This is a genomic window from Gilliamella sp. ESL0232, assembly GCF_013346885.1.
GTDB classification, from domain to species: Bacteria; Pseudomonadota; Gammaproteobacteria; order Enterobacterales; family Orbaceae; genus Gilliamella; species Gilliamella bombi.
Genome location: NZ_JAAEDW010000002.1, coordinates 1 through 57,671 on the forward strand (window position 1 = coordinate 1; position 57,671 = coordinate 57,671).

The following is a 57,671-nucleotide window of genomic DNA, read 5'->3' on the forward strand; positions in this document are numbered from 1 at the left end:
CGTTAAATATCAAATAGATACGATAAATTAGAAAGGAATTATGCCAGTATGGTATCACTGGCATTTATGTTAATGTGGCTGCCAATGTATTGTTGAGTAATTTATGTACAGCAAAGATCAACAGCCCTAACCTCTTGTTGCTTTTTACAGCTTACGATAGTAATAAAGACAATAATATAAATGATCGTATGAAAAAGAAGACGCTGATGAGTGATTTTAAATTATGGGGCTGGGATAAAAAACACATACCATACTCCAGTGTATCAAGGCAAAATACTGATCCTCTCAAAAATATTAGAGATTACCCTTCTTTATTATTTTATTGTTTTGGTAATAGTATTGTTCATATTGTTCAAGCGATATCCAGCCGTTGGCTGCCGAAGACGAATACAATTATGATATATTTGAATATATTCAAATAGTGCTTTATTAGACAACTTCCTCGTTTTATAGTAACAACCATGAATAATAGGGATTTTAGTGTATGAAAAAAACTTCCAACAACCGTATTATCCCAAACCTATTTACGGCACAAGGCTCATTAAACGGCACAATGGAAAATCTAAGAAATGCTTAAGAACTTATATAAATCATAGTGTTTAATGGTGGCCCCTACTGGACTTGAACCAGTGACCAATCGATTATGAGTCGAACCAAACAACTAATTGATTTTAATATTTAAATAATTTCTACGTATTAATAAATCTCATAATAGAGGGATAGATATTGTTAACAAATAATAAATAAATTAAAAATTTTGTCAACATTAATAATCACCAATTATTGTATAATTACTAATGTATTACTACTAGTATTCTATATCAATTACATTGAATACTAGTAGTAAACCATTATTGAATAATTTTCATAATCAATAAACAATTATTTATATAATTAACCATTATTTTAATTGATTAAAATGCTCATCTAAACAAGATCTTAATTGATCATGATCTGTTACTATATATTCTAATGTTGTTGATAACGATGAATGCCCTAATAGCTCCTTTACTAATGTTACATTTCGATCGGGTTGTTTCATCAGATTTGTTGCTAATGTATGTCTGAACCTATGTGGGCTGACTTTAACATTGCAAACTTTTGATAATCGCTGAAAAAACGCATCTATTCGATCAAAATTCATTTCTTTGTAAAAATCACATTTACCATTTTTAAAATGATAAATATTAAATAGCTGCATGTTCGGTTTTTTATTTAACATTTTTAATTGTTTCTTTAATTCAACAATATCTTGAAAAACATCGTCAATTAGTGGGATTTCTCGTTCGTTATGAGTTTTCGAGCCCTCTTCTCTTAAAAAAAGTTTTTTATCTTTATCATTAATATCACAAATACGAATATGCAACAATTGATTACGTCGAATACCTGTATATTGCAAAATTTTAATCAGTGTTATCCAAAATTGGGCTGGATAACAAAAATCTCTTGGTGATTCTTTTAGCTGTTTTTCTTTAAGAAAACTTAAACAAATATCAATATCTGCTTGTGATATAGTCTTTTTGGCTTTCTTCCCTGGTTTTATTAACATCTTATCAAATGGATTTTTTTTTGAATAACTAAGCCTTGTTCTATACCAAATCCCATTAACGCTTTAAAATGACGACAATAACTATTCCATGTTACATGTTTACATTGTCTGACTTCCAAAATATGGCTTCTAAAGTTTGATACTGTTTTATGGTTAATTGAGTTAATATTTGTAAAATCACTATTAAAAAATCGAGTAAATGCTTCAATATACCTTCTATAATTATAGATAGTTTGTTTACGCAATTGTTTAAATTCTAGATATACTATGAGCAATTCCTGCCAAGACATTTTTTCTTTTGTTATTTCCATAAATACTCCTGATTCTCATTTTCTCACTAATTGTTTTTGTAAATATTAACATCATGAATTAATGTTAGATGTGGATTATCAGGGAAATTATTCTCAATAGCAAATAATGGTTTGTTATCAATTAAATAACCTTTGATAAAAGTATGGCTCTTTCTTTTTCCCGAAATGAAGCATTTCCAGATGTTAAATCCTTCATCACTAAATTTGGTATGAATTTTTAAATTTTGGAATTCACGTTGTAATTGTTTCCAGTTGCTATCATCATCATTACCATTTATATATAAACTGTATTTTCTAAAAATTTTGGGAGTTACCATGAATATTTTACTGTCAACAGTATGAATGCACGCATTTTGGTTATTAACTGGTAATTTTTTACCAATAATTTGACTTCTAACCCATTTAAAAAATGGGTGATTATAGATATCATCATTATCTAATGTGTTAGAAATACACTCATTTGAAATAGAAATATTATTATTTTTTAAATCATTTTCTTTTATTTGACGATCCGCTTTGGAATTGTCACAATCATCATGATTATCAGCCATATCTGTTTCAGATATCTCAGTATTTGTTTTTTCATTAGAAAATAGGTTTAATATTATATCTTGCATTCTAGAAGCTTTGTCATCTACAGACTCAGATGCAATGTTTAATTTAGACTCTTCTTTAACCTCCTCCGTTGAAATATTATCAGGTATGGAGTTAAGATTATCTGCTTCTGTTGCTTCTGTTAACAGTGGAGTGATTGAACCCTTGAATGGTTCTGGAGCATTAGTAATATTATGAAAAGCCACATTGGCAGGTATACGGATAAGTGTTAGTTTTTCAGCAACCCAACCACTATCAGATTCAATTTTACACGGCCAAATAGTTTTATCTTCATTTGCTATTGCTATCCCGTGCTCTTTTAGTATATTAAATATTTTTGCATTATCAGTAGGTATATCAGTTATACCGTTTTGCAGCAAATTAGCTTTCATTTTATCGGTAAATGATTTGCTAATAACCCAAACATCTTTTCCATCAAACCAACCATCACAGGCTTTTGGGCCATTCAACACTAATTCTGATTCAATTAAATACCTTATCGAAACAATCATTTTACTCATTAGTGATACTGGTTTACTTAGTATTTTTGTCGGATCTCCACCTAGATTATTCGATACAGAAAACATATCTGCTTTTTGTATAATTTCGGATAATACGCCAGCTTTTTCAGTATGGCCTGAACATAAACTTAAAAAAGATTTAAACAATTCAGGGAATTGTGATAACCAAATGATACTTTCATCTGGTAAAATTCGTTTAATCATCAATGCTGCAGCACTCGGATGAAGAGAGTAATCCCTATCTTTTTTATAATTAAACCGATACGGTAAATCTAAATTGCTTTTCCACGGATACCAAATTTTGCCATCGTTCATTTCAACATGAACATCTACAACAACTTTACCTATGTCATGTAACAATGCACCGTATACAACTGCCGCACTCCAAGCCTGAGCTTGCCTTGGAATATCTTCTGCGTTAGCTCCAAGTAAGTAAGATTGCCTCAACTTCAATGCATAATTTGCCACCTCAAGTCCGTGATCAATCATACCACCTGTATACGAATGATGGTGTGCCTCCGAAGCGGGCAGTAATTGCACTATTTCAACATAATTATTGATAACATCCATATATAATTTATTAAACCGCTGTTGATCAATTGATACTCGTTGCCAAATTAGTGAGATCAGCTTTTTTCGAGAAGGTGTATCAAGCAATTCTGTTGCCGATTTTGGAATATACCAGTCTTCCAATGATGATGAATTCTCATGAGTACTGATACTCTCTTGTTTATTTTTAACAATTAACTTTTTTAAGAAATGAAGCATAATCAATACAATTTTTAAATACCTGTATATTTATCAATATAAACTTGATGAACCATATTTAATATAGAAAAATAAATATTCATATTGCGAATTTTTACTTAATTAGTATAATTAGTTCGTTTCCGCTACTTTTAGTAGCAAACAACGAGAAGATGATCGTTAATTCTCAGACGTTGCCAATAAAATGGGACGTTCCTTTTTTAAGGTGATCACATCCCAACAGCCAACAAACTCACTACTTTCGTAGGTTGGTAACATCTATTGGATGTTGAGTTCTTATAAACTTACTTTTTACTCACCCATAGGGGAATTTTATCCCTATTGGGCATAAATTCTCCTTTTTATTGACTTAATTTTGGAGAATATTATGACTAACTTAACTAATAACACAGTAACTAAACAATTTTTTGATTTACATACAACTGGAATTGGCTATTTAAACCGAATCCGTGAAGTTAAAGTCAAAAATGGTAAACCTTATTTATCATGTACAATCGCTGCACTAAGGGGAAATTGCAAAAACGCCGAATATACCTACATTAACTGTAACGTTACTGGTGAAAAAGCAAAAAGCTTAGTTGAAAAATGCATTGAAGCAAATAAAGCCAACAAAAAAATCTTAATCAGTTTTTGCGTCGGTGATATCTATGCTGAAACATTTACATACAGCACTGGAGTTAAAAAAGGAGACGTTGGAATCAATTTAAAAGCTCGATTACTAAAAATCTCCAGCCTTAAAATTGATGGTGAACTTAAATATTCGGATAAAATCGAACATTTAGAAAATCAAAGTGAACCTCATGACGAAGAACTCAATAATGTTGCGTAACAATTAACAACTCAAAAAAAGCAAGGAAACTTGCTTTTTTAATTGTTAAATCAGTTGCTTCAACTCTCCATTTGTGATGAAATTCCTCACAGGAAAAGGCTTATATGATAAAAAGTTTTGAACATAAAGAACTGGAACTTTTTTTGAAACTGGTTCAACTAGAGGTATTGGAGCATTTATGGAAATGTTTAACCCTTCACATCCAGGTGAAATTTTATTAGACGAAATTTTACCTAATACATTAAATATGACTATTACTGATTTTGCTAAACATCTAGGTTTTTCACGTGAAACAATATCAAAAGTGTTACATGGTAAAGCCCCTATTTCACCAACCCTAGCTTGGCGATTAGAACTAGCTGGAATTAGCACTGCAAGAATGTGGTTATCATTACAATCCCAGTATGATTTATGGCAAATTAAACACAAATCAAACCAACCAGAAATAATTCGTTTAGTTCCGTGCATTGACGAAGATGAGGATATTCTTAGAATTGCCGAAGATAGACTCAGAAATCCAGGTAAAATTATTGAGGTGAATGTGGATGACCTTTAAAGTCGTGTTCGATGAAAAGGCATTTAAAGAATGGAATAAATTAGATCGGAGTATACAGCTTCAATTTAAAAAAAAGTTAAAAAAACTTCAGATTAACCCCTATATTGAATCAGCTAAGTTAAGTGGTTCACTGTCTGGGTGTTTCAAAATAAAATTGAGGTCATCTGGATTCAGAATGGTCTATAAAGTTATTGATGAGCTTATTATTATCAAAGTGTTAGCGATAGGTAAGCGAGAATCTTTAAATGTTTACAACGATGCAAAGCAGCGCATTAATTAAATCGTTATACTAATTTTTCCGCTACTTTTAGTAGCAAACAACGAGAAGATGATCGTTAATTCTCAGACATAGCCAGTAAAATGGTATGTTCCTTTTAATTAAGGTGATCACATCCCAACAGCCAACAAACTCACTACTTTCGTAGGTTGGTAACATCTGTTTGATGTTGAGTTCTTATAAACTTATCTTTTACTCACCCATAGGGGAATTTTATCCCTATTGGGCATAAATTCTCCTTTTTATTGACTTAATTTTGGAGAATTATCATGACAATTAATTACATTAAAGACTTATTTACAAGTAATTATGGATTTAAACTAGAGATCAATTTCACTGACAATAATCAGGTCGAAATTATCACTTCTGAGCGTAGTTTCAATTCAATTATTGAGGCTGAAAATGAAATTACTCACTTTCTTGGTGATATTTGGATGGATGGTGAAATTAATAATCGTCCGTGTGAAGTTAAACGTGCATCAATAGTAGACAATTCTACCCAGAACATAGTAATTAGCGGCTTAGTAAATGTAGTATTAGTTCATTGGCAGTTAAACCCAACAACTAATTTCATCGAATATCTGAAACGCAAATTACCTATTGTTCGTAATATTGAAATAGCTAAACTCATTGATCTAACTCGTTATGAATTAGCTTTATAAAAACTCTACACATTCCATTAGGAGAATACTCCTAATGGAGTGTTCTCCATCAATTAAACTATAGGAGAACACTTATGTATATTGAAAATAAACTTGATAATGATACTAGTAAACGACTCTATCTTAGAGATGACATTATAAAGATTGATGACGATATATTATCTAATATTAAACGATATGATTTGATTAATTCATTCTCTGATGGAGAAGGCGTTGAATTTAATCTCTATCTATCAAAAATGGAAGATTGGTTGATGAAACAATGGCAATGTAATAATTTAAATGATTTCAATCATAAAATTGCTAGCCGTTTCAATTCATCTTATAAAGAAATTTTATCATCAGGAGATTATACACAATGTTTTTTGATTTGCTTTTTGGAGCATTTAAAAGAATTAGGTCATAATGCCTATTTTGATTTGTATTCTGAAGCTGTATTAAGTATTGATGGTGAAATTATTGATAATATCTGTCTCTTAATTAGTTAAAACATTCACAATAAAAAGCAAGGAAACTTGCTTTTTTTACAACAATGATGTAATACATACTAAGAAATAAATTATAATTCTTTGTTTTTCGACTAAGGAAAAAATAAATGAGGCATTTAATAATTTATCCAGACATTAAAGCAAGGGCAATCAAGAACCCGTCTGAAGAGGATTATTTACGTTATGAAAATACTGATCATGGTCTACTTGATGATGATACATTTGGAGAGTTAACTAAACGAAAAATTCAAGAGTTATTCAAGACTCAAAGCTATGTTGAACAAGTTGGAAATGAAATCTGGCGAGTTAAACCAGATGGTTCTCGAGAACTCGTAAAAAGGATTTTTAAAATTGAATGTAATTAACAATACTAATGAAACTAAACTGAATGATCTAACATTTCTTATTATTTGAAATAAGTAAGCAAACTAAAATATATCTAATTGGATTACAGGATATATGATAAAATCACTTAAGATAGAAGTATCAGCTAGAACTTAAATTAATCGTCCAATTTATTGAACAATATGTAGTTTATTATTAATACGATCATAAACTATATTTTTCGTAATAAAGTTTATATGCGAATGAATAAAATCTTATTACGAAAAATATAGAAGATACAAATGGTTTAGTTTTTATATCTAATTCATCTCCTCTCGGCCATTTCTCAAAAAACATATATGGGATAAAATAGTTGGATAATATTAAGGAGAAATTGATGAGCAAAAAACATACATACATAAGTCTTTTTTCATCTGCCGGAGTCGGATGTTATGGGTTTAAATTAAATAATTATGAATGTATTGCAACTAATGAATTAATTGAAAGAAGAATTAATATTCAAAAAATTAATAAAAAGTGTCGTTTTGATTCTGGATATATTAATGGTGATATTAAACAAGATGAAATCAAACAACGTATTTATCTAGAAATTCAGCGTTGGCAAAAGTTAGGTTATCATCGTGTTGATGTCGTCATTGCAACACCTCCTTGTCAAGGTATGAGTGTTGCTAATCATAAGAAAAAAGAAAATGAAATTGAGCGAAATAGCCTTGTAGTTGAAAGTGTAAATATAATAAAAAATATTCGTCCATATTTTTTTATTTTAGAAAATGTTCAGGCATTTTGGAAAACAGGTTGTACAAATAATCAAGGAGAATTGGTTGCTATTGGCGATTTAATCTTAGCTGAATTGGCAACGGATTATAAAATTGAACATCGAATTATCAATTTTAAGAATTATGGTTCAAATTCATCTCGCACAAGAACTTTAGTAATTGGAGTGGATAAAAATTTATCACATTCCCCTAGCCAATTTTTTCCTGATGAACGTGATGAAGTTACTCTTAAGAAAGTAATTGGCAACATGAAATCACTTGATTGGGGAGAATATGATAATAATGATTTTTATCATAGTTTTCGTGTTTACCCTGAACATATGCGAGCTTGGATAACTGATATTAAGCAAGGGCAAAGTGCTTTTGATAACGTTGAATTAAATAAACGTCCTCATAAAATTGTAAATGGTGAAATAGTGCTTAACAAATCCAAAAATGGGGATAAATACACTCGCCAACTTTATGATAAAGTCGCTCCGTGTATTCATACTAGAAATGATCAACTAGCAAGCCAAAATACTGTACATCCAATAGATGATCGTGTCTTTTCTATTCGTGAATTAATGAAATTAATGACTATCCCTGATCAATTTAAATGGGTCGATATATCATTAGAAACATTGAATAATTTATCTTTAGCAGAAAAACAAAAAATTTCTAAGAAAAATGAGATGAATATTCGTCAAAGCATTGGGGAAGCTGTACCAACAGCAATATTTAAAACGGTTGCGGAAAAAATTAAGCAAGTAATTTGATATGACAGAGAAAGAAATATTACAACTGATCGAAAGACATGAACTTAATGATGAAAACTGTTTATCTAATTACCTTTTATCACAACTTAAAAATAACACTATAGATACTACGGTACTTTCTCGTATTATTGAATTAAGTAATAGTGAAAGAGAAAATCATTCTGCTTATTATACAAACCCTTTTATTATTCAAGAAATCATTAATTATTTACCTGATTTTTTGGAAAAATCACAACTACATATTTGTGAACCATCAGTAGGTGCAGGTAATTTCTTACCTTTCTTATTTGAGAAATATAAGCATATCCCAAAAGTGAAATTCACGTTAATCGATATTAACCCCAAAACTTTAGAATGGGTAAAATTAATTTATAATCAACAAAGATTACCCGAAAATATTGAATTAGAATTTATTTGTAATGATTTTATGTTATATCAACCAGAGAGAAAGTTTGATTTAATAATTGGTAATCCGCCTTTTACAAAGCTAAAAAGAACAGACCTTAGTTTATTTGATATAGAAAACTATAGCCAAAATGTCAAAAATCTCTCGGCCTTTTTCCTTGAAAAATCGTTACAATGTGCAGACGTTATTTCTTTAATTATGCCTAAAAATTTACTTAATACTCCTGAATATAAGGAAACGAGAGAAAAGCTAACAAATAATAAGATCCAATCTATTTTGGATTTTGGTGAATTAGGTTTTAAAGGTGTATTGGTAGAAACAATCAATATAATTTGTAATTTGAAAGAAAATAATCAAAGAAATATTGATGTATGTTCTTTACCTAAAAAACTAAAATTAATCCAAAAAGCAAATTATATTTTTGATTCTGCTTTACCTTATTGGGTTATATATCGGGATCAAGATTTTGATAAGGTGTTTAAAAAGTTAAAATTTAACCAGTTTACTGTTTTCAGAGATCGTCAAATTACAAATGAAAATTTGTCATTAGTAAAAAAACATTCAGAACAAGTTAGAGTATTAAAATCTAGAAATATTAGTGATTTAGGTGATAAAATTATAGATATAGAAAATTATGATGCTTATATTGAGCAAACAAAATTAATGAAATTATCCGTTGCTAAATATTTTGATCGTGAAGATGTTTATTTAACACCAAATATGACATATAAGCCTAGGTTAATGCGAAAACAAAAAGGCTACATTATGAATGGTTCAGTTGCAGTATTAATACCTAAATTTTCATATCATCTATCAGATGATGAATTAAAATATTATGCAAGTTCTGAATTTAGACATTTTTATCAAATAGCAAGGAATTATCAGACAAGATCGTTAAATATTGATGCTAATAGCGTTTTTTGGTTTGGTTTAAAAAATAGGGAGATAAAATGAGTAATGACTTTATTCAAAATTTCTTATCAAAATATGATTACGATGTGAAACTATCAGGTAATGCGCGTTGGATTGATCAAAAATGCACTTATGATGTTGTGCAAATTATTGCTGACTGTATTCTAGAATATACACAATCAAGCACATCAACCTCTTTTACAGTTAAAGACATTTGGGATAGTAAATATGCTCAGGAAAATGTGCAAACGATATTTTCAAAACCAGATCCTAGCCAAAAATCACGCAATGAATATGATAAGTATTTTGGACAACCTATTAAGTTACTCGCTTATAGTCGAATTTTAATTGAAACTAAAGTTAGTACTAGGTACTTATATCGAATTAATAACCTTGAATTATTACAACATATTGCTTTACGTCCATTAAATACACTGAATTTCCTTACTCATTATATCGAAAAAGTATTAAAAGACAGTGGATTGGCTACTAGTTTTAATGATTTTCTTAAAGTCCAAAATAAAGAGAGTTATCAACAATTAAAAGATACGTTTACATCATTTACGATTGACAACACACCGATTAACGGTAGTATAGAGTGTGGACGAATTTTTACAAAAATTATCAATCCATTAGCATTCAAATATAAAAAGCGGGGAACAGAAAGAGGACATATATCTAAAAACCTAATTACACTGCAAGATCTCACTTATAATCGCTTAAATTGGCGAGATCAACTATCTGGAAAGTCGAAACAAATTTCACGTCAAGAACACCAATCACTAGAACAACAACAATCAAAAAATTACCACGAATATTTGGTACAGAAAGCTAAAAAAGATGTGCGTAAATTTAACGATCTATATCGAAACGGAAAATCTGAAGTGTATCAATTAGGTGAAGATATTTTAGCAAGCCAGATTCATCATATTTTCACAAAGTCTGATTTTCCTGAAATTGCAGATTACCTTGAAAATTTAATTGCTATAACACCAAATCAACATTTTGGCATGGCACACCCTGAAAATAAGACCGCTTATATTGATAAAAATTTTCAGTACATCTGTTTAATTGCTAAATGTTCATCTATTATGGAAAATTTAACTCATTCAAAGGGCATAAAAATCTATGATTTCGAAGATTATCGTTTTGTATTAAACGTTGGCTTTAAAACCGATAAATTTAATTATATTCCCCCATTAGATTTTGCATCTATAATTAAACAAATTGATTTTTTCTGTAGTGATTATTTAGGAGGTGCATATTCAGCTCTTGTGGAAAGTAATTATCCAGTAATATAAAAACTAGAAAATATTTCCCATTAAACTATACAAAAATGGGGAACATGTTGTTGATGAATTTATAATAACAAAAACTGACACATAACGTGCCAGCTTTTACTTTATATCACTTATTTTTATACGGCAATTAGCTGTTTTGCTAAAGCCACTTCAATGGATTCATCATCAGAATTAAGTATATCTAATCCCGATTCAGGCATATCCCCTGAAGTACTTTGTGAAACCGCTATTTTTTTTGCCATTAATTTTAAACAGCTTGTTTGTGCTGAATTTTCATAGCCCAAATAAATCACTTTTACATCATTTTTCTGGCCAATTCTGAACGAACGTTTTGCTGCTTGTTGCAATGTGTAAACATTAAAACCAGTTTGCAAGAAAATAATGGTCGGAAAATCGAGTAAATCAAGACCTGTTTTAACAAGTTCTGGATTTGTTATGACAATATCATAATCTTTATCCACTTTGTCTAAGATCCAATCCTCCCTCTTTTCTGGCGACACATTTGATTTTAATATAGCTGTTTTTAAACCAGCTTGTTCTAAAATAAGCTTAAGCCGTCCAGTTATGTCTCGAGTACCAGTATAAGTTGCATATACTAATACTTTACGACCATCTGTTTTTTCAGCTAAACAATGTTCAACTAAAGATTGCTCTTTTGGCGAACATTCAATAAAACTATCACCCTCATCACCACTAAATACAGATGGCACAAAAGCCAGCTTATCTCGTGTTCTTGGATGAGTGACTGTTTCTGCTCTAAAACAGCAGTCAGGCCATGCAAGTAAGGTATTGAGTACAACACCAAGTAATGTTGTATCTCTTTTCACTAATGCACTTCTCAACTCACTCTTAAGTTTATTCGATAAATCATCGTAATAACTTCTTTGCTCATATGACATTGGAATATCAATATACTCTTCAGTATAATTCGGGAGAATATTATCACCAATATCTTTAAGCTTTAGAAATACTGTATACGGTAATACATATCGTAAAATACCCTTTGGTCCAAAACCTGGAGCTTTTTGTGTTCGATGAGAAATCTGATTACCTTTGGCTGTTTTATGACTATTTCCATGCCTTTCCGTATATAGGTCTTTAATGATTCCATGATCTCGCATAAACTCCATTGCTGCGGTACCAAGTGAACCTCTGCTATTCGGTTTATAACCGTCTTCAATCATCTTAGACGTTAATACACGAAAAAGTAAAAAAAATAGGTCATCTGCATATCCTCCCATAAGAGTACCAGTTAAAAGTAAAATCTTTTTAACTTGGCTAGCAAGCACACCCATCGCCTGCCCTTGTGCAGAGCCTTGATTTTTATACTCATGACCTTCATCAACAATCAATAAATCAAAAAATCCTTGTGGTAAATATCTTTTGATAAATTCGGTAGCTTGATAAGCACCTTCGCCAAAACCAAATTCAAGTTTAGCTAAAGCTTTTTCCATTCTTATTGCTTGTCTGTCAGTGAAAATAAACTCACCATTTTCATTCATAAGATTAACAAAATCTGATGCATTATCCGCAAGCAGATCAGATAGAAAATCGTCACCAAATTTATTAATTAGAGATTCAGCTTTCACTGGCCCAATTGTCGGAATTTGACACATCGATTTTTTAACTCTGTCTCTAAAACTAGAATTCGAGTTATTTAATGGTCTAATCAAAGTCCATAAAGCACTGCCGCAATTCACACAAGTTGTTCGATGTTCTTTCAAAACAAAATCGCTAAAAAGAATTAACTCCCCCTCGTCATCACGACAAAAATTATAACAGTCGGGACAAGCAGCACAGTCTTTTTTTATGTATTTTGTTTTAACTTCCCCACGTTCATGAATATTTTGCTTTTGGTAAATAGGTTTTGATTTCAGTGCATGTTTCCAGTGGTATCCCATCCGCATTCGAACACGTCCTAAAACGTAAAATTCAGGCACATTAGATGTAATACCTAACTTAAGCTCTTGCCTCAATTTTAATAGCTTCACAAGTGTATCTGAGCCATTTAAAACCCATACTCTTGCACTTGGTATCGTTTCTAAAATTTCTCGTCGCCATTTATATACAAGATGAGGTGGCGAAATTATCAGATTACGTCGATACTGGGCTTCATAGTGAAGTACTGCTGCCACAGCAATTGCCATCATTGTCTTTCCTGTTCCCATTTCAGCATTGATAATCGCTGCAGGTTCATTCTGATCTAATAACAATTTTGTAACAGCCTGTACAACATTAGCTTGTTCACTAAATGGTTTACGTTTTAACTGTTCCATAATTGATTGTCGTTCAAATGACATATCATCCTGAAGGTAAACTGGAGGATTAGATGCATTCAAACTATCCAATAATGAATCTTTAAATTCATTAATAAAACTATTTAAATCAATTTGTGTATTTAATGTTACTTGTTCCATTTTTAATCCTTAAATAAAAAGGGATACAAGCTCCACAAGGGATTGTATCCCTTATGGGTTAATGTTTAAATTAATATAGATTTAATATTCATTTGGCAGCATCAACGTAGTGATAAAACCTCGCTCACCATGCCATTCGGTAATAATCCATAGTTTTATATCATCAGAAAGCTTATAACTTGCAAATAAGCGGTCATTTTTTTGTCCTTGCTTTAACACTTGATCATTTAATTTTTTATCACTATCGTCCATATCATCTCCCCAATCGCCATTTCTATAACGACTAAGAGCGCTTGAAACAGCAAGTGCCATATTAAAATCACGATCAGCTAAGCACTTAATCCCTTCTGTGGAATAAATCAATCCAGTTACAACTGAGCAGGATTGATTATCTTCAACATGTGTACCATTTTCATCCAATTCATCAACTTCGTTAATTTGACTAGAAATCACCAATAACGAACCAAATGTTTCAGAATTTGGAGTGAAATCAAATGCCTTAATTGAAGGAACAAATTTATCAGTCAAAATTGTTTTTGATTCAATAATAAATCCATTATCATCCAACGTATTTTCAACATTTTTTGACTTTGATTTATAAGTATCACCTTTAATAATATAGGTTTTACCTGTGTTAGACTTTACAATACCATTGATTTCACCAGCAGCTAGTGCTAACGATAAATGCCAGTCTGACATCTTACACAACGGTTTGCGTTTGCGTTCACAACATTTTTTGAAAAAAAGATTAAAGTCATTCCATAATCCACCTATATTTTTAACTTCCTGACCTAACTCTTCATCGGTAAATGATAATTTATAGAAAGACTTAATTTCACTTTCTGGCTCAGGAATTTGATACATCGGCTTATTTGTAACAGCTATCTCATCAGGAACAATTTCTCCTTCAAAAATAGCTTCAAATTTTGCCTTCATATCATTTTTTTCCTGAAGTGCTATATCATTTTGTCGAACCTTTCTTCCTAAAATAACAATCTGCTTGAATTGTTTATCACAAGCTGTAAATATTGAAATATCAGTGAACTGACTTGCAATCCAATTTGAAAGCATCTCATCAAGCTGAGTAAACGGAATTATTAATACTAAAATACCGTTATACTGAAGCGACGGGATCGTAAAACGATAGAATATTTTCTCTAGTCGTTTGTAGTCTTTCTGATAATTTGTAATTGCTCCATTATGTTCACTAGTTAAATCTCCATATGGTGGATTTAAGAATAATAAACCAAAGGAATTAGGTGAAATAACGGTATCAAATAAGTCACTTCTTAACAAAACATCACAATATTTTTGGGCTAGTTCTGCTCGATGTCGATTGTATTCAATACCATATAGTTTTGCTTTATGACTAAGTGAATACGCAATATTACTTGCTGCTCGAGCTTCACCAACACAAGGATCTAAAACTCGAATAGCAGTATCAGTTCTTACAAAATGGCTAATAATTGCATTTGTTGTAGCATCATCCGTTGGATAATAGCCATTTTTAGCAAAATTATGCGCCACTCTCGGCGATATAAGTGCAACCATAAATACTCCCTATGATTATGATAAAGTTAAAATACCATCACGAATTTTTTGGCTCATGATTTGAGTTAATATTGTGTCGTTTACAATGATTGTTGTTGCATCAATATCACCAACAATTGCTTTATGTTCTTTAATCATTCCTTGTTGTTTAGCAATCGACACAATTTCGTCAGCCCAATGTTCTAAAATGGGTACAGATGAAAGTGTTTTAATTGCATCAAAGTAACGATTATGTCTAGTGGAAACATCTTCTATCTTATAAATAGAGATCATTGAATTTGAATCACGGTTTGGCTCAATAATGCGTTTATCAAAAATAAAAGCATGAATCAACGAACCAAATAACGTTTTAGTTACTTTCAATGTGCGCTTTGCATAATACTTTCCTTCAGCTAAAAACACTCGATGATGATTTAACTTAATATCCGTTAAACCATGTGTAGTTGTTTCGCCAATCGTAAGTTTTGCAAAGAGTTCCTGCATTGCGGTATCTTTCCCCCATACTGATAAAAAAATCAGTTCGGAGTCATTATTCGCAATACAACAATCACATTTCAAATCTGGAATATCTTGTAATGTAAGAATGTTACTCATTAAAGTTTCTCCTTAAATCAATATAAGGAGAAACGATCTCTAGGAAGACCTGTTTCTCCCCAGAGATAGATAAGTTAAGTTAAAATTGTTCTGGCAATTTATTCCAACATTGGCTTTTATAGTCAAAATGGTAACCAAGTTCGATTAAACGTTTTTTCTGGGAACGTATTTTTAAGCGATCCTCCGTTGAATCTAGTTTAACTTGATCACCTATCGGCCATAAAATACCAAACAGTTCAGCATCACCTGAACCTGAGGTAGCCATAGTTTCTTCATGTTGATGTTCAGTATTAACTTTCTGAACTTCAGATGACTCAGTCTGACAAATAGGGTCTTCTGATACATGTATTTTTTCCGAATCTGCTTCATCTAATTTGGATGAATTAACCAGATCCATATCTTCAATATACGCACAACATTCAATAACAACACGATTGCCATAACTATATGAAGAAGATTTGATTTGTTTAATCACAAACGACCCTTCATATTTTCCAGCTTCATACTGATCCAATAATTTATTATCTTTTAAAGAAAATTCACCAATGGATGTAAAAAGCTTGGCGACATTGAAATTGCCATATTTACCCGTTCTTGTTGTAATGACTAATTCACCAGGTATTGAAATCATATTAATGCTCCAGTATAAAAAGTAAAAATAAAAACCAACTACTTTATGCGTAATAAAGTAAGCTGGTTTAAATGAAATAGGAAAACTATTTTTGTAGTTGATGATAATTTCTAACTTGAGTTCGCCATTCGTGATTTACTTCAAAATTAGCTAATTCAAGGTAATTAAGTGGACATGAATAATAAGGAGGAAAAGATAATTCACAATAATATGAATAGCTCCAAGCCTCGTCAATTTGTCTGATCAAATTACATTTTATGTAACGGTATTTACCTGCCAGTAAAATGTTTCGATAATCGTTTATGACATTAAATTCAATTAATGACCATAATATGGTTACTCCATGAATATAGTCATTACAAACATGAAATTGCAATGTTTTTTCTTCATAATGTTCACTATAAACAGGAGCAATTAATGAATTAATTAACTCAGATTTAGTATGAATATTATGCTCTGAATACCATCTCATAATAATAAACCTCCTCAAACAAAATCAGGAGATATCACTCAAGAGGAGTGAAAATCCCCCTCCTGGTTGACACATTAAAATTAAGACTTATGTAAGTATTCTTGAATGATTGAACTTAATGATACATCATCAGGTATAGTTGCTTCACAATTGATTAAAGCAAGGAAATATTCTGTCGAAAGAAGTATGTATTCGTTAGTTAACATGGATATTCTCCTAATTAAAAGTTGAATAAAAAAGGAGAATACTTTCCACAGGAGAAAATATTCCCCTATGGGTAAAAGATAAAAACAATTAATTACTTATTAAAATAATTTTCTTGTTTTATTTTGGATCTCATTTTTTTCTAATGAGGCATGAGTTAGTTCTCGTTGTTGCACCAATGCTGGAAGTAAGTCATTGTATTCCTCAATTCTTAGCATTCGAATATCTTTCAATGAAGGTGTAAACCAACTAAACTTTTGTCCCAATTGTTGAACGGCTAAAACACAAGTTACTGCATTAATACTACTATTACCAAAATACACAGATCCTTGCTTCCATTCAAAACCAAGCTTTTTTAACTCATCTCTAACTTCTTTATAAGCATTAGTATATGCACCAGGATAATAGTGCTCTAACCTGCTAGTATCGAAGTCAAAAGTAATTGCATAAGACATTGAGTATTCCTCAATATGTGAATGTGATAGTCTATAAAAACTCAACATCAAACAGATGTTACCAACCTGCAAAAACAGTGAGTTTGTTGGCTGTTAGTGTGTGATCACCTTAATTAAAAGGAACATACCATTTTACTGGCTATGTCTGAGAATTAACGATCATCTTCTCGTTGTTTGTTACTAAAAAAGTAACTAAAACTAGTTTCATTATAATGCAAATGATTCACTAAATTCAATATTAAATTTAAAATCAACAACTAGTTATGCTATGCCCTTTTTATTTTTAGCCTTTTCAGCCTTTTCAAGGTAGGGCCATTCCCATTATGGCCCATTACCATTAATAACCTTTACCTTTTTTCCTTACCCTTTTACCCTTTGTTTTTGCCATTTAAGTATTTAGCATTGACACAAAGCAAAATATATTTTATATATAAAGGCTAAATTTTAATCAGAGGCATAAAAATGGAAAATAAAGATAAGTCAACACAATCTGACACAAACCATAAAATGCTGTTTAATAGCGACGGATTTGAATTATTTATAAAAATTTTATCAGTTTCTGTAACATTTATATTGTTTATATTCAAAGGCATACTCTACGTATTACCATGCTTTTTGGAAACACCATCAGAAGAAGAAAGAAGAGAAGAAGAAGAAAGAATAAAAAATGAAATATCGTATTACGATGATGACGGTCATGCTTACACAAGCGATGGCGATAGAATGTGGTGATAAAAGAAAAGGTTATTATAAATAATAAGCTAATATGTCATTTATATTAGCTTATTCTTATTTAACATTTTAACTATTTCTTTCCTTTTGTTGCAGCTTTCATTGCAATGTCTTTTCCTTGTTTAGCCTTATTCATTCCATTTTTTCCTACCTGTTGCATTTTACTTGAATTTTTATTCATAAAACTCTCTAGTCCTGAACTAACTTTAAACCCAGCCCACGACAAACTTGCAAGTAAAATCAAAGGAAACCCAATAAATACAAATGACGTAATAATATCAACTAACGATTTATTAATATTCCACCGATCGGACATAAAATGAATAGCATTATTTTCATACATAATATTAATCAGTCTAGAATCTAGAAAACGTGCCAGTTCCCAGACAAATGTTAAAAATATCAATGAAAACAGGACAAATGTTAGCGTGATTATCGTCTTCGGTTCAAATCCCCCAATTAAAATAATGATAGGTAATAAAATAATAATAGACATTATTAATATCGATTGAACCATGGGTGCTGCTTGTCGCAACGCATCAATTTCAATAAAGTTCGACATAGAAGAAAAAAATGCCCCGACTGACGCAATTGAACTGCCAACTTGCTCAGATATCGATGGATCCCTATTTTCGTAGTCAACAAACAGATAATCTGAGCTCTGTAACATTTTTTTGGGATTTAAAACTGAACGTAAAACAATTTCATTCAGCTCTTCTTTACTGTTTGTCAACCATTCCCAAAACGAAAATTTATTAATGTTTGGATTTAAATTACCTGTTTTTGATTTTTCATTAGACTCGATCTTAATCTGCTGATTAATATCAGCAATCAGTGCTTTTTTTAAGCCATTTTTACTGTCACTCCACCACGCTTTACATGAAGGATAGCCAGTATTACCTTCTCCTGGTGTTAATCCAACATCTCGTTGTTCATCATATGGCCAGCGATGTTGCGGAGTTTGAGCTCTAAACGAATCATAATATCCTGGTGTATTTAAATAGTATGACGATCCTGGCCATGTCACATCACTAATTAAATCATCAGGTAATTTAGACAACTCAGTACTTAATTTGTTAAACGAAGGATTGAAACAAAATGAATAAAATTCATTAGCTTCTTTTTTCAAAATTGGATCTTTTACTGCTAGCTCTGAAATTGTTGTACGAATCTCTCGTAAATCCGTATTACACGGTAATGTCGTAACTACAGATTGCGTGAAGCCTGAAGATAACGAATGAACAAAATACCACCAAATAGGAACATAAATTTGTTGTCCATTAAATAAAATACTATTTTTTTTAAATGATGACGATTCTGGAGATATTTCAGCGTATGAACATTCCATTTTCTGTCGAGTAATTTTTCCGTTATCGATAGCTGCTGAAAATCCGCTGTGCTCATAGTGTAATACACGAATATCAAGAGGGATTGACGGATAACATGCAAAGAAAATGACAACCATGCTAATATAAATGTACGTTTCCAATCTAGTCAGAATAACGTTTGCATGCTTACCTTTTAATTCTCCATCCTCCATAACATTTATCGTGATGCTAAGCATTTTGAATATAAAAGGGACAATAAAAAGACCAGAAGATGATATAATGCTCCATATTCCGTTATTTACCAACCATGCTAGTGACAATGTCACATAATCAAAAAAACTCATTGCAGACATATATCATTACCCCATTTTAATAAATAGCATCACTTCATTAAAACAAATTAAAGCAACACATAACATGCTAATTCTAAAAACTAATCTGTTGTAATATATCTTTTTTTCAGTTGTTACTACTTTTGTCTTTATCATTTTTTTTAGTTTTAATAAAAGAAAACCAGTAAAACAATAAATACACAAACGCATTACAAGAAAAAAAAAGTAATAGCTACTCAAAAATACATTAATAGAAGCAATTTTACGTTCTGTTAATGAAAAAACAGATAATATGCAACAAATTAATCCAAGTAAAAAAATAAGAGAAATTGCAAGTTTAATAATTTTTTTCTTATTCATATTTAACTCGCTATTTATTTGCGTCAAAAGATTCATGATTATCGATATGCAAAATAGCGCCTTGCTGTCTTTGCTGCTTTCGTTCTTGTATGACAGATAAAGTATTGCCTGCAATGGATTTACGCATATCGTACTCTAATTTAATTTGATTCAGCTCCATATCCAGTTCACCTATCTGGTCCAAAATTGTAGACTGTACTGGTTCATTTTTAGCAACATTTGGCTCTTTACGGCCTGCCAACATGATACGTCGCGCCATCATCGCTTCTTCAATAGTCCTAGACAACGCCATTTCACTCGCTAAACGTTTCACTAGTACAACACGCTCATTATCTTCTCTCAATGTTTCAATGACACTTCGAGTGACACTTACAGAGCTACCTTCTAGTGCCTCTAATTCCGCTTTGCTAATAGGCTTTGTACCATTTACTAAATCAACCAACTTTTTATAATAAAATTCGTAGTATTCTTCGGTTTTAGGGCTTAAACCAGTTCCTGGCTTACCTGTATCATTGCCGTTTTGATTTTCACTATCAGTTACCATGGTGCGCTCACCAACCACATCAGTTAGCCACACTTGTGCCTCACTAGGTTTATTCCATGTTTTATAAACCCCCCCTTTATTTTTTGCATCACCAACGGGAGTTGTATCCGTAACGTTTCGATTTATTAATGAGTTATAGCCAGCTAAAGCAACATCACTGGTTATCTTAATCGGATCTTGTCCTTTCCCTCCCCTTTTCACTCCCCCAACCCATGAAATACCGTTTTTCCCTGCATCACTATCAATTTGTTTATCAGCTCGAATAGCATCAACTTTCTTTCCATTTAACATCTCGGCCATATTTTCGGCTTTAGCTACTTGAACCAAACTTGCAGAATCTGTGTAATCAGCCATTTTTCCAGCAAGTTGCTTACAGCTTGTCTTAATGTCTGAATAATCTAATTTTGCTTGTAACACACCATTTGTTAACAAATCGTACAGTTGAGGATTAGCTCGTTGTATAACTAGGGCTGGTAAACTTGCAACTGCGCCTTTGGCGTTGTTAACAACTTCACTCATAATATTGTTAAACCCCTCTGTTACACCATTTAGTTGATTAGAGATTGTTGAGCTAATATCAAAATTACCGCACATCATAGAGTTCCATTTGCCCGTATTCATAATGGATTTGGGTTTATCAAATGTATATGTAGATCCTTTTACCGAACCACCGCCGATACGATAATAAAGACTATCAGATATCCCGCCAGTTGAATTAGCATAACTATAGGAGCTAATTGTCAATAATAATGCTGTTATAGTCATTGTTGTTTTCTTTGCCATGATCATCCCCCAAAATCGATACTGTATAAAAATTTTTGCCCACGTCTCTTACAACATGCATAAGGTCTCCACAAAGCATAAACATAGGCTCCATCAACGCTCGCTGTATCATTAATATTTGGAAAAATACCGCATGACATATTTAATGTTGGAGCCAATTCTTGCCATTTATGATTTTTTGTATTTTCTTTAACAGGAGCTGGTGGCCAAAATCCATCTTTTTTACGCTTAGTGTAATTTTGAACGACATGCAATGAATTACTATTTGTTAATACATCAGCACCTCGTTGAACAACCACCGCTCCTGCCTTGAAGTCGTCATTTTGAGTAACAGCCCCAGCTCTTGGATAAATGTTTCCCCACATATCGGATGAATTACCAATTTCTCTTTTACCTGGTATTAATGCCTCTGGGTATACAGATTCAACAAGTGCTAATCGCCATGCAATAAAATCAAGTTCACTCACAAAATAAGGATAAAATGGCGTTACCCCGTTATTACAATAGTAGCCCATGCCTGATAGCATTTGAGAGAAAACAGCCCCACCAGGGTGGCCGATTGCTTGAACATCTTTAAAACGAATTTTTGTTCGATTATTTGCTTGACGATTATTTGTATCTCCCCCTCCTTGAATATTTGACCCAACTAATGAACTTGCTGATGAGGTAATAGTGTTAATTTCAGTCCACGGATTTTCAAATGGGTGTTCATATGCTGACATAACAACATCGGGGATGTAATGCTTTACTTTTACAGATGTACGAATTTTGCAACCGTAAGAACAAAACAGCCAAAAACAGGTTCCAGCAATTTTATATTCAGTACAACTAGTTGAGAGAGCTGATCGAACTATTTGTTGAGTACTAATAGATGTTGCAAAACTCGGCATAGTAATTATGAGTCCAAGTAAACTACATTTTATTTTTTTTATCATCGTTTATCCTCATTACCCATAAAATCATTAACTGCACGTGCAACATCTGTTATTCCGTAAATCACATTTTTTTCATTAATAACAATCGCAGGATATTTTTTAACACCGAGATAAAATGCTTTTGTAATTGTCTTTTGAGCTTCAATTATTTGAGCTTCATGCGTTTTCCATTCTGGTAAATTTAATTTTTTTTCAACAACTGAATAAGCTTCATCAATATCACTCGATAACTCACCAAAAAATGAATTTAAAAGTACTTCAGTGCTATCTAGATCATATATTTGACAATTATCATGACAATTTTTAACTCGACTTGCTTGCTCATGATTCACAAAAACATCAATACTATAAATATCTGCCCCAATACTTTGAAAACTTACAAATACAATCAGTCCTAATATACGTTTCATGCATCAGCTACCTCTGTTAAAGCCATCAAATTTTTAATCAGCAAAAAGGCATCTATCCAGTCAACAACATTGATACATAGCCGTTTCCCTGTTTCAATATCAGCTAATTGTGGCCAATGAATTTTGTTCAAATTAGGATTGCATGACACCTCAATTAAACAGGCTGATTTTTTGCCTTCGAAAGCGATTAAAGCATATTGCTGATACAATATTCCAAATTCTGTAGGATCATCTGCAGGTATACGGCATAAACGTAATTTAGTCGAAATTATTGCCCCAATTTTTCCTAATAATTCAGAGCAGAATTGTTCAAAACCTTTACTGTGTTCAATATTAATATTTGATTTTTTTAATGAAGTAGCATTAAATAAAAAATTATTATCGTTCATTATAAATCCTCATATTGTCGTGTAATACCTCGAACTTCATCTAATTTTTCAGATACTTTAATGGCAGCATCAAGCTCACTGATATTAAACTCATTCATCAGTTTCATTCTCTCCGCTTTTTCATCTTTCTCTGTCATAGCTAGAGCTAAGAAAAGGCTTGGTGGAACAATTCTGAAAAGGCATTCCACATTTTTTGATAACACAACGCCTTCCGTGTACTGACGAGCAGCTTTACAAGCAGACGTGATCATTGAAATTTGTTCATCTGTTAATGCTTTAAAACGACGTATTTTCTCTGCTTCAGATGATTCTGTTACTAACATTTCCCACCACTCAATCATTGACAATAATTTTGAAGCTGCGTCGGGAAAATCTTCCATGTTTTGGGTGGCTAACCACAACCATACTCCCAGTTTACGCCACATTTTTGACGCTTTTGTTAAGTATGCTGCTGTTAGTGGTTTTACAGTAATAATATGTGACTCATCGGTAATATTAACGATAGCTCTGGCTTGGTGCTGATATTGTTCGCCCATATTGTTGATATGATTAATAAGAGAAATATACGCAATTGATAATTGAGCTTCATAACCCTCCCTTGCAAAAGTTGCCAAATCGACATGAATGACATCAACATCTGGCCATGGTGTGCCTTGTTTATTAAATATTTCACCTTCAAATCCTTGAGTGAACATACTTAATGATTCACCCATTTCATATGCTTTTGCACGCCTAGCTTCAGGTAAATGAGTATCTTTGCTTAAGGTAAACAATGCCTCTTGAACATCACTGGGAACAGCTTGCCGTCTTTCATCATAAGCAACTTGAGCAGCCATAACTATAGCTTGTCTAATCATTGCTCTATCTGAACGACGAAGTAATTCATCTTCCCGTTCTTCCCCTCCCGTGATCATTAGACGTATAGAAATTTCTATTTCACCGAGTACATCTCGTTGTGCATCATCTTCCTCATTTTGTTCTAGTGCTTCATTAACAATGTCATCGCTCAAATTGTTTTCATCAATTTCAAACTGAATATCCTTATTTTGTAAAATTAAATGAGAATCAGCTAAAGGATTAAGCACTACACCACTTCCAGGCTTTAAACTTACTCGATGAACACTGACTCCAAGTCGCTCCATAAAATCAACAAGAAGACCAAAAGAATTACCTGTTTCGACAATAATCGTTCTAGGCCGATACATAGCAACAAGCTGTGCTATTTCGATATTCAGTGTTGCTGATTTACCTGCTCCCGTTGGCCCTAAAATAAGCTTGTGACCATTTTGTGCTTTATCGACCATTGGATCGTAACTCAACGGCTCTCCACCGCGGTTAAAAAATGTCACACCAGAATTACCTGTTCCACTGCTTCTTCCAAGAACAGGTAATAAATTGGCTAAATGCTTGCACCAATTAAATTTAACATACAGTCGTTTTATGTCATTTTGAGGGTTATAATTCATAGGTAACCATCTTAAAAATGACGATGCTGGAGCAACTTCATTAGCTTCAGCTACTGTGACAAGTCCATTATTATTAAGTACTGAACTCAGCCCCTGTATTTTACGTTTCAATCCACCGATACTTGAATCTTTCACATAAAATGCAATAGAGCTGTAATACATTTTTTCTCGTTGCCTGATATACTCCATTGCTTCGTCACAATCCTCCTTGACAGACAATGATTCAGCATTCTCACCGATGGCTTTACCTCGGACAAAATTGATATGGTCTTCTAGCTTATCTTGAGGATGAGTTACAATTGTCAAACTCATCATTGTTGATTCAGGCAATACATCAAAAAGCGCATTTATTCCATCCGCTTTACTTGTCTCGCCTGTAATATGACCAATTTTGGGTGGTGTTTTTAATCGATCCACCATAACAACAGCATGCGGAATATTATCAAAATGCCAGTAACCCTCTTTAATCTCTGGTTCACTGTAGAAAATGCTTTCGGCAAAATCATTAATGATCGGCAGTTCATCAGCCTGTTTTTGATCATCCATTAATTGCTTAATAAAGTCTTTTTTACCTTGTAAAGGTGCGGGATTAAATATTTGAGCTAACCACCTAGAAACCTCATTTTTCCCCAATCTCTTGACAGCAATTCCCGCTCCTTTCAACGCAAGTATCAAATTGTTACAAACAATATCTAGCTTTTCTTGTGCATTTAAATCTTCACGTTCTTTTGGTCCGATATACCGATATACAACTAACCTCGTTTTCCGAATTTTCCCTCTCCAAGGTGTTTTTGTCACTGTATTATCAAAAAAAAGTCCATCACTTTTAGTGATACTATCTAAATGATATTCCATAATATCTAACCATTTTTTTGTAAATTCAGTGCCTTGAGCGTGCGGTCTAGGATATTGTTTTAATAAAGAGATATAATCTTGCAAATTATCTTCATCTTGACAAAAATATTGTATAACCCATGGGTTCGTGTCTCTTTCATCAAAAGAGTCCTCAATACTATTTGTTACAATATCACTTATTGCACGAAGTTTAGATGTTGGTTTTGCTTCAGTGCCGTAAGGTGTAATTTCAAAAACAGCACCTACAGATCGACCATCTTCTAATAAAATTGAATTATGCTCTTCATCAAATTCAATCCAAGGCAAAAAATCAATAATTGATTTTTTTCCATTATTGGCATAAAGAAAGTTTTTTTTATGACTATGAGTCAAATTTCCTTTGCGTTTTGGTCTTTTACTTTCTTGAACTTTTTTTTGTGAAACTTTTTTCTTACCAAATAACTTCATTAGTAATTCTCCACCCTCTCACCTGGCATTGCATATTGCACTTCCGCATAAAATGGAAATACTGTTGAATAACCAGGAACTGGAACTTTTCCGTCACTCAAATGAGGATAGACATACATGACTAAATCTGGATTGGGTAATCGTTGAAAAAGATTATTAATTTCTTGTTCTGCTGTTCGTGTATGCGTTACCACTTCAACATTTTGCGTTAAATTATCAACTTCTCTCCTGAGTTGAAGTCGATTATCAAACAATTGAGAAGCTCCCCCTCCCGATTTTTTATTGTAAATATCACTCATCGTCTCACTACTATGTTGAAACATTTTTTCTTTTGAAGTACTACAACCAGATAATAAAAATAGAGCTGTGCCAAAAGTTAATAAAAATATTGTTATTTTTCGTTTCTGTTTCATTAATCAAGCCCTCCCATTTTTTTAGTATTCATCTCATAATCAACAAGTCTGCCCTCAAATAAATAATCAATTTGCAGCTCCTTGCTAATGTGAATGGCAATTTCTTTACCAGGTGGGACATAAACAGCATCAAAAGTTTGACCATAGCGTTTATTTAACCAGTCGATTGTTTGATTAATTCCACCACTCAGTCCTTTCCCTAAAACGTATTGACCATTATTACCAGTAACGGCATTGGTAACATTTGAGCCATCTGTTACAACAGTAGTATTTTGTTGTGCCATTGCATCTGCAGCAGCAGCTGCTGTACCCAAACCTATTACAGTTGATAAATATTGGCTTGCATTAGATTTGATTTCTCCCGAAACACAGGGAATACCGTATTCGTCAGATAACCACCCAATACTTTCATCTTTGCTATTTTTTGATGAATCGGGGATCGTTATAATTCGCCCATCATCAAAAACAAATGTAATTGATTTAACGTTGCCTCTTACACAAGATAGAACGTAATCACCAGATGCTGTCCCAGAAACAATAGCCCCCTCAATATGTGGTAATTCAATTCCATTTGAGATTAAATTATCTCGACCAATAACAGCTTTAAACGGGTACGGATCAGATACAACACCATCAATGGGAACTCTACCTAGCAATGATGTCATTGAAACAGAGCCTGTTAACGTTGAATTGGCGGGTACCGTATAAAATGGTTGACGATCTTTTTCATTTTTTCGTTCACCAATAGGCTGATTGATACTCTCTTTATGGTCTTTTAGTTTTGAACGAACAGGATCGCTACCAAAGCTAGTCGGAAACTGAAATCCCGTCGTATTTTTACCTTTATTGCTACTAACAATTTGGTCAGCTGGATTAATCCATTGAATTTCATCATCATTAGTCATATCAATTTTACTACTTGTTTGCCCTCTCCCAATTGGAATTGAAACTGGTTTGGAATCAGCTGTTTCACTAGATATAGGGGATCTTGAAGCTAATTGATTAAGCTTATCTGTTAGAATTGAAACTTTTTTTTCTAGCTCAGTAGGCTCATTAGATTTTGAATCATTTGATGGTGGCTCTATCTTATACTGTGGTACTCTTGTCTTTTTCAAATTTTCATTTTCGGATTTTAACTTTTTCAGTTCACTTACTATATCCGCTTGATCCTTTTTTAGAGTCTTAACTAGCGTCACTAACGTCTGAACGGTATCTTTTTCCGTATCACCCGTAATGCCGAGCACAGATAAATCTTCTTCATTTAAATCAGCTATTTCAACTATTTCATCACCTGATGAAAATTCATTTTTTTTATTTTTATTTGCAATTACTACAATAAAAATTCCAACTAATATTACTCCACCTACAATAAGCGGTAACAGCTTATTCCCTTTAATTGTCGCCATATTATTCCTCGCTTAATTCAGGTAAAAATGCATTGATTACTTTACCTTTAGTAACAATATAAAGCATTGTTGTATCCGTCGGATCACCACTAGGACCCAATGTATTGTGTTGAAATGTTGCTGAATAAAAATTACCTTGTAACAGCCTTGCATCTAAATTGACATAACCTTTGCTATGATTAACTAATTTGATTGCGACAACCTCATAGTTTTTTAGACGCCAGACTGATTTGGGTTCTGCAGTAATTGGAAGCTGGGGTACAAGTCTGGTTAATAATGGGGGTAATGACATAGAAATTTGTTTAATACCAGGTACTTTTTCAATTGCACGCAATGGAGCATAATAATTTTGTGCAGCATATCTAGTAAGCAAAACGGGAGTTGGTAATACCTGCTCATCATGCACAGTTGTATAATTTTCTTCTGCTTTTTTTAAATTAGCTTCACTTTCATTATCGGTCGTGATTTTAATTGTTTCTAATTTCTTTTTGGATGGTCCATTTCCCGTCAGATCAACTAAAATAATTTCACCTGTTTCAAGATCTTTTAGCATTAATCGAGTTTCAGTAAATGGCGCATTGCTTTTTAAATATATAACACCTCCTAGACTTTGTACTCGAAGCTTATCTTGTAATGATCCAGGTAATCCGACTGATATATTTCTTTCTAAAATCACCATTCTTTCATCATTTTGATTAATAGTAATTTTAATAGGTGTTCTGTCCCATGTAATTAATTCAACAGCAATAGCATTATTGATTGACGATACAAAAATAAATAATGTTATGATTAGTTGAGAAAGTTTTATAATCATCTTATTATTCATTGTGTTCTCCTGTAGACGAAGTGAGTCTTAACGGTTGACTTGCATAGCAATTAAGCTTTAAACCCCAGGGATTTTCTTCTGGATTTGTATCACTCTTAACAACACTAAGTGGATAACGAACCATTGCTCGTTTAACCGCTTCCCCTTTGTAATATTCATCAATGTATAAATCGAATGTCACAATCCATGCTTTATCTGATAAAATTTTTACTCGAGGCTCAAGTTGATTTGTTTCGTAATTTTTAATTCCTGAATTAATGCCCCTGCCATCTATTTCAGCAATGTTTCGAGCCCGTTCTCTTAGTTCACCACCCTGCCTTCTTTCCTCATATTCATTCAATAACTGTGATTTACATTGAGGTGTCAAAAACGGAGTAAGCGTATTGATGTTACGTTTATAATCAACTTCACCATTCGTTGGCCAATTATGTAGTTGCTGAAAAATATAAAATGCAAATCCATAAATGTTACTTGGATCTATATCTGACCAAAGCCTAGTACTACCTGAACGAGTATCAGGAGGAATATGAATAGTCAAATGTTTAGGCGCTGACCGCCAGCCCCAGGTTATGGCTAAAATAATTACAAGCAATACAATAATCACAAATCTCAGTGATTGGATGTGTTTATCTCGCCCTGTAAGTGCGTGTAAATATTTCATTTGTTTTTTACCTTATTGTTTTTTCGTCTAACGATAAATTCTTGATCATTAAAAATTAGATTATTTCCATTGAATCCTTTTTTAGCAAAAAACAAATCAATAGACCGTGCAAACCAGGTTTCTGGTTTACCTCGCTTTAATTTAGTAATCTTATTTCCACCAAAAAAAAGGGTTGGCAATGGCATGAAAACGATCGCTGAGGGAATTAACACCCAGCGACCAAATAAGATAAATAAGATAATTCCGAACAAACCACCAATAATTGCACCAACCCCTACCATCAACGATATTTCACGGACTGTCATGCCCTTATAGACTACAGGCATACGGTTGAGACGGTCAGGAAGCATATCAATGTCATTCTCTTTCATCTTATTTACCTTTCTATTAATCTTGCAGTGTTTCAGCCGCCAATGTTGCAAGCCAAATACAAGCGACAACTAATACAATACCTATAACAACTAAAGTGCCTAGCTTTGCCCAAGACCCTTTCCCTTCACCGATATTGTTATACTCAACGATGATATTTTTTGCTGCAACAATAAAAACACCGCCAACGATAATCAATCCGCCAAAAACGAAGCCGTCATATATATATGCTTGCATATTTGCTAAAAATCCGCTTTTTTTCCCTTGTGTGGGATCATCTATTTTCGGCATTTTTGCCAACGCATTTTGTCCCCATAAAGCTAAAGACAGTAATATTAGGTTTATAGACATCTTATTATTTTTTACTTGAAATAATTTTTTTGTATTTTTGAACATGAATTTTTTCTCCTTAAACATTTTTATCGAAAATAAATAAAAGATCCCAGTATTAATAAAAACACAACAGCCCGAATAATGATTGACGGCAAATCATCAACTTTGATACTTTCATCACCAAGCCCCTTCAAAAGACATAAAATAATGATAGCAATTAAAAATAGCCCTACAGCAAAACATATCGCACCGAAAAAATTAAATGAGTCATCCATTGTAAATGTTGCACCATCTTTAAAAGCCTTATAAGTTTTTTCGCTGATATCATTCATTTTGATATTCACCTTCAATCACTGGAAAGTTAAGCGATTTACGAGGTTGAGATCTTGTCGGGGATATGTAGCTTTCGATACCGTGCATAACATGATCAATATCATTTTGTATTGCTTTATAATTAAAATGATAACGTTCTGATTGCTCGGTTCCTGAAACAATCTCGCTTTTTAGTAACGATTGCTTAACTTGTTTAAGTTGTTTTAACACTAATGCGAGTTCTTCTTTTTCATTTGCGACACTCAAATTAGAGCTTAACAATAAAGATAAACCAACTATTGAAAGAATTATGTTAGGATGCTTTCGCATATTTTTTCTCCAGTTTTAAACTGGATTTCTACTATAATGATTAATATGCGAAAAGCATCAATTAAATCTTTTTTGATTTTTTAAAAAAAATTGGCTTACAAATATTTCTTAAATGAACCAAATGTAATACTAATACTGAGACCAAATAAAAAGGCCATGGGAATGAAAACGGCATTTGGATGGATTGTAAAAGGAACTGATAAATAGATAAGCCATGATAAAATTAACAAAGGCTTTATCCATGCTTTAGAATGATAATATAGAAAACTTGATTCACGACCTGCTCCAAATCGCCGAATGTCTCGCCGTACCAGACCGTCTACACAACCAACAATAGCAGCAAGAATAAAAATCGGTATTGAAAGAGTCAAAATAACTAAGCGAACCAAAAAAACCAATATAATATTAATAATGGCTTTTACATAAACGCCAACCGAATTAATATATTTATAAACAGTCGAACTTTCATCGTTCACAGTTCCATCTACTATTTCAATCAATCCCGTTTTAACAGCAATGAATTGATATGTATTGGTAATAATATTTTCAGCAAAAACTACAGGCTCAGACAAAATAAAGCTATTGACAAAGTCTTGTTCAAGATAACTAAACTCAACATTGAGCATTTCTTCGCTATGACTATCACCGAGTTCAGTCCAAAAAAACGTTATGCCAATACATTCAATAACAATGCTTATAAGAAGTGAAAAAAAAAGTGTAGAAACTATAGATGAAATAAATCCCTTTTTTTTGGGCTTATTTGAATTTGAATCAGATTCAACATTGGCCATTATTCATCTTTCTCCTCTTGTAAAGTATGTAAAAAAGCTTTTTCATCATCATCAATGTCCAATGCTAGATGAACTGGTAATTCATTTTCCTCAGGACAATCTGAATCATTATCTATTTCAGGCTTTTCCCATACTGAATTTGAATTTACCCACCATTGTTCACCTGTTGAATAACTTTTTGCCATCTCTTTAGAAAGTGTATTAATGGAATCAGGCATCATAATATCTTGCTCTTGCGACGGAAGAGGCATGCGAACTTTATATAAAACACCACCGTTAGTCAGGACAAATGCTTGTCCTCTTGGTAACTGTATTAGTTCCGATGGCTCAAGTAATGGCATTGATTCAGTACTAATTCTGTCCTGTGTACTCGATGTGAAATCCGTTTTTGTATCAGGACTCGGTGTATCGCTTGCACCTGATACCACCGTATTTTTGTAGATATCAACTTTAGGAAGTTGTGATGTAATAAGTTCTGCTGTTTTGGTTTCACGAACACGTAACATAATTATATTATTGAAATTACCTTGCACTTGCCCTGCTTTTGCGGCACTCCCCACTTTGACTTCGATATCTGAAATCGTTTGTGTGTATGCAGTAACATTTATTCCTGCCCCTCTAGCCTTATTTACAAGAGGAATAAACTCATCACCCATGATTTCATTCACTTCATCAGTATGTAAACACACATTGATTTTAGATCTATTTTCTCCTGGTAATCCGTCGTCAACACCATATTTATAGATATACCCAGCTATTGATACAAGATCTGCTAGCATTGAGTTTCCAACGGCAGCACCAACTACAGCATCAGACAAAGCATCAAGCCCAATATAAACAATACCCTTTTTTCGAATGACTTGTTCCCAATCGAAAATTGGTCGTTCATCATTGATATCCAAGTAGTCTGGAGCTAATAATTGTGCTGTTTTTCCTGTTGTTAACTTCTCTAAAAATGGCATTAGTGAGGCAACAATTTTATCAAAATACGTTTTATCGTATTGAATAGCTGAACGTAAACCTTCCAGAACATCATCACGTATTTTTTTAGCAGCAATATAATCATAAAGAGCAACGACAAGCTTGTCTCTTCCCCTCATTGCTAATGAAACATTCTTGTCATTAACTTTTGTTGCCATTTCACTAATAGTGATCCAAGCTTTTGGATCGTGTTTATCAAAATAGTGCTGAGCATATTCTAAAAATAAGGTATCCATATTGTTTGTATAACGATTGATTTGAATGTAATCTGGACGACGACCCAGTTCAATTAACGCCTTAGTAACGATATTAACAAATCGCCATGCAAACTCTTTAAATGCTGCGGAATTGCCTTCTCCCGCCAGTGGAGCTGAAACACGCTGCGCAACTTCAGTAATTCGACTAAAACGACCGATAGCATTATATCTAGCTGAAATTTCAGGGTAACCCAAATGAAATATGTAAAATTCGTCTTGTCTACCATTCCGTTTAGCTTCTGCATACATTCTTTTTAATAAGTCGGCATCCCCTTTAGGATCAATGACAATAACAGGATCACCTCTAGCTATATCCTGTGTAACAAGAACTTCTAACAATCTTGTTTTTCCAACACCTGTTGTTCCCAATACTAACGTATGACCGCCCCTATCCACAAATGGCATCATAATATCGACCTCATTAATTTCGACACCGTGTAAGAATGGGTTTCCGCCTACTGGTGGTAATGGTTTTACTGGATTAAACCAACGATTTGAACTAGTACACTTTGCTATAAGGCTTCTTTCATGTTTTTGTTCCCAGTGTCTCGCAGCCCGATATATAGCTGATGGTTGAACAAAACGCTTATATTCTTCTCTACGACACAAAATAATTCGTTGTAAATGTTTTTGCTCCCATTTAAACCCTCTTCCTAGAAAAAGAAATTTTTGGCTAACAGGAATTTGTTCGCTTGTCAGTGAATAGAATGGTAAACGTTTTATATTCCGTTTATAACGAATAATGGTAATACCTTGTTTGGCTCTGTAAATGCCAAACAATAAAAAAGCACCTGCAACACCAATATTAACAGAAGTTGACAACGCTACAGCCCACGGAGCAACAAGACAAATAAATGCACAACTTATTGATGTTACAGCACTATACAGCTCAGAAGCGGGTCTAAATATGGCCTCAATATTGTGCTCATTACTCATGATGTTATTCCCATAATCATTGTTCAATACTTTTCGCAGTAACTAGAGCGGGATATGATGTTATTTGAAACTTCTCTGCGAGTTCATCGCCAGACATGGCATATATAGGAATATTAGTAAGAGATTTTAATGTTTTAATCTGATTGACATTGTCTATGTTTACAGCAACGGCAACAATACCATTTATTGTCTCTAAATCATTATTTCGAGCTTTCAACCATTCAATAGAAAGTTCATCAGCGCCTATGATGATAAAAGGTTGCAATGTCGGATAATCAATTGAATATGATTCAAAAATACCTGGAGAAAGTTTTTCACTATGCACTGGTAAATAGGTTCCCTCATCAATTTTCATGTTTTCAGGGGCTAAAAATTGCTGTTGTTGCTCACTATATTCATCTTGAGGATCTAACATTTCATAATACACTCCCATCGAATTCCCGCCGTAATCACTGACAACATTCAAATCAGCTATTGCAGAATGAGCTGTTATAGAGATAATAAAAATTAATGCTCTTTTGTTTATAATCATTACAAATCACCCAATTCAATTTGTCTCCATTTGCCACCCTGATTTTGTACTAAAATTGGCAAGGTATTTTTTCCGATTTGTTCCCATTCACCACTATTGTGATTTAATGTGATTTTGCCACTTTTTACTTTATCAATTGGAAGATGATTTAGACTAGCCCACCTTTGGACAGCTAGATCATCATGTTTGGTATTCAGCAAATAAATATCCATTTCTTTATGTGTTTTTAATGCTTTACCTAATAATGTTTCACTTCTTACATTATCATTAATATCAATAAATAAAATCATTCTGTCCCCCTCATAATTTAGAGGTGCTACAAAATTAGGATTATCATCCAACTCAACAGGTAATACGTTTGTATAAAGTTGTTTAAACATACGATTATAAATCCGTTGAAATTCAAGTTCTTTAGTCGTACGTTCAAATTCTTTTTTTGCAAGAAGTGTTGCGTAATGTTCTCGTTCTTCTTGAGTTTCAGATTCAACCCCAAGGGTAGTTAGAGGATCGAGATTTGGAGACCAATAACGCCGTCCTCCTTCATTAATAAGTTTTTCATATTTTTGCCATTCTGTAACTGTCAATCCCCAATAAGATGCTTTCTCTTTAATTCTTTCTTCTTGTGTATTCCGAGATTCTTCATCAGATTTTTCAACCGATTTTGTGGAATCAAGATCCTTTGAAACTAGTTGAGAATTAGCTAATAAATCCCAAGACATAAAACTTAATAGCAATAACAAACATATTTGTTTTTTTAGTATCATATTTACTCCTTATCTATTGTTAGAGTATAAGTTTGTTGCTTACTATTTATTAATTTCACAGAGTTTTTATCAATTTTTGCAACTTTCCAAAAATCATCTATAAACTCACCTTCATTTACAAATTTCAACGCAGATAGTGATGTCGCATTTTTAGGTAGGAATACAGCAACTAATTCACCAGCTCTAAATTCAATGCTAGATAATTGATATTTAAAATTTATTGCCGTTGCAGTTTTAGCCTTTATAATATTACTTCTTGTTGTATTGGTTGACTTGCTATTGTTATTTGATAGCATTACTGTAATTTTTTGTATAATCTGATCTTTAAATTGTTGGAAAGATGCCACAACGCCATCTAATGATTCTTGTTGCATTTTTTGAACATTCTTAACTGCTTCTAACTCAACTTCAATATTTGCTATAGCTGTTTCAAAATTATCTAATTTACTATCGAGATTTTTATCATTTAGAATTAGTTGTAATGACGTTATGTCCTGTTGACTTCGTGCAGAGCGTGTATTTAAATTATCATAATCAACATTGATTTTTTTCTGTTCCAACTGAATTTCATCTAATTTTTTTTCCAATGTGTTAATACTATTTATACTTACATTATTCGTGTTTATTTTATCTTCCAGTTCTTTATAGTTATTAGATGCTTGATTCATGTTAAGGAGAGATAAATGCAATGCTATTGCTACTAATATAAACAAGATTACAAATACACCACATATTAAAACGACCATTTTTTTAGTTATTGCAATGGGTTGGTTTATATTTAATTTATTTATTAGCGTATCCTTCATTTTTTGCCTCCTTTTGTTTCAACATTTTTTAGTTCTTTTGTTTCTATCATTTGAGGAGGTGCTTGATAAGTTTCAAATTGAGGTTCCTGTTTAACTGAGGAAATAGGTTGTTGTTTTCGAGAATATCCTTTTTTTAGATGAAAACAGATTTCTCGTTCAACGTCATTAACATCTAAATTCCAAGCAGGGCCAGCCATAACATGTAGTGCATCATTTAATAAAATTGGCCCCATTTTATATTGAACTTTAGGTAAAGTGCTTTCATAAAGAACATTGATATCTGAGTTAGTGCAAAGAGAATAACCTGATTGTTTTAAAGCATATTCCATTCCATCTTTAACTGTTAAATTTAAATTTTTAGGTAGTGAAATATTAATAATTTGATCTAAAACATATTTATGAATTGGATCATCTAGTTCAACAATGGTATATCGATCTGTCTGCAAAACTGGTGTAGGTTTAGATTCTATTTTAGACTTAGAACTAATAGTTTTAGAGTTATTTGTACATGCTGTTAATACAAATATTGGAAGCAATGCTAACATAGAGATAGCGATTTTCATTGTATTTACCTTTAGATTAATATAGAAAGTAAAAAGGTAAAATGCAATGATGACTGAGTAAACAAATAAATCAATGCTGAGTACAACAAAAAACCCATTTATCAAAATTATCAAAATGGGCTTTTGTTTCCAAGTATATATGTAATTAATATAATTAGAGTTAAAGACAACTCAATAAAAAGTGATAAAATGCACTCTCCCCTCAAAAATCATGCAATTTCATACACATTCTCGATTCGCTATTTAGTTAGCTGAGATGAACCGAATAAACAAGCCTGCTTTAAACAGTCTTATCAGGCACGCGTTAACGCACTAAGGGCTACTGATTTTTTACCATTCAGTTTGGTGTTGTTATTAGTCGTTATAGAACAAACAAGGTAAATACCACTGTTTTTCTTGCTACAATTTACAATGGTATTTACCCTGAGTTCGGACAAAGACAGGAAAGACAGGAACAAGAACCACCTTGCTCCTTGTTGTATATTATTTCAAAATTGATGTGAATTGAATCAGCTCTGATACACATACAGCTCTATCCAACCGTATGTATAGTTGTAACTTACACAGAGTTGTTACAAGCAGCCATAAATTATGGACTTGGGACATTTCAGATTAATAAGGGTTAAAAATTAATCCAAAATAAATTAGTGATTTTATGACCGCAAAACCACAAAAGCGGAGTGAAGTTTGATTCTGTCATAATTCGTTTAATTTTACAATATAGAATCTAATTAAGTATGTTTTTATTCTAGTAATAATCACTATATTCACACTGTCTTCTCAAAAACAGGATTACCTTTCTTGTCCCCAAAACAAGTAAATTTGCATCCATCTTTGTAACGAGAGCAACCAAACCAAATATATTTACCTTTTTGGTTTTTACCTTCTCTTTTAATAAGTGCACCACTTTGACATTCAGGGCAATCGTATGATTTTGTTTTTGAGACTTTTGGGGATGTGATATTCTTAGGTAACTCGGCTCCTTTATACGTTTGAATTAGTTGATTAATAAAAATATACTGTTTACGCATAAACTCGCTTTGTTGCTGTTGACCTGTTGCAATATTTTCTAATTCTTGCTCCCACAGGGCTGTCATACCTGGATCTTTTAATACATCAGGTAGGCTATCTATCAGTGCATATGCAATATTTGTGGCCAGAATAATTTTCTTTTTTCGTTCAATGTAATTACGTTTTTCTAATGTTTCTACAATTCCTGCTCTTGTTGCTTCTGTACCAATCCCTGAAGTTTCTTTTAACATTTTTTTTAATTGAGGGTTTTCTACATATTTGGCAATTTGTTTCATTGCATCAAGCAGACTACCGTCATCGAAATGTGTCGGTGGCTTAGTTTGTAACGATCTAAAGTCAACTTTAGAAATAGTACAAATATCATTGTTAGATAAAAGTGGAAGTTTTTGTTTATCATCAACATCTTCAGCATTTTCAATGTTGTCTCTTGTAAATAATACTTTCCATCCCAGCTCAACTAACACTGTACCTTTTGCTTGAAATTTCTGTTCAGCACTAATTAAATTAACTACTGTTTTATCTACTTCATTATGCACCATAAAATTAGCTAAATAGTTTCGTCGAATCAAATCATAGACTTTTAATTCATCTGCACTAAGTTGTGACAATTCTATAGTCTTTGATGTCGGGATGATGCCATGGTGTGCGGTTACTTTTTTATCATTCCAAAGTCGAGATTTATAAGCTAAATTAATCTGTGGCATAAATTTTGCCATTTCAGGATCATTTTTCATAATAACAGAAATTATGGTTTCGGCTTCATCAAACATTGATTCAGGCAAATATCCGCAATCAGTTCTTGGGTAAGTTGTAATTTTATGTGTTTCATAAAGTGATTGAGCAATATTAAGTACTTGAGGCATAGACATACCGTACTTTTTAGAGCACGCTTTCTGCAAGTCACTTAAACTAAATGCTAAAGGAGGAGAGAATTTAACCCGTTCAGTGTTAACATCAATAACTTTTGCTTCTCTTGAATGCTGTAGCTTTTGTGCTATTTGTCTTGCAAAAGATTCATTAAGACATCGTCCCGCTTCGTCTATATTTTCTTCTGGAATCCAAGTGGCATTAAATGTCTGGGATGTCTTAGATAACTGAATATTTACAGAAAAATAAGGTTTGGGTATGAAATTTTTAATTTCTCTATCTCTATCGACAATTAGCTTTAGGACGGGTGTCTGAACACGACCCACAGATAAAACGCCGTAACCCAAATCTCTACCTAGTAAAGTAAATAGTCTTGTACTATTGAAACCGACCAACCAATCAGCTTTTGCTCGAGCTTGGGCTGCTAAATATAACGGATAAGTTTCACTAGCTGCCTTAAGACTAGCAAGGGCTTTTTTTATTGATGTATCATCAAGTGCTGAAAACCATAATCTTTTAGTTTCACCTTTCCAGTTAAAACGCTCTAACAGAGACCACGCAATAGCTTCACCTTCTCGGTCGGGGTCTGTTGCGATAATAATGACGTTAGCTTTTTTTACTAACCCTTGAACCACTTTGAATTGTTTTGACGTTTTTTGAGCAACATTATAAACCCACTTTTCAGGTAAAATAGGCAAATCGTCTATGCTCCACTTCTTAAATTTTTCGTCATAAACATGTGGTTCTGCTAGTTCCAGCAAATGACCGACACACCATGTAATACATATTTTTCCATCGGAGCTACGATAAAAACCGTTATCATTAACTGTAGCTCCAATATGTTTCTGGATATCTTTAGCTTGACTAGGTTTTTCACAAATAAATAATTTCATTAACATTCATTCTCTTATTGTTTTTGATAACTGAATATTAATTAATTGAAATAAATATGGGATAGTTAAATCAATATTGCTAAATGGAATATTGATTTAATAATAAAAAACATATACAGCATAATTATAATTAAAGTTCAATAAACAATTATTGGAGTAAATAATGATAGATATGGCTATTCCCGTTAATCATTCATTTTTAGATTATAAAAACCACGAAACGCTAATATTTAACATGTCAAACGGCAAATTCAATTTTTGTATTGGACTTTTTAATATTATCTATTTTGCACAACTAGCAATGCAACTCGGATATATTCCTAAAGACGATAAATGGACTAATACGTTAAATGAATATTATAAAAATGATGACTGTTACAATGCTCATAAAAAAATTTGTATGAAAAACCCTGCTATTATTACAAACTGCATTTGTGACAATTGCGATAATCCTATTTTATTTAAAGTTAAAGATACCAAACATGAGTTTCAAATCGGGCTTTTTACTATTCTTAATTGCTTAAAAATCGCAGAGCAAAACAACTATATACCTCAAATAAACGTCCAATTTTGGATATTAGTAGAAAATCGCTACCACTTATCCAATAAATTTTAAATTAGTAAATTTTGCAACAAACATCACCTATATTAAATTTATCTTATAAGTATAGGTGATATCAATTCATTTGCCTGTTCTATACAATAATCACTAAAAGAATTTTTATGCCATTTATCCAGATTTATCAAATTACTAAAATGAACATGATTCATTTCGATAGTTTTTCGGTAAATTTCTTGTGGTTCACGAAATTCACTATTTGAAACTCGATAAGTAATGACTAAATCGATAGACTCTTTTTTATTATTAGCACTAAGCGGAATATGATTTGTAAAATAGAAATTTAATTCTGTAAAAATTTTACTAGAAAAAATGAAATATCCTTCTTCCATTTTTATAAATTTATTAGTCTTTTCTAGAATTGTGTCCTTTAATGTACTGTCAATTATTTTTTTACCGAATAAAGAATGGTTTTTAGCCATATAAGCAAATATCCAAGGGATATTAAGAATTGTAGCTCCGCAATAAAGATACCCTTCAAAGTTAATATAATTTTGTAACATATTAGTAAGTAAATTCTTGCCTATGTGAAAACCAATATCTTTTTGGATAAGATAAATAATTCGATCTAAATGTTGGCCCAAGATTGTTAATATTTTTCTGGATGTTTCATCTAGCTTTGATTTTCTATCAGAAGATTTATAGCGTTTGTTAGCGTTATGGGCTGCAAATGGACATTGTTTATAATTATCTGGATTAAAATAACCTAATTGTACAATGTTATTATTAGCTCCACTAACTGGTTTGTGATAATGCTTTCCATAAGGTTTCAATAATTTATCTGAGCTGTGATATAGATTTATAATTTGTATAGGATTATCACAAGCAGGACAAATAGCAAAATAGCAAGCTTCACCTTTGTCATTTTGTTGAACGAAAGGAAATTTACTTTGTGTATCTTTTTCATATTGATTCCGTTCAATGACATGAAATATTGTACTATTAGGCAAAACTTTATATAAGTGCATATTATCTTCTACCTTTCTACATACTTATAATTTATTATTATTAATTTTTTTAAATTATTCAATATATCATTTTATTTTCTGATTTATTCAGTTATAAATATGAATAAAATTTCAAACCAAAATACGAAAAATTTTCGTATTTTTAAATTAGAGAATGACGATATGAACGGATATGAATTAAAAATTTGGAGGAGAGGTTTCGGTTGGTGTCAAGAGATTGCAGCAGAACAATTAAACGTGACAACAAGAACATATCAAAATTACGAAAAATCAGAGTCAGTTCCCCACATAGTCATATTAGCAACTCAAGCATTATCATTAAAAATGAGATACAACGAAATGCAAAATAAACCTAAAAAAGAAATATTAAGAATTTTAAAAATAACCCTCGAAAAATAGATAGCCTAACTACTTTTAGCTAGATTATCTATTTAATATTTATAAAGTAAACTCTAGAATGGGATATCGTCATCAAAGTCCATTGGTGGCTCCTCAGGCATAGCTGTAGCTTGTTCTGTAGTTGGTGCATTTTGCGTTGTTGATTGTGGCACTGGTGCAGATGAAGAGTTGTTAGCACTTTGTCCCCAATTTTGTGAACCATCCCGTGAACCTAGCATTTGTAAAGTACCGCCAATTGGGTTGACTACAACTTCAGTTGTGTAACGATCTTGTCCTGACTGATCTTGCCATTTTCGAGTTTGTAATTGCCCTTCAATATAAATTTGGGAACCTTTTTTTAAGTATTCGCCAGCAATTTCAGCTAATTTACCAAATACAACAATACGATGCCATTCAGTGCGATCACGGGTTTCATTCGTTTGTTTATCCTTCCATGTTTCTGATGTTGCAACACTAAAATTAGCAACAGCATTACCATTCGGCATATAACGAACCTCAGGATCTTGCCCCAGATTGCCAACTAAAATTACCTTGTTTATTCCTCTTGCCATTCTTTTGCTCCTATATTATTACACATATTAGCTTACTGTAACCCCCCGTTACAGTAAACAGTAGTTTGACTACTTAGCTAGCTGTTACCCCCCGTAACAGTAAATTAACTACTAACTAATTTTAAGCATAGTCAAACATTTGAAACCAAGCCTCAGTCAATTAAATATAATTTATCGACTCATATTATTTAGTTGGTATGTTAAGCTCATCAAACTTGGGCAACATTTCATTAATTAAGTGTCTGATTCGAATACATACTCGCATTTGAAAATTTAACGTTAAGCGATCAATTTCTAGTTGTCGGATAAAATTTTTATCCTCATGACTCAAATTGTTTTGTTCCAATGCATCTAATATCAATCGTTTTCCCTCAATCTCAGTACGACTAGTTTTACCGTTCACAATAACTATTTTCTTATACTTCCAACTTAAATATACTGAACCATTTGATAAGCGTCTTTTTTTCAAATAAAAAGGTAAATACTTAATGGGTAATTTATCTCTTGTGTCATTGATGAGTCTTTCTGCAATGTTTTCTAATCTAAAAATGTACGATTCAATTTCTTGTAAAATAGCTTCATATTCCCCCTTACCTTTAAAAGGCTTTAAAAGGCCTTTTAGGGATAGATGTTGTATTGCAAATTGATAATCTGCTGAAGAGAGTGTATTTGCATATTCATCTTTATAAAACTCATTCATTAGCTCACCTTATTATGTTAATTAGTTATTGATACTGTTCGGTCTCGCATTTTATCTGCATTTAGTATTTCTTCTGGTACAATCCCTAATTGCTCAATAGCTTTAGTTGCTAACGGGGTATTATCGACAAAATCTTTTCGTGTTACACCAGTGCGTTTATATTTAGTAATATAAGTAATTAACGAACGTAATTCATGAGCAATCATATTCTGCCTATCTGATGCATCACTATTTTTGATTAATGAAATATGTTTAGCTAGCTGAACTTTTCGGACAAATAAATCAAATTTACACAGTAAAAATACTAATTGATAACCACTTGGCACATTAATAAATAGGTTCAGATCAACGGGTTTAACTGATGTCGCATCACTTATTTTAAAACCTGGCGGGACTGATTTAAGTATTTCATCAATACGATAATTCTCAACATCTAATAATTTTTCAATTTTAGTAATATGCTCATAGAATTTAGTCAATCTGATATCTGCGTAGGGATCATCAAGACGTGTTGCTATTTCAATGACTTTTAAATAAGCAATAGCCCTTGTCATACTTTGAATTTGATGCTTATCATCAGTTTTTTTTCTGCCATACCAGATTTGAATTGCTGGAACAGTATGAAGCTCTATTTTAATATCACTTCGTAAAACACCGACTTGATTGTTTTCAGTTTCCATCGGAATACTCCTATTTAAATAAAATTTAAAATTAACAGTAATTGGACTACTCAGCTAGCTGTAACCCCCCGTTACAGTAAACAGTAGTTTGACTACTTAGCTAGCTGTAACCCCCCGTTACAGTAATTGGACTACTCAGCTAGCTGTTACCCCCCGTAACAGTAATTAGACTACTCAGCTAGCTGTTGCCCCCCGTAACAGTAATTAGACTACTCAGCTAGCTGTTGCCCCCCGTAACAGTAATTAGACTACTCAGCTAGCTGTAACCCCCCGTTACAGTAATTGGACTACTCAGCTAGCTGTAACCCCCCGTTACAGTAATTAGACTACTCAGCTAGCTGTAACCCCCCGTAACAGTAATTAGACTACTCAGCTAGCTGTAACCCCCCGTTACAGTAAACAGTAGTTTGACTACTTAGCTAGCTGTAACCCCCCGTTACAGTAATTGGACTACTCAGCTAGCTGTTACCCCCCGTAACAATAATTGGACTACTCAGCTAGCTGTAACCCCCCGTTACAGTAATTGGACTACTCAGCTAGCTGTTACCCCCCGTTACAGTAATTGGACTACTCAGCTAGCTGTAACCCCCCGTTACAGTAATTAGACTACTTAGCTAGCTGTAACCCCCCGTTACATTAAGGATTAACCTCACATAACATGTTTTTTAATGGATTCAAGAGTTGTTCTATTTCTTCTTTGCTAATCATCTTCTTCTCAACAGGTAAGACTCTTGAAATTTCCTGTTTGCTAGGATCCTCATCTGCTGTGGTTCCCTGATTACGCGTTGAAATGAGGTTATATTCACCCCGAGCGGCTTTTTGTATATTTGTTACAAGATAAGCAGTCATATTTTTAATTTTAGTAATATCTTTCATCGAGATAGTTTTTAATACATTATTGGCAATTTGTATGTCTAAACTATTTTTATTTATCGCACTGATAACATCATTCAATCCTTGAATACCAAGATTAGCTTTAATGTTACCTGGAACATTTAAATCTAAAAAAACATTACTATTAGTAGTACTACTATATAAACTACTACTAGTAGTACTACTAGGTGAATCATAACATAATGATTTTTTAGGTAGTTTCTTTTTGGAACTTAGTGAGTTTAGGCTTAGTTCACTTTTGGAACTTAGTTGTTTTTCACTTAGTTCCTTTTGGGAACTTGGCGTTTTTTCACTTAGTTTCTTCTGGGAACTTAATAAGTTTTGTAAGTGAGTGAGTAACGATGATGCAATATTATTAAACTTGTAATTTATATTGCTTTCATTTTTTGAATCGTTAATGTGCAAAAAAATGTTTTTGTCAGATTGAGTGCTTTTATTGATATATTCGTTGATTAGATTGTATGCAAGTATCGCTAATGATTTTGTAATGCTACTTTTATTTAACAATGATGTTAAAATGTGTATAACACTGTCATCAATAATCTTTTCAAGAGGCAGTGCTGTATTATGAAGAATATAAATATTACCCATAATTTGACCATTACTACTTCTAATCATTCTAAATGACAACCAGCCCGATAAAACTAATCTAGAAAGTATTTCTCGTACAGTTTTTCTAGACAATGTACCGCCTAGGTTCCCCCACAGCTTTTGTAAATTATCGTAAGTTGGAAAGTAGTTATTGTGCCTGTATTTTTGTAATTCAATATACAACCGTTGCCAAGCATATTTATCTAATGATGTAATTGAATCATCTTCTAATAATGCGCGAGGCATTGAGTCATATTGATGACCTGCAAAAAACATGGCAATCTTTTCATCAGAAGAAATGCTATTTGTTTTCTGCTCAACTAATGTATTACGTAATACGCTAATTTGATTTTCAAAATCTACCATAATATTTACAAACTATTTGAATTAATTAATGGCTCTAGCTCTTTAATTACCGATGTTAATGTCAAAGGCTCAGTATTATCATCGCTCATCATCGAAACATGTTGAGTAATATCCATATAAACTAACAAGCGATTTAGATCATCATTTATTACAATATCTGGATTTTCATTTTTTTTAAGCTGCCATTGTTCCCAAATAACTATTTTTTCGGCTTCATCAGGTTTCCTAAAACGCCCCTTTGATACAGTTAAATCCTTTAGTTTTCTGGAACAACTAATATCAGATGTTGATAACCCAAAATATTTATTTAAAATTTCTATAGATGCGCCTAGTGAATGTGCTTTGTCAATAATATGGCTTCTTTCTTCAAATTCTTTTGCTCTTGCAAGTACAACATCAAATAATTTTGTATCTATAGTAACTTGAATCAATAGCACAGGTGAGTTTGCAATATAAGTAACTTGTGAATAACTCAATTCTTTCATTTGTTTTAAGTGTTCAATTGTAAATCCCATTTCAATTAATGAGTGAATCTTTCCTTCATTAATAAAATTATGAACCATGTTCAATATCGCCAAATTTATATTATTACTGACACTTACCATGATATGCCCTATATTTCCTATATTTAATGTTGTTGATTTAAAAACTCGTTATAAACTCGGAACAATCGAATAATTCGTAAAAATTTAATCACTAAAAAATCATTGAATTCAGTAATTAAATAATGCATACTAATTAGTTCTTCTGTCTGTTTTGTAAGTAATGATAATAATAGTTTATATGCGGTGCGTTTTTTGCTATCTACTTCATCTTCTGTAGAGAGGGGATTAAATGCAATAATGGGTAATTTTGATTTATCTTTATCGTCAATTGAAAATGCAAAAGATTGGTTATTGATGCCTAGCTCATCAAAAATATCAAGTACATGCCCTGCAATATCTCGAAAAACATATTCATAATTAGTAGCTTCTTCAGGCAGTTTCCAAATATCTAGGATAGGTGTTCTTTCCGTTTTCCCGTATGTATTTAAATTAGCACTGAGACTATAAGCATGTGGATTAATTTTAGTTAAATCAGTACTTTTAATTATGTCTTCCATTACTAATTCAACATCAGCTCCGTCATGTACAGTAATATCACCAGAGGGTAAAACAGTATAAGCAGTTTCCGATTCAGGTTCATCATCGGATATGATTGTTGGATTTGTCCTTTTTAATGAAATTGGGTCAACTTTAGTTGATTGTTGGCTACTAACATTAGTTTCTGATGAAATATCCTGTTGCAATTGATCTTTTAATGTTGGAACAACTTCCAATCCACCTTGTCCAGCATTTTTGCTAACATCAATTGGTGACAAGTTTTTCTTTATCCCTTTATGGTTTTTTTCCTCTAATTCAAATTCAAAAAGCTGATAGCTAATTCCCAACAATTTCGCAAAATAACCAAACATCTCGTCTTGTAAACGTTCATAACTAAATAATTCTGGCTCATAATCAAATTCACTTAATACTAAATTAAAACCTTCAACAAAAGCATTGTCGTCATCATATTTTTCTGAACGTTTATATAAATCCCAACATATACTTCTTAACATTAGAATTTTTTCAATTTGATTTCGACTCAATCCTAATTTCAGAATCTCTGGGATATAAGGATATAAATAATCAACTGTATTTAGCATCTTGTTGATCAATGCATGTGAAATAGGATATCCATGATTTTTTAAACACTCACTCAACTCTCGTGAAGATAGTGGTTTACCTACTTCTTCTTCATACAAAACTTTACTCTTTGAAACACCCAATGCTTTTTCTATGAATGTATAATCACTACGAAGGCCATTTTCAGTTAAATGTCCAACAATGGATTTCAGCTCTCCGCCCCAAGGCCTGAAAATACAATTAATTGTATAAAAGCGTTTATCGCCAGTTTCTTCATACAACTCTTTCAAAATTTGTAATCGTGTATTTCCCCCATCAGAAATTACATACCCTTCCTCTCCTGGCATTTTTGTAATGGCAGGAGCATGATCAAGTCCTTTTTTTCGAATAGATTCTTTAATATCTTCATATGATTCATTTTTTTTCAATCGTGGTAATACCTGACTAGGTCTTAATTCGTCAAGACTGACCCGCATAGGCATTTCATTCAATGTAATTTTAGTGGTTGCCCTATCACCGTCTGGGAAACCTGTAGATATACGTTCACGCATAACATCAACAGATGATTTTTGTTCTACCATAATATTAATATTTTCCTTAAACTAAATTTTGATAATGCATGTATGGCCCATCAAATTTGACTGCTACTTTACCAGTCGCTGCATTACGAGCTTTGGCCACTATTAATTCACCAGTCCCTTTAGCTTCACTGTTTTCGTTATAGACTTCATCTCGATACAGTAATATTACTGTTGTCGCATCTTGCTCTAAACTGCCAGATTCTTTCAAATCAGACAAAAGAGGATGTTTATCAGAACGAGATTCAACTGAGCGGTTTAGTTGTGAAAGCAGAACTAAAGGAATATTGAAATCTTTACAATGAATTTTTAGCTGTCTACTAATATTGCCCACTTCAACAGCACGATTTTCATTGTTTTTTTCACCTGATGACATTAACTGTACATAATCAACTGCAACAAATATTGGTTGGCCATATAAACGTGTATAGCGCTGAACTTTACGTCTAAAAATAGCTGGAGTTAAATACGCATTATCATCAATAATAAGAAATTTTTTTAATTTCAATAAAATTGCAATCGCTGCAGAAATTTTTCCGTAATCACTATCGTCAAGATTTTTATTTTTTATATCGATAAATGGTACATGGGATAATGTAGCTAATAATCGCAACATCAACGATTGCGCATCCATTTCTAAACTAAAAACAAAAACAGGTTGTATAGGTAAATTAGGATTATCATTAAGCGCTATTATTTGATTGTAAATCAATGAAATAAGAAATGCTGTTTTCCCCATTGAAGGTCTTGCGGCAATAATTGTAATTTCCTTGGGTTCCAACCCACCTATTTTAGAATCCAAATTTTTAAAACCTGTTGGAATAAATGGAGAGTGCTCCGTTTCCAAAAATGTCATAATATTATTCAACATTGCTGGTATAAGTTGCTCATCTTGATTATCTACAGCATGTCCCAACTGAAAAAGTTCGGATTCCGTTTGTGCTATAATCTGATTACTGCTGTCTGAATTACTAAATGACGCTTTTGTGAGCTTTTTTATCAATGTTTTTGCAATATTATTTGCACTACGAGCTTTTGTATAATTGCGTAAAATTGATGCGTAGTGTTTAAAATTTGTTGCACGTGGTGTATCTCTACTCAACTCAGCTAAATATGCTAACCCCCCGCAATTTTTTAGTTGTTCTTCGGAAAGAGCCTGAGATACAGTCAGAATATCCGCATGCTTACCTTCTTGAATTAAAGAAACTATGGCATTAAAAATCAATTTGTGCTGTGGTATATAAAAATCATCCACTTTTATTTCAAATGTATCATCAATACAGCTATTATCGATTAATAATGCACCCAGTACCGATCGCTCAGTATCATTAGAATAAAATTGCTTATTCATATAATCACCTTGTTATTTATTGTGAACAGAAATAAAAATGATTAATGAGCAATTTCGGTTTTCATAAATGCATCAAATTGTGATTTGTACCCAGGTAATAGGTGTTGACACAAATAATAAATATCATCTTTGATACTTTGGGCTTGGGCTTTTGTTATTTTATACGGATGAGCTACTTTATTTGTTGGTTCGGTATAATGTTGAAATGCTGCAATACCGAGTGATGCTGCAACTTTGTAACTATTTTTCTTTTTAATATCTTTATCTAAAACAGTAATTTGAAAAGGTAATGGTGGCAGAGATTTGATTTGTTGATTAAAAAGTTCTTTTATACGACGGCAATCATTATTTTCTTCTACTCGATTAAAAAACGTATAAACAGGAGGTAATTCTATTCCGTAGTCAGTGAAAGGAATCAAACTTCTAAACAAATTAGAAATAGTACCCCGTAGATATTCTCGAACGCCTGGCATGGAAGGATCTAGCGGAGATAAAACCACATCAGAAGCAAGTACTGCCATGTTAACAGTAGGATCAATTGTTCCTACAGTATCAATGACTATCACATCATACTCACTTTTGAGAAGTTTTAAGCATGATTTTAAACGGATAATACCATCGGCCGAAGCGTTTAAATGTGAAACGATTTCTTGTCTAACGCTGTTTGATGACATAACATCTAATTTTTGTGTTGTTGTCTCAGATATTAGTTTATCTAAATCTGTTTCATGCATTATAAGAAACTCATAAACGCCATACGGAGCTTCTTTTTGCAATGGAAAATATGAACAAGCTGTAGGCTGCTCTAAATCAAAATCCAGTAATAGTGTTTTTAACCCCGAATGTGCTATAAATGCAGCAATATTAACTGCTGTGGTAGATTTGGTAGAACCGCCTTTCGTGTCTGCTATAGTGATCACTGTTGCATTTTTTTTCATGATATTAACCCTTAAAAAATTAAAAATTTATTAAACATTAAAATCATGATATTGATTGATGGTGGCCCCTACTGGACTTGAACCAGTGACCAATCGATTATGAGTCGACTGCTCTGACCAACTGAGCTAAGGGGCCATTTGGATGTGCTACTTAGTTAGTAGGGTTGCGATTATAATAGAGTTAAATCGAATTTGCTATAGTTAATTAATAAAATAGGTCGGTTTGATTATTTATTGTCCTGTGATTTATTAGATTTTATACAAGTTTAATTACTGATATTTTTTGTTTAATTAAACTGCTACAATAATTTAGTTTATTATTGATTGTTGTTTTATTGGTTGAGGAAATATTATGTCTATAAAAAAATTATTATTCATTGGTGTTGCGATGGTTGCGACTTTGCTTTTAGGTGCTTGTAGTAGTTCTAACTATCAAACTACTTCTGCCGGTAGTCAAGTTCAGTTTATTGATACTAAACCAGCTGCTTCTTGTCAGTTATTAGGTAAAGCAGAGGGGCGTCGTAGTAGTTTTTTTTCTGGTCTTAAAACACATAGTGAACTTATTCGTGATGCGGCTTCTGACCTGATGAATAAAGCTGCTGCAATGGGTGGTAATGTGATTTATAATGCACAGGATACTTCAATGCAATATATTTCTGATATTGCACCAACAGATGCGGTTATGGTTGGTGAGGTTTATAGCTGTAAATAATGCTGATTAAATGAAAAAGGGAGGTTTGCCTCCCTTTTTGCTGATAGTAATGACTTGTAATATTTTGAGTTAATTTAGCTATTTTGTTTTTCAAATCGCTGCATAAAATCAATTAAATAATTGACGCCTTCTTGATCCATAGCGTTATAAATTGATGCTCGCATACCTCCTGCAATTCGGTGACCTTTAATGCCAATAATGTTGGCTTGAGTTGCTTCGCTTACAAATTTTTTATCCAACTCTTCATTCGGTGATAAGAAGGTAACATTCATAATTGACCGATTAGCTACTGCAACATTATTTCGATAAAAATCAGATTGATCGATAAATTGATATAGTAATTGTGCTTTAGCTTGATTTCGTTGCTGCATTGCTTTTAGTCCACCAAGACTTTTTATCCATTTAAACACTAGCCCCGACAAATACCATGCAAATGTAGGTGGAGTGTTAAACATTGAATCGTTGTCCATTAAGATTTTATAATCTAGTACTGATGGTAACATTTTTTTTGCATGGCCAATTAGATCTTCTCGCACAATGATAATGGTAATACCTGATGGACCAATATTTTTTTGAGCACCCGCATAAATTATGCCATATCGGTTTATGTCAATAGGTTGCGATAATATACACGATGATAAGTCAGCTACAACGGTTTTATCACCAAAGTTGGGTTCTTCAAAGATTTGAACGCCATCAATTGTTTCGTTTGGACAATAGTGTACATAGGCAGCATTGTCATTTAATTGCCATTCTAACATAGATTTAACAGCCGTTAATCCGTTTTGTTTGATAACAACATTTTGTTCATTCACTTGGCAATATTTGCTGGCTTCTTTGATTGCGCATTGGCTCCAATAACCACTGTTAATATAGTCGGCACTGGTTTTATTTCCTAAAATATTTAATGGAACTGCAGCAAATTGTGCTCTGGCACCACCTTGGCAATAAAGAATTTTGTAATTGTTTGGAATGTTTAAGATTTCTCGTAGGTCGTTGGTGGCCTCAATAGCGCAAGCGTCAAAATCTTTACCTCTATGGCTTAATTCCATGACTGATGCGCCTGTATTATGCCAATTTAATAATTCAGTTTGAACTTGTTTTAATACTTCAGCAGGCAATTTTGCTGGACCTGCACTAAAATTATAACTTTTACTCATTATGCTTCACTTTAATCCATTCAAAAAAGAATTCTATTTTTACACTGTATGAACAGATATACAATCATATTTTTTGTTAAAAAGTTTCAGGTAACTATGTGTTTTAGTATAAAAATACCAGATAATACAGGTATAGTTGTTATTAGATTAATATAGCTGTTTATAATAGCTGTTGCTTGGCAACTTCAATCGCTGATTTTACCTGTTGTGGTGAAACGCCACCTTTGGCACAGCGTTTAGCTAGGCATGATTCTAACGATAATATTGGATAAACATCATTATCAATAACTGAGCTAAATTTTTGTAGTTCTTCAAGCGAAAGCTCTTCGAGCGCTTTTTGCTTTGCAATAGCATCAACAACTGCTTCGCCAACAATGTGGTGAGCTTCACGGAAAGGTATGCCTTTGGCAACTAAATAATCAGCTAATTCAGTTGCATTAGAATAACCCTGTTTGGCAGCTTCTTGGCAATTTGTGTAGTTAATTTTAATATCCTCTAGTACTAGTGTTGCCATATCTAAGCATTCTTGCCAAGTATCAAGTGCATCAAATAGGTGCTCTTTGTCTTCTTGTAAATCTTTATTATAAGCAAGCGGTAAACCTTTGAAGGTCATTAAGGCACCTGTTAATGCACCCGCAACCCGCCCTACTTTACCACGAATCAGTTCTAATGCATCTGGATTCTTTTTTTGTGGCATGAGTGAAGATCCTGAAGTCACTCGATCTGATAGTTCAACAAAATTGGCTTCACCACTATTGAAAATGATAAGATCTTCAGCAAAACGCGATAGGTGTACCATACCTATTGAAGCATTATTTAATAGTTCAAGAATGTGATCACGATCAGACACCGAGTCCAAACTATTATTAGTTGCTTGAGCAAATCCTAACCAATGCGCTAATTGTTCACGATCCATTGGATAGGCAGTTCCAGCTAATGCACCTGAGCCTAATGGACTAACATCTAAACGTTGCAATGTATCTTCTAAACGGCTGACATCACGACTTAGCATTTCAAAATAAGCCAGGCACCAATGCGCAAATGTAATTGGTTGTGCTCGTTGCAAGTGGGTATAACCAGGCATAATAGCTTTTTGGTGCTGTTCAGCGGTTGTAACTAGTAATTGGCGTAAGTGATTTATCGCATTAATTAAATGAGGAATTTGGTCTTTACACCATAATTTTAAGTCGGTTGTTGATTGGTCATTACGGCTTCGTCCTGTGTGTAATTTTTTACCTAATTCGCCAATTTTTTCAATCAGTTTTTGTTCAACCCAACTGTGTATGTCTTCGGCATCACTTTGTAAAATTTGGTTAGGATCTTGTTTAACCAATAGCAACAATTCATTTAAGGCTTTTTCTAATTTTTTTTGTTCATCATAAGATATAACGTTAACCGTTACCAATGCTTTTGACCAAGCAATTGAGCCAATGATATCTTGCTCTGCAAGACGATAATCAAAGCGTAATGAATCATTAAAATGCTTAAATCGTTCATCTGCTTCTTGGCTAAAACGCCCACCCCATAATGCCATAATTACCTCAATATTATCTTAAATAAATGTTATCTTAATGATTAGCTGTACAATTTCAATTTTCGTTTTATATATTTATTTTTATAATAAAATTAAATTTAATCAAGAACAATATATACAGGACGTTGCCTGTATATATTTATTATTATCACTAGTATATTTGCAAATTGGCGTTTACTTTTTCGCTTTTTTGGCAGTTTGTTTTTGCTGTTCCTCATTTAAAGCACGTATACGTGATGATAATGAGAATAGACGAATAAATCCTTCTGCATGGCTATGATCATAAACTTCATCTTCACCAAATGTAGCAAATTCTTCATTATATAGGCTATTTGGTGATTTCTTTTGCACGGCAGTTGCATTACCTTTATAAAGTTTAACCACTACTTCACCCGTCATGTCTTGTGCCAAAACTTCAGCCGCAGCTTGAATTGATCGACGATATGGTGCAAACCAGCGCCCATCATAAACAACATAAGCCATTTCAATACCTAGTTGTTCACGCCATTTAAAGCTGTCGCGGTCTAATATTAATTGTTCTAAACCACGTAATGCTGTCATCATTATTGTGCCGCCAGGCGTTTCATAACAACCACGCGATTTGATACCGACTAAGCGATTTTCAATAATATCAACTCGACCAACACCATGTTTTGCACCAATTTTATTTAATGTTGCAACACAGTTATATGGCGATAATTTTTTCCCATTTACTGAAACTACTTCGCCTTTTTCAATACCAATGGTTACTAATTCTGGTTGGTTTGGAGCATCTTCAGGCGAAACAGTCCAAGCCCAGCAATCTGTATTAGCTTGGTTCCATGTGCTTTCTAACACACCACCTTCAGTGGAGATATGCCATGCGTTTTCGTCACGGCTGTAAATTTTTTCAACGGTTGCAGTTGTTGGAATTTTACGGACTTTTAAATAATCAATTAATGCTTCGCGTGAACGCAGATCCCATTCACGCCAAGGAGCAATCACTTTAAGTTGTGGTGCAAGTGCAGTATAGGTTGTTTCAAAACGCACTTGGTCATTGCCTTTACCTGTCGCTCCGTGACAGAGTGTATCAGCCCCAACTTCTAACGCATATTCAACTTGCGCCTTTGCAATAATTGGACGAGCCATTGAGGTACCAAGATAATAAGTTCCTTCGTATAAGGCTCCTGTTTTTAAGACCGGATATACGTAATCTTTAACAAATTCTTCTCTTAAATCAACAACTTTACATGCAACTGCACCCGATGCTTTAGCCTTTTTTTCTACATCTTTTAGTTCTTTTGGATCTTGACCTACATTAGCAACAAAGGCATAAACTTCACATCCACCATAATTTTCTTTCAACCAAGGAATAATTGCTGATGTATCCAAGCCACCCGAATAAGCCAACACAACCTTTTTTGTTCCACTTTTTTTCATGTTATACCCTTTCTAAATTAACTGACGATAAAAATGAGTTAAAGACATTTTTTTATTAATTGTTAGATATAGATAACTAGCTTAATATAATAGATGCTCAATATCTAAGCAATGATTCTTGTGCCTGTAGTGCCTGATTGCCCATTAAATAATTCGATGAGTTGGTGGGATTCTTTCCAACTAGCAATATCAATTGGTCGTCCTAAAGCCTTGGCGGCTTCGAAAGCTGAATTCACTTTAACAACCATACCGTCTGTAATAACACCTTTAGCAATCAGTTGCTCCGCTTGTGATTGAGTTAATGATTCAATGCGTTGTTTGTTTTCGTCAAGTACGCCAACTACATCAGACAATAATATTAAATCTGCATTTAAGGTCTTAGCTAGTGCTACCGCTGCGTGATCGGCATTAACATTCATCATTTGTCCCGCTTGAGTAATACCAATCGAGCTAATAATGGGAAGGTACCCCGAATTAATAAGTAGATTTATTAATGTAGGATCGCCAGCTTTGGCTTCACCAACATAACCTAAATCTTCTGAAATTTGTTTAACTTCTACACTATTACCATCAGCTAAACAGAGTCCTACACTTGCTATTTGCTGTTTTTTTGCTTCTGACAATAAAGTAGTATTGGCACTGCCAGCAAGGCTACCAACAATAACATCAATTTGATCAGCAGGAGTTACCCGTAATCCATTGCGACGGACTACGGGTAAAGAAAGCCTATCCATTAATGAATCAACTACCGTACCACCACCATGAACAATAATTAATGATCGTTGAAAATTTTTTTTGTACTCACTAATAACGTCAAATAATTTACTTAAGGCATCTTTATTGTCGAGCAATACGCCTCCAAGTTTTATAATTAATGGTTTCATTTTAGTTTCCTATTAATTTAACCTACTTTTAATTCATTAAAAATTTTGTACAGAGCTTTTGAAATAATTCACTCATTTTTATAATAATGACGTGGTTTCATCAAAATTATATCGAATGTTCATACACTGCACTGCTTGTGCTGCTGCGCCTTTTAATAAGTTATCTTCAACAGAAATTAATATTAAATGACGATCTTTTAATACAAATCCAATATCACAATAAGGCAAACCAATGACAGATTTTAATGCTGGCCAATCTTTTTGATAAATTCTAATCAAAGGCTTATTTTTGTAATATTTATTTAGAGCTTTGAGGATATCTTGTGATGTAACACCTTCATTTACTCGGCAAGTAATTGTGGCGTGGATACCTTGTTTAAAACTGCCTAAATGAGGTGTAAAGATCACTTCTTGACCTAAATGTGTTGCAATTTCGGGTTGGTGCCGATGAGTAAAAAGTCCATAGGCATGTAAACTTACTTCACAAAATATATTATTATGCGAAGGTTTTCGCCCTGCTCCACTCACCCCACTCACAGCATTAATAACAGGCCATTGTGAATTATCTAATAGCCCCTCCTCGATTAATGGTTTTAATGGTAATTGTGATGCTGTAGGGTAACATCCTGGTACAGCAATCAGTTGTGCCTGTTTGATTTGTTCACTATTCCATTCTGCTAAGCCATAAACTGCTTTATCTAACCATTTTGGATGCTGATGAGTAAAACCATAATAATCGGTATAAAAAGTAGCAGAGTTAACTCTAAACGCACCCGACAAATCAAAAACTGTACAACCATGTTCTAAAAAATAAGGAGCTATATTGTGGCTGACTACATGTTCAGTAGCTAAAAAAACTATATCAAGATCATTGATATAGGCAGAATAATCTGCAGTGGCAATAAGTGGTAAGTCAACAACACCTTTTAATTGAGGGTGTAAATCATAATCAGAAATAAGCTTACCACCGTCTTGGCTGTTTTCAGACACAGTTAAAGCAATAAGTTGTACATGCGGATGCTTGTGTAAATAATGAGCTAATTTTGCCCCTGCATAACCACTTGCACCAACAATAATTGCTTTTAACATACCCTACCCTTATCTATTTTTTATGCAATAATGTGCATATAGTAGGTTATTTATAAGGCTATTACAAGCACAAAATGAATTTTTATTCACTTTTTATGAATTTAATTTCAAAATTTTTTTGCAGACACCCAAATATTCTAACGTATTATGTTGTATTAAATTGTTTTTTAGTAAATATAAACACGAGTAATCTGTTCGAAATGCCTGCCGATAAAGATCGGCAGGTGAAGTGTTGGATTATTTTAATAAAGTTGCTGATTTTAATATCGCTATCAATAATTCCCAATAACGATAAACACTTTGAATGTTAACTTTTTCATCTGGTGAATGTGGCGAAACAATCGTTGGTCCAATTGATATCATATCCAGATTTGGGTAACTTTGTTTAAATAAACCACATTCAAGCCCTGCATGAATCACCATTATTTTGGCTTTCTGAGAAAAAATTTCGTGATATTTATCTTTAGCAAGCTTTAAAAGCTGTGAATCTAAATTAGGTTCCCAACCTGAATAACCGCCACTTATTTCATAATTAGCATCCACTAATTGGCTAAGTGATGTCAATGTTGATACAACCGCATCTTTAGCACTATCGACTTGAGAACGAATAAGAAAATGGACATTCAGTTGATTGTCCTCAATACTAACAATACCTAAATTGAGCGATGTTTCAACCACACCATGAAGTTGATCGCTCATTCTAACTACACCATTAGGCGCTGAATTTAACCAGCTTATGATTTTATTTTGATGCTCTGTAGTTAATACGCGTTTTACTTTGTTTGATTCAACTTTCGATAACGTTATTTCGATAGCAGGTTCTACATGACCTAACTCACTGTGTAAAATTGTTTGATACTGTTTAACAATGGCTTCTAATTTTGGCAGATCTTGTTTATTTAGTGTAATTTCAACAAAGGCTTCTCTTGGGATCGCATTACGTAGTGAACCACCTTTTATATCAGCTAATCTAAACGAGATATCTTGTGCATATTGCGCTAAAAAGCGAGCCATCAATTTAATTGCATTTCCACGACCAAGATGAATATCACAACCTGAATGCCCCCCTTTTAATCCTTTAAGTGAAATGTTCATATAACAATCATGCTTTTCTGGCATTACTGCATAAGTAACAGCAAAGGTTGTAGTAAAGTCAACGCCGCCAGCACAACCTGTAAATATTTCGCCTTCATCTTCAGAATCAGTATTAATTAGATAGTGACTTTTTAGCCAATTAGGTTGTAAACCAAAGGCTCCGTGCATACCAGTTTCTTCTGATACTGTTATCAATACTTCAATTGGTCCATGTTCAACAGCAGGATCAATTAAAACAGCTAATGCAGATGCTAACCCAACGCCATTATCAGCACCTAATGTCGTTCCTTTGGCTTTTACCCATTCACCATCAACATAAGCTTGAATTGGGTCAGTTAAAAAGTCGTGACTAGTACCTTCATTTTTTTGTGGCACCATATCCATATGAGCCTGTAATGCAATTGATGGGCACTCTTCCATACCTTTGGTAGCAGGTTTACTTAACAAAATAT

58 protein-coding genes, 2 tRNA genes and 3 pseudogenes (1 of these 63 running past the window's edge) are annotated in these 57,671 nt (G+C 33.0%); 14 read left to right on the top strand and 49 right to left on the bottom strand.

The features are described from left to right. Nucleotides 1–6: 6 nt before the first annotated feature. Both GYW75_RS02750 and GYW75_RS12435 read left to right on the top strand, forming a co-directional pair. Nucleotides 7–96 (top strand): annotated as a pseudogene (locus GYW75_RS02750) (IS5/IS1182 family transposase); the annotation flags it as partial. Further along, nucleotides 75–422, top strand: coding sequence for a hypothetical protein (locus GYW75_RS12435; RefSeq protein ID WP_238786400.1), 348 nt, complete (start codon nt 75–77; stop codon nt 420–422). The pseudogene GYW75_RS02750 and the gene GYW75_RS12435, both read left to right, overlap by 22 nt. A gap of 9 nt (nt 423–431) precedes the next feature. Here GYW75_RS12435 and GYW75_RS12690 read toward each other — a convergent pair. The 5 genes and pseudogenes from GYW75_RS12690 to mobH form a co-directional block, all read right to left on the bottom strand. Beyond that, nucleotides 432–476 (bottom strand): annotated as a pseudogene (locus GYW75_RS12690) (hypothetical protein); the annotation flags it as partial. A gap of 127 nt (nt 477–603) precedes the next feature. Further along, nucleotides 604–672 (bottom strand) — tRNA-Met (locus GYW75_RS02760). Between the two features lie 229 nt (nt 673–901). Next, nucleotides 902–1,549 carry a site-specific integrase gene (locus GYW75_RS02765; RefSeq protein ID WP_174798342.1) on the bottom strand — a complete coding sequence of 216 codons (648 nt, stop codon included), beginning with the start codon at nt 1,547–1,549 and terminating at the stop codon, nt 902–904. Next, nucleotides 1,543–1,860, bottom strand: a complete 318-nt coding sequence (locus tag GYW75_RS02770) for a phage integrase SAM-like domain-containing protein (RefSeq protein WP_174798343.1) — start codon at nt 1,858–1,860, stop codon at nt 1,543–1,545. Before GYW75_RS02770 ends, GYW75_RS02765 begins: the two co-directional genes overlap by 7 nt. 26 nt (nt 1,861–1,886) lie before the next feature. Further along, a complete protein-coding gene (mobH, locus tag GYW75_RS02775; RefSeq protein ID WP_174798344.1) occupies nt 1,887–3,743 on the bottom strand; it encodes a MobH family relaxase in 1,857 nt (618 codons plus the stop codon). Between the two features lie 367 nt (nt 3,744–4,110). Between mobH and GYW75_RS02780 the strand changes: the two genes are divergently transcribed. From GYW75_RS02780 to GYW75_RS02815, 8 genes and pseudogenes are all read left to right on the top strand, one after another. Further along, on the top strand, nt 4,111–4,572 hold the full coding sequence (locus GYW75_RS02780; RefSeq protein WP_174798345.1) for an STY4534 family ICE replication protein: 462 nt from the start codon (nt 4,111–4,113) through the stop codon (nt 4,570–4,572). 178 nt (nt 4,573–4,750) lie between these two features. Further along, complete coding sequence (locus GYW75_RS02785; RefSeq protein WP_174798346.1) at nt 4,751–5,128, top strand: HigA family addiction module antitoxin; 378 nt, start codon at nt 4,751–4,753, stop codon at nt 5,126–5,128. Next, complete coding sequence (locus tag GYW75_RS02790) at nt 5,118–5,408, top strand: type II toxin-antitoxin system RelE family toxin (protein WP_065583136.1); 291 nt, start codon at nt 5,118–5,120, stop codon at nt 5,406–5,408. The genes GYW75_RS02785 and GYW75_RS02790 overlap by 11 nt, the downstream gene beginning before the upstream one ends. Nucleotides 5,409–5,674: 266 nt before the next feature. Continuing rightward, nucleotides 5,675–6,067: a hypothetical protein gene (locus GYW75_RS02795; protein WP_174798347.1), complete on the top strand. Its 393-nt coding sequence runs from the start codon at nt 5,675–5,677 to the stop codon at nt 6,065–6,067. A gap of 74 nt (nt 6,068–6,141) precedes the next feature. Continuing rightward, entirely contained in the window at nt 6,142–6,555 is a 414-nt protein-coding gene (locus GYW75_RS02800) for a hypothetical protein (protein WP_174798348.1), read from the top strand. A 107-nt stretch (nt 6,556–6,662) separates the two neighbouring features. Further along, nucleotides 6,663–6,920, top strand: coding sequence for a hypothetical protein (locus tag GYW75_RS02805; protein WP_174798349.1), 258 nt, complete (start codon nt 6,663–6,665; stop codon nt 6,918–6,920). 356 nt (nt 6,921–7,276) lie between these two features. Next, nucleotides 7,277–9,791 (top strand): annotated as a pseudogene (locus GYW75_RS12695) (DNA cytosine methyltransferase). Further along, on the top strand, nt 9,788–11,050 hold the full coding sequence (locus GYW75_RS02815) for a restriction endonuclease (protein ID WP_065637651.1): 1,263 nt from the start codon (nt 9,788–9,790) through the stop codon (nt 11,048–11,050). The pseudogene GYW75_RS12695 and the gene GYW75_RS02815 overlap by 4 nt, the downstream one beginning before the upstream one ends. A gap of 116 nt (nt 11,051–11,166) precedes the next feature. On the opposite strand, the gene GYW75_RS02820 is transcribed toward GYW75_RS02815, so the two are convergent. The 6 genes from GYW75_RS02820 to GYW75_RS02845 form a co-directional block, all read right to left on the bottom strand. Then, a complete protein-coding gene (locus tag GYW75_RS02820) occupies nt 11,167–13,467 on the bottom strand; it encodes an SNF2-related protein (protein ID WP_174798350.1) in 2,301 nt (766 codons plus the stop codon). An 81-nt stretch (nt 13,468–13,548) separates the two neighbouring features. Then, the gene (locus tag GYW75_RS02825; RefSeq protein WP_174798351.1) at nt 13,549–15,018 is read right to left on the bottom strand and encodes a DUF6094 domain-containing protein; all 1,470 of its coding nucleotides are present in this window, start codon (nt 15,016–15,018) and stop codon (nt 13,549–13,551) included. A 15-nt stretch (nt 15,019–15,033) separates the two neighbouring features. Continuing rightward, nucleotides 15,034–15,612, bottom strand: coding sequence for a hypothetical protein (locus GYW75_RS02830; RefSeq protein WP_174798352.1), 579 nt, complete (start codon nt 15,610–15,612; stop codon nt 15,034–15,036). Nucleotides 15,613–15,691: 79 nt separating this feature from the next. Continuing rightward, nucleotides 15,692–16,243, bottom strand: a complete 552-nt coding sequence (locus GYW75_RS02835; protein WP_160430877.1) for a DUF3275 family protein — start codon at nt 16,241–16,243, stop codon at nt 15,692–15,694. Between the two features lie 85 nt (nt 16,244–16,328). Continuing rightward, nucleotides 16,329–16,715: a hypothetical protein gene (locus GYW75_RS02840; protein WP_174798353.1), complete on the bottom strand. Its 387-nt coding sequence runs from the start codon at nt 16,713–16,715 to the stop codon at nt 16,329–16,331. 305 nt (nt 16,716–17,020) lie between these two features. Further along, complete coding sequence (locus tag GYW75_RS02845; RefSeq protein ID WP_065590133.1) at nt 17,021–17,374, bottom strand: hypothetical protein; 354 nt, start codon at nt 17,372–17,374, stop codon at nt 17,021–17,023. Nucleotides 17,375–17,836: 462 nt separating this feature from the next. Between GYW75_RS02845 and GYW75_RS02850 the strand changes: the two genes are divergently transcribed. Continuing rightward, nucleotides 17,837–18,106, top strand: coding sequence for a hypothetical protein (locus GYW75_RS02850; RefSeq protein WP_174798354.1), 270 nt, complete (start codon nt 17,837–17,839; stop codon nt 18,104–18,106). Nucleotides 18,107–18,179: 73 nt separating this feature from the next. Here the strand turns inward: GYW75_RS02850 and GYW75_RS02855 are convergent, their stop codons facing one another. The 22 genes from GYW75_RS02855 to GYW75_RS02955 form a co-directional block, all read right to left on the bottom strand. Continuing rightward, nucleotides 18,180–19,787, bottom strand: a complete 1,608-nt coding sequence (locus GYW75_RS02855; RefSeq protein ID WP_174798355.1) for a conjugal transfer protein TraG N-terminal domain-containing protein — start codon at nt 19,785–19,787, stop codon at nt 18,180–18,182. Between the two features lie 6 nt (nt 19,788–19,793). Continuing rightward, entirely contained in the window at nt 19,794–20,126 is a 333-nt protein-coding gene (locus GYW75_RS12440) for a hypothetical protein (protein WP_238786391.1), read from the bottom strand. 10 nt (nt 20,127–20,136) lie between these two features. Then, complete coding sequence (locus GYW75_RS02860; protein ID WP_174798356.1) at nt 20,137–21,453, bottom strand: integrating conjugative element protein; 1,317 nt, start codon at nt 21,451–21,453, stop codon at nt 20,137–20,139. A gap of 2 nt (nt 21,454–21,455) precedes the next feature. After that, the gene (locus GYW75_RS02865; RefSeq protein WP_174798357.1) at nt 21,456–22,388 is read right to left on the bottom strand and encodes a TIGR03756 family integrating conjugative element protein; all 933 of its coding nucleotides are present in this window, start codon (nt 22,386–22,388) and stop codon (nt 21,456–21,458) included. Continuing rightward, on the bottom strand, nt 22,385–22,798 hold the full coding sequence (locus tag GYW75_RS02870; RefSeq protein ID WP_174798358.1) for a TIGR03757 family integrating conjugative element protein: 414 nt from the start codon (nt 22,796–22,798) through the stop codon (nt 22,385–22,387). Before GYW75_RS02870 ends, GYW75_RS02865 begins: the two co-directional genes overlap by 4 nt. Continuing rightward, the gene (locus tag GYW75_RS02875) at nt 22,795–23,187 is read right to left on the bottom strand and encodes a hypothetical protein (protein WP_174798359.1); all 393 of its coding nucleotides are present in this window, start codon (nt 23,185–23,187) and stop codon (nt 22,795–22,797) included. The genes GYW75_RS02870 and GYW75_RS02875 overlap by 4 nt, the downstream gene beginning before the upstream one ends. Next, entirely contained in the window at nt 23,187–25,955 is a 2,769-nt protein-coding gene (locus tag GYW75_RS02880) for a conjugative transfer ATPase (RefSeq protein ID WP_174798360.1), read from the bottom strand. Before GYW75_RS02880 ends, GYW75_RS02875 begins: the two co-directional genes overlap by 1 nt. Next, nucleotides 25,955–26,368 carry a TIGR03751 family conjugal transfer lipoprotein gene (locus tag GYW75_RS02885; RefSeq protein ID WP_174798361.1) on the bottom strand — a complete coding sequence of 138 codons (414 nt, stop codon included), beginning with the start codon at nt 26,366–26,368 and terminating at the stop codon, nt 25,955–25,957. Before GYW75_RS02885 ends, GYW75_RS02880 begins: the two co-directional genes overlap by 1 nt. Further along, on the bottom strand, nt 26,368–27,774 hold the full coding sequence (locus tag GYW75_RS02890; protein WP_174798362.1) for a TIGR03752 family integrating conjugative element protein: 1,407 nt from the start codon (nt 27,772–27,774) through the stop codon (nt 26,368–26,370). Before GYW75_RS02890 ends, GYW75_RS02885 begins: the two co-directional genes overlap by 1 nt. A gap of 1 nt (nt 27,775) precedes the next feature. Further along, entirely contained in the window at nt 27,776–28,600 is an 825-nt protein-coding gene (locus GYW75_RS02895; protein ID WP_174798363.1) for a TIGR03749 family integrating conjugative element protein, read from the bottom strand. Then, the gene (locus GYW75_RS02900) at nt 28,593–29,261 is read right to left on the bottom strand and encodes a PFL_4703 family integrating conjugative element protein (protein ID WP_174798364.1); all 669 of its coding nucleotides are present in this window, start codon (nt 29,259–29,261) and stop codon (nt 28,593–28,595) included. Before GYW75_RS02900 ends, GYW75_RS02895 begins: the two co-directional genes overlap by 8 nt. Continuing rightward, nucleotides 29,258–29,632 (bottom strand): TIGR03750 family conjugal transfer protein, encoded by a 375-nt coding sequence (locus GYW75_RS02905; protein ID WP_174798365.1) that lies wholly within the window; start codon nt 29,630–29,632, stop codon nt 29,258–29,260. The genes GYW75_RS02900 and GYW75_RS02905 overlap by 4 nt, the downstream gene beginning before the upstream one ends. A 16-nt stretch (nt 29,633–29,648) precedes the next feature. After that, nucleotides 29,649–30,026, bottom strand: coding sequence for a TIGR03745 family integrating conjugative element membrane protein (locus GYW75_RS02910; protein WP_174798366.1), 378 nt, complete (start codon nt 30,024–30,026; stop codon nt 29,649–29,651). Nucleotides 30,027–30,049: 23 nt separating this feature from the next. After that, nucleotides 30,050–30,295: a DUF3262 family protein gene (locus GYW75_RS02915; RefSeq protein ID WP_174798367.1), complete on the bottom strand. Its 246-nt coding sequence runs from the start codon at nt 30,293–30,295 to the stop codon at nt 30,050–30,052. Next, nucleotides 30,288–30,605, bottom strand: a complete 318-nt coding sequence (locus tag GYW75_RS02920) for an integrative conjugative element protein, RAQPRD family (protein WP_174798368.1) — start codon at nt 30,603–30,605, stop codon at nt 30,288–30,290. Before GYW75_RS02920 ends, GYW75_RS02915 begins: the two co-directional genes overlap by 8 nt. Nucleotides 30,606–30,700: 95 nt before the next feature. Beyond that, nucleotides 30,701–31,396: a TIGR03747 family integrating conjugative element membrane protein gene (locus GYW75_RS02925; protein ID WP_174798369.1), complete on the bottom strand. Its 696-nt coding sequence runs from the start codon at nt 31,394–31,396 to the stop codon at nt 30,701–30,703. Next, a complete protein-coding gene (traD, locus tag GYW75_RS02930; protein WP_174798370.1) occupies nt 31,396–33,570 on the bottom strand; it encodes a type IV conjugative transfer system coupling protein TraD in 2,175 nt (724 codons plus the stop codon). Before traD ends, GYW75_RS02925 begins: the two co-directional genes overlap by 1 nt. Before the next feature lie 16 nt (nt 33,571–33,586). Next, nucleotides 33,587–34,102 carry a PFL_4695 family integrating conjugative element protein gene (locus GYW75_RS02935; protein WP_174798371.1) on the bottom strand — a complete coding sequence of 172 codons (516 nt, stop codon included), beginning with the start codon at nt 34,100–34,102 and terminating at the stop codon, nt 33,587–33,589. Continuing rightward, nucleotides 34,102–34,866, bottom strand: a complete 765-nt coding sequence (locus GYW75_RS02940; protein ID WP_174798372.1) for a TIGR03759 family integrating conjugative element protein — start codon at nt 34,864–34,866, stop codon at nt 34,102–34,104. Before GYW75_RS02940 ends, GYW75_RS02935 begins: the two co-directional genes overlap by 1 nt. A 2-nt stretch (nt 34,867–34,868) precedes the next feature. Beyond that, complete coding sequence (locus GYW75_RS02945; RefSeq protein WP_174798373.1) at nt 34,869–35,672, bottom strand: hypothetical protein; 804 nt, start codon at nt 35,670–35,672, stop codon at nt 34,869–34,871. Then, on the bottom strand, nt 35,669–36,235 hold the full coding sequence (gene pilL2 / locus GYW75_RS02950) for a PFGI-1 class ICE element type IV pilus protein PilL2 (protein WP_065590115.1): 567 nt from the start codon (nt 36,233–36,235) through the stop codon (nt 35,669–35,671). Before pilL2 ends, GYW75_RS02945 begins: the two co-directional genes overlap by 4 nt. Nucleotides 36,236–37,002: 767 nt before the next feature. Then, on the bottom strand, nt 37,003–39,027 hold the full coding sequence (locus GYW75_RS02955; protein ID WP_174798374.1) for a DNA topoisomerase III: 2,025 nt from the start codon (nt 39,025–39,027) through the stop codon (nt 37,003–37,005). Between the two features lie 163 nt (nt 39,028–39,190). On the opposite strand from GYW75_RS02955, the gene GYW75_RS02960 reads away from it, so the two are divergent. After that, complete coding sequence (locus tag GYW75_RS02960) at nt 39,191–39,643, top strand: hypothetical protein (RefSeq protein WP_081297996.1); 453 nt, start codon at nt 39,191–39,193, stop codon at nt 39,641–39,643. Between the two features lie 38 nt (nt 39,644–39,681). Here GYW75_RS02960 and GYW75_RS02965 read toward each other — a convergent pair whose 3' ends face one another. Further along, a complete protein-coding gene (locus GYW75_RS02965; protein WP_065606432.1) occupies nt 39,682–40,614 on the bottom strand; it encodes a hypothetical protein in 933 nt (310 codons plus the stop codon). Nucleotides 40,615–40,713: 99 nt separating this feature from the next. Here GYW75_RS02965 and GYW75_RS02970 point away from each other — a divergent pair, with 99 nt between their 5' ends. Then, on the top strand, nt 40,714–41,013 hold the full coding sequence (locus tag GYW75_RS02970; protein ID WP_202115371.1) for a transcriptional regulator: 300 nt from the start codon (nt 40,714–40,716) through the stop codon (nt 41,011–41,013). 53 nt (nt 41,014–41,066) lie between these two features. Here GYW75_RS02970 and ssb read toward each other — a convergent pair whose 3' ends face one another. The 9 genes from ssb to GYW75_RS03015 all read right to left on the bottom strand — a co-directional run bounded on the left by ssb (nt 41,067) and on the right by GYW75_RS03015 (nt 49,462). Then, complete coding sequence (ssb, locus tag GYW75_RS02975; RefSeq protein WP_174798375.1) at nt 41,067–41,564, bottom strand: single-stranded DNA-binding protein; 498 nt, start codon at nt 41,562–41,564, stop codon at nt 41,067–41,069. Between the two features lie 184 nt (nt 41,565–41,748). Then, nucleotides 41,749–42,264 (bottom strand): DUF3158 family protein, encoded by a 516-nt coding sequence (locus GYW75_RS02980; RefSeq protein ID WP_174798376.1) that lies wholly within the window; start codon nt 42,262–42,264, stop codon nt 41,749–41,751. A gap of 17 nt (nt 42,265–42,281) precedes the next feature. After that, nucleotides 42,282–42,944, bottom strand: a complete 663-nt coding sequence (locus tag GYW75_RS02985) for a PFL_4669 family integrating conjugative element protein (RefSeq protein ID WP_174798377.1) — start codon at nt 42,942–42,944, stop codon at nt 42,282–42,284. A 636-nt stretch (nt 42,945–43,580) separates the two neighbouring features. Beyond that, nucleotides 43,581–44,795, bottom strand: a complete 1,215-nt coding sequence (locus GYW75_RS02990; protein ID WP_174798378.1) for a hypothetical protein — start codon at nt 44,793–44,795, stop codon at nt 43,581–43,583. A 5-nt stretch (nt 44,796–44,800) separates the two neighbouring features. Then, nucleotides 44,801–45,400, bottom strand: coding sequence for an STY4526/YPO1902 family pathogenicity island replication protein (locus tag GYW75_RS02995; protein WP_255456967.1), 600 nt, complete (start codon nt 45,398–45,400; stop codon nt 44,801–44,803). Between the two features lie 23 nt (nt 45,401–45,423). Next, the gene (locus tag GYW75_RS03000; protein WP_174798380.1) at nt 45,424–47,040 is read right to left on the bottom strand and encodes a ParB family protein; all 1,617 of its coding nucleotides are present in this window, start codon (nt 47,038–47,040) and stop codon (nt 45,424–45,426) included. A 16-nt stretch (nt 47,041–47,056) separates the two neighbouring features. After that, the gene (locus GYW75_RS03005) at nt 47,057–48,388 is read right to left on the bottom strand and encodes a replicative DNA helicase (protein WP_065606422.1); all 1,332 of its coding nucleotides are present in this window, start codon (nt 48,386–48,388) and stop codon (nt 47,057–47,059) included. Nucleotides 48,389–48,429: 41 nt separating this feature from the next. After that, entirely contained in the window at nt 48,430–49,326 is an 897-nt protein-coding gene (locus GYW75_RS03010; protein WP_174798381.1) for a ParA family protein, read from the bottom strand. 59 nt (nt 49,327–49,385) lie between these two features. After that, nucleotides 49,386–49,462: transfer RNA gene (locus GYW75_RS03015), tRNA-Ile, on the bottom strand. Nucleotides 49,463–49,678: 216 nt separating this feature from the next. Between GYW75_RS03015 and GYW75_RS03020 the strand changes: the two genes are divergently transcribed. Next, a complete protein-coding gene (locus GYW75_RS03020) occupies nt 49,679–50,038 on the top strand; it encodes a DUF4156 domain-containing protein (RefSeq protein WP_174798382.1) in 360 nt (119 codons plus the stop codon). Between the two features lie 74 nt (nt 50,039–50,112). Here GYW75_RS03020 and serC read toward each other — a convergent pair whose 3' ends face one another. The 6 genes from serC to GYW75_RS03050 all read right to left on the bottom strand — a co-directional run. Continuing rightward, nucleotides 50,113–51,198 carry a 3-phosphoserine/phosphohydroxythreonine transaminase gene (serC, locus tag GYW75_RS03025; protein WP_174798383.1) on the bottom strand — a complete coding sequence of 362 codons (1,086 nt, stop codon included), beginning with the start codon at nt 51,196–51,198 and terminating at the stop codon, nt 50,113–50,115. A gap of 160 nt (nt 51,199–51,358) precedes the next feature. Then, entirely contained in the window at nt 51,359–52,732 is a 1,374-nt protein-coding gene (gene argH / locus GYW75_RS03030; RefSeq protein ID WP_174798384.1) for an argininosuccinate lyase, read from the bottom strand. 174 nt (nt 52,733–52,906) lie between these two features. Next, on the bottom strand, nt 52,907–54,151 hold the full coding sequence (locus tag GYW75_RS03035) for an argininosuccinate synthase (protein ID WP_174798385.1): 1,245 nt from the start codon (nt 54,149–54,151) through the stop codon (nt 52,907–52,909). A gap of 104 nt (nt 54,152–54,255) precedes the next feature. Continuing rightward, nucleotides 54,256–55,035: an acetylglutamate kinase gene (gene argB / locus GYW75_RS03040; protein ID WP_065606314.1), complete on the bottom strand. Its 780-nt coding sequence runs from the start codon at nt 55,033–55,035 to the stop codon at nt 54,256–54,258. Nucleotides 55,036–55,113: 78 nt separating this feature from the next. Continuing rightward, nucleotides 55,114–56,124, bottom strand: a complete 1,011-nt coding sequence (gene argC / locus GYW75_RS03045; protein ID WP_174798386.1) for an N-acetyl-gamma-glutamyl-phosphate reductase — start codon at nt 56,122–56,124, stop codon at nt 55,114–55,116. 237 nt (nt 56,125–56,361) lie between these two features. Continuing rightward, nucleotides 56,362–57,671, bottom strand: partial view of an aminoacyl-histidine dipeptidase gene (locus GYW75_RS03050; protein ID WP_085165796.1) — the 3' portion only. The gene runs 154 nt beyond the window's last position; the window shows 1,310 of its 1,464 coding nt (coding positions 155–1,464); its start codon lies beyond the right edge, outside the window; its stop codon occupies nt 56,362–56,364.

Excerpts from the sequence above, each read along its gene's own strand:
- GYW75_RS02765 (WP_174798342.1), bottom strand. The coding sequence starts at position 1,549 with ATGTTAATAAAACCAGGGAAGAAAGCCAAAAAGACTATATCACAAGCA.
- GYW75_RS02770 (WP_174798343.1), bottom strand. The coding sequence starts at position 1,860 with ATGGAAATAACAAAAGAAAAAATGTCTTGGCAGGAATTGCTCATAGTA.
- mobH (WP_174798344.1), bottom strand. The coding sequence starts at position 3,743 with ATGCTTCATTTCTTAAAAAAGTTAATTGTTAAAAATAAACAAGAGAGT.
- GYW75_RS02780 (WP_174798345.1), top strand. The coding sequence starts at position 4,111 with ATGACTAACTTAACTAATAACACAGTAACTAAACAATTTTTTGATTTA.
- GYW75_RS02785 (WP_174798346.1), top strand. The coding sequence starts at position 4,751 with ATGGAAATGTTTAACCCTTCACATCCAGGTGAAATTTTATTAGACGAA.
- GYW75_RS02790 (WP_065583136.1), top strand. The coding sequence starts at position 5,118 with ATGACCTTTAAAGTCGTGTTCGATGAAAAGGCATTTAAAGAATGGAAT.
- GYW75_RS02795 (WP_174798347.1), top strand. The coding sequence starts at position 5,675 with ATGACAATTAATTACATTAAAGACTTATTTACAAGTAATTATGGATTT.
- GYW75_RS02800 (WP_174798348.1), top strand. The coding sequence starts at position 6,142 with ATGTATATTGAAAATAAACTTGATAATGATACTAGTAAACGACTCTAT.
- GYW75_RS02805 (WP_174798349.1), top strand. The coding sequence starts at position 6,663 with ATGAGGCATTTAATAATTTATCCAGACATTAAAGCAAGGGCAATCAAG.
- GYW75_RS02815 (WP_065637651.1), top strand. The coding sequence starts at position 9,788 with ATGAGTAATGACTTTATTCAAAATTTCTTATCAAAATATGATTACGAT.
- GYW75_RS02820 (WP_174798350.1), bottom strand. The coding sequence starts at position 13,467 with ATGGAACAAGTAACATTAAATACACAAATTGATTTAAATAGTTTTATT.
- GYW75_RS02825 (WP_174798351.1), bottom strand. The coding sequence starts at position 15,018 with ATGGTTGCACTTATATCGCCGAGAGTGGCGCATAATTTTGCTAAAAAT.
- GYW75_RS02830 (WP_174798352.1), bottom strand. The coding sequence starts at position 15,612 with ATGAGTAACATTCTTACATTACAAGATATTCCAGATTTGAAATGTGAT.
- GYW75_RS02835 (WP_160430877.1), bottom strand. The coding sequence starts at position 16,243 with ATGATTTCAATACCTGGTGAATTAGTCATTACAACAAGAACGGGTAAA.
- GYW75_RS02840 (WP_174798353.1), bottom strand. The coding sequence starts at position 16,715 with ATGAGATGGTATTCAGAGCATAATATTCATACTAAATCTGAGTTAATT.
- GYW75_RS02845 (WP_065590133.1), bottom strand. The coding sequence starts at position 17,374 with ATGTCTTATGCAATTACTTTTGACTTCGATACTAGCAGGTTAGAGCAC.
- GYW75_RS02850 (WP_174798354.1), top strand. The coding sequence starts at position 17,837 with ATGGAAAATAAAGATAAGTCAACACAATCTGACACAAACCATAAAATG.
- GYW75_RS02855 (WP_174798355.1), bottom strand. The coding sequence starts at position 19,787 with ATGTCTGCAATGAGTTTTTTTGATTATGTGACATTGTCACTAGCATGG.
- GYW75_RS12440 (WP_238786391.1), bottom strand. The coding sequence starts at position 20,126 with ATGAATAAGAAAAAAATTATTAAACTTGCAATTTCTCTTATTTTTTTA.
- GYW75_RS02860 (WP_174798356.1), bottom strand. The coding sequence starts at position 21,453 with ATGGCAAAGAAAACAACAATGACTATAACAGCATTATTATTGACAATT.
- GYW75_RS02865 (WP_174798357.1), bottom strand. The coding sequence starts at position 22,388 with ATGATAAAAAAAATAAAATGTAGTTTACTTGGACTCATAATTACTATG.
- GYW75_RS02870 (WP_174798358.1), bottom strand. The coding sequence starts at position 22,798 with ATGAAACGTATATTAGGACTGATTGTATTTGTAAGTTTTCAAAGTATT.
- GYW75_RS02875 (WP_174798359.1), bottom strand. The coding sequence starts at position 23,187 with ATGAACGATAATAATTTTTTATTTAATGCTACTTCATTAAAAAAATCA.
- GYW75_RS02880 (WP_174798360.1), bottom strand. The coding sequence starts at position 25,955 with ATGAAGTTATTTGGTAAGAAAAAAGTTTCACAAAAAAAAGTTCAAGAA.
- GYW75_RS02885 (WP_174798361.1), bottom strand. The coding sequence starts at position 26,368 with ATGAAACAGAAACGAAAAATAACAATATTTTTATTAACTTTTGGCACA.
- GYW75_RS02890 (WP_174798362.1), bottom strand. The coding sequence starts at position 27,774 with ATGGCGACAATTAAAGGGAATAAGCTGTTACCGCTTATTGTAGGTGGA.
- GYW75_RS02895 (WP_174798363.1), bottom strand. The coding sequence starts at position 28,600 with ATGAATAATAAGATGATTATAAAACTTTCTCAACTAATCATAACATTA.
- GYW75_RS02900 (WP_174798364.1), bottom strand. The coding sequence starts at position 29,261 with ATGAAATATTTACACGCACTTACAGGGCGAGATAAACACATCCAATCA.
- GYW75_RS02905 (WP_174798365.1), bottom strand. The coding sequence starts at position 29,632 with ATGAAAGAGAATGACATTGATATGCTTCCTGACCGTCTCAACCGTATG.
- GYW75_RS02910 (WP_174798366.1), bottom strand. The coding sequence starts at position 30,026 with ATGTTCAAAAATACAAAAAAATTATTTCAAGTAAAAAATAATAAGATG.
- GYW75_RS02915 (WP_174798367.1), bottom strand. The coding sequence starts at position 30,295 with ATGAATGATATCAGCGAAAAAACTTATAAGGCTTTTAAAGATGGTGCA.
- GYW75_RS02920 (WP_174798368.1), bottom strand. The coding sequence starts at position 30,605 with ATGCGAAAGCATCCTAACATAATTCTTTCAATAGTTGGTTTATCTTTA.
- GYW75_RS02925 (WP_174798369.1), bottom strand. The coding sequence starts at position 31,396 with ATGGCCAATGTTGAATCTGATTCAAATTCAAATAAGCCCAAAAAAAAG.
- traD (WP_174798370.1), bottom strand. The coding sequence starts at position 33,570 with ATGAGTAATGAGCACAATATTGAGGCCATATTTAGACCCGCTTCTGAG.
- GYW75_RS02935 (WP_174798371.1), bottom strand. The coding sequence starts at position 34,102 with ATGATTATAAACAAAAGAGCATTAATTTTTATTATCTCTATAACAGCT.
- GYW75_RS02940 (WP_174798372.1), bottom strand. The coding sequence starts at position 34,866 with ATGATACTAAAAAAACAAATATGTTTGTTATTGCTATTAAGTTTTATG.
- GYW75_RS02945 (WP_174798373.1), bottom strand. The coding sequence starts at position 35,672 with ATGAAGGATACGCTAATAAATAAATTAAATATAAACCAACCCATTGCA.
- pilL2 (WP_065590115.1), bottom strand. The coding sequence starts at position 36,235 with ATGAAAATCGCTATCTCTATGTTAGCATTGCTTCCAATATTTGTATTA.
- GYW75_RS02955 (WP_174798374.1), bottom strand. The coding sequence starts at position 39,027 with ATGAAATTATTTATTTGTGAAAAACCTAGTCAAGCTAAAGATATCCAG.
- GYW75_RS02960 (WP_081297996.1), top strand. The coding sequence starts at position 39,191 with ATGATAGATATGGCTATTCCCGTTAATCATTCATTTTTAGATTATAAA.
- GYW75_RS02965 (WP_065606432.1), bottom strand. The coding sequence starts at position 40,614 with ATGCACTTATATAAAGTTTTGCCTAATAGTACAATATTTCATGTCATT.
- GYW75_RS02970 (WP_202115371.1), top strand. The coding sequence starts at position 40,714 with ATGAATAAAATTTCAAACCAAAATACGAAAAATTTTCGTATTTTTAAA.
- ssb (WP_174798375.1), bottom strand. The coding sequence starts at position 41,564 with ATGGCAAGAGGAATAAACAAGGTAATTTTAGTTGGCAATCTGGGGCAA.
- GYW75_RS02980 (WP_174798376.1), bottom strand. The coding sequence starts at position 42,264 with ATGAATGAGTTTTATAAAGATGAATATGCAAATACACTCTCTTCAGCA.
- GYW75_RS02985 (WP_174798377.1), bottom strand. The coding sequence starts at position 42,944 with ATGGAAACTGAAAACAATCAAGTCGGTGTTTTACGAAGTGATATTAAA.
- GYW75_RS02990 (WP_174798378.1), bottom strand. The coding sequence starts at position 44,795 with ATGGTAGATTTTGAAAATCAAATTAGCGTATTACGTAATACATTAGTT.
- GYW75_RS02995 (WP_255456967.1), bottom strand. The coding sequence starts at position 45,400 with ATGGTAAGTGTCAGTAATAATATAAATTTGGCGATATTGAACATGGTT.
- GYW75_RS03000 (WP_174798380.1), bottom strand. The coding sequence starts at position 47,040 with ATGGTAGAACAAAAATCATCTGTTGATGTTATGCGTGAACGTATATCT.
- GYW75_RS03005 (WP_065606422.1), bottom strand. The coding sequence starts at position 48,388 with ATGAATAAGCAATTTTATTCTAATGATACTGAGCGATCGGTACTGGGT.
- GYW75_RS03010 (WP_174798381.1), bottom strand. The coding sequence starts at position 49,326 with ATGAAAAAAAATGCAACAGTGATCACTATAGCAGACACGAAAGGCGGT.
- GYW75_RS03020 (WP_174798382.1), top strand. The coding sequence starts at position 49,679 with ATGTCTATAAAAAAATTATTATTCATTGGTGTTGCGATGGTTGCGACT.
- serC (WP_174798383.1), bottom strand. The coding sequence starts at position 51,198 with ATGAGTAAAAGTTATAATTTTAGTGCAGGTCCAGCAAAATTGCCTGCT.
- argH (WP_174798384.1), bottom strand. The coding sequence starts at position 52,732 with ATGGCATTATGGGGTGGGCGTTTTAGCCAAGAAGCAGATGAACGATTT.
- GYW75_RS03035 (WP_174798385.1), bottom strand. The coding sequence starts at position 54,151 with ATGAAAAAAAGTGGAACAAAAAAGGTTGTGTTGGCTTATTCGGGTGGC.
- argB (WP_065606314.1), bottom strand. The coding sequence starts at position 55,035 with ATGAAACCATTAATTATAAAACTTGGAGGCGTATTGCTCGACAATAAA.
- argC (WP_174798386.1), bottom strand. The coding sequence starts at position 56,124 with ATGTTAAAAGCAATTATTGTTGGTGCAAGTGGTTATGCAGGGGCAAAA.